This window comes from Nocardia sp. NPDC004711 (assembly GCF_053601595.1).
In genome coordinates this window covers 112,913-169,367 of record NZ_JBSGCB010000010.1, presented here as the reverse complement: position 1 = coordinate 169,367, position 56,455 = coordinate 112,913, and the positions used below count along the sequence as shown (strand labels likewise).

Annotated in this window: 53 protein-coding genes (2 of these 53 cut by a window edge); 34 read left to right on the top strand and 19 right to left on the bottom strand. The window is 68.9% G+C overall.

Annotated elements, in window-relative coordinates:
- The 5 genes from secD to ACWEKS_RS12350 all read left to right on the top strand — a co-directional run.
- Positions 1–495, top strand: partial view of a protein translocase subunit SecD gene (gene secD, locus ACWEKS_RS12370; RefSeq protein ID WP_452340126.1) — the 3' end only. 1,206 nt of this gene lie to the left of the window's left edge; the window shows 495 of its 1,701 coding nt (coding positions 1,207–1,701); its start codon lies beyond the left edge, outside the window; its stop codon occupies positions 493–495.
- A 2-nt stretch (positions 496–497) separates the two neighbouring features.
- A complete protein-coding gene (secF, locus tag ACWEKS_RS12365; protein ID WP_452340125.1) occupies positions 498–1,727 on the top strand; it encodes a protein translocase subunit SecF in 1,230 nt (409 codons plus the stop codon).
- Between the two features lie 17 nt (positions 1,728–1,744).
- Positions 1,745–3,463, top strand: a complete 1,719-nt coding sequence (locus ACWEKS_RS12360; protein WP_452340124.1) for an ABC transporter substrate-binding protein — start codon at positions 1,745–1,747, stop codon at positions 3,461–3,463.
- 37 nt (positions 3,464–3,500) lie between these two features.
- Positions 3,501–4,073, top strand: a complete 573-nt coding sequence (locus ACWEKS_RS12355; protein ID WP_452340123.1) for an adenine phosphoribosyltransferase — start codon at positions 3,501–3,503, stop codon at positions 4,071–4,073.
- 178 nt (positions 4,074–4,251) lie between these two features.
- On the top strand, positions 4,252–5,514 hold the full coding sequence (locus tag ACWEKS_RS12350) for a PucR family transcriptional regulator (RefSeq protein ID WP_452340122.1): 1,263 nt from the start codon (positions 4,252–4,254) through the stop codon (positions 5,512–5,514).
- Here ACWEKS_RS12350 and ACWEKS_RS12345 read toward each other — a convergent pair.
- Complete coding sequence (locus ACWEKS_RS12345) at positions 5,511–5,798, bottom strand: hypothetical protein (protein ID WP_452340121.1); 288 nt, start codon at positions 5,796–5,798, stop codon at positions 5,511–5,513. The genes ACWEKS_RS12350 and ACWEKS_RS12345 overlap by 4 nt on opposite strands.
- Before the next feature lie 138 nt (positions 5,799–5,936).
- Between ACWEKS_RS12345 and ACWEKS_RS12340 the strand changes: the two genes are divergently transcribed.
- The 5 genes from ACWEKS_RS12340 (at position 5,937) to ACWEKS_RS12320 (ending at position 14,053) form a co-directional block, all read left to right on the top strand.
- Complete coding sequence (locus ACWEKS_RS12340) at positions 5,937–7,916, top strand: peptidoglycan DD-metalloendopeptidase family protein (RefSeq protein WP_452340120.1); 1,980 nt, start codon at positions 5,937–5,939, stop codon at positions 7,914–7,916.
- A 44-nt stretch (positions 7,917–7,960) separates the two neighbouring features.
- The gene (locus tag ACWEKS_RS12335; RefSeq protein WP_452340119.1) at positions 7,961–8,440 is read left to right on the top strand and encodes an RrF2 family transcriptional regulator; all 480 of its coding nucleotides are present in this window, start codon (positions 7,961–7,963) and stop codon (positions 8,438–8,440) included.
- Between the two features lie 66 nt (positions 8,441–8,506).
- Positions 8,507–9,712 carry an MFS transporter gene (locus ACWEKS_RS12330; RefSeq protein ID WP_452340118.1) on the top strand — a complete coding sequence of 402 codons (1,206 nt, stop codon included), beginning with the start codon at positions 8,507–8,509 and terminating at the stop codon, positions 9,710–9,712.
- A 172-nt stretch (positions 9,713–9,884) separates the two neighbouring features.
- Positions 9,885–11,483 (top strand): ABC-F family ATP-binding cassette domain-containing protein, encoded by a 1,599-nt coding sequence (locus tag ACWEKS_RS12325; RefSeq protein WP_452340117.1) that lies wholly within the window; start codon positions 9,885–9,887, stop codon positions 11,481–11,483.
- A gap of 209 nt (positions 11,484–11,692) precedes the next feature.
- Positions 11,693–14,053, top strand: coding sequence for a RelA/SpoT family protein (locus tag ACWEKS_RS12320; RefSeq protein WP_452340116.1), 2,361 nt, complete (start codon positions 11,693–11,695; stop codon positions 14,051–14,053).
- Between the two features lie 102 nt (positions 14,054–14,155).
- Here the strand turns inward: ACWEKS_RS12320 and ACWEKS_RS12315 are convergent, their stop codons facing one another.
- From ACWEKS_RS12315 to ACWEKS_RS12290, 6 genes are all read right to left on the bottom strand, one after another.
- Positions 14,156–14,761 carry a cadmium resistance transporter gene (locus ACWEKS_RS12315; protein WP_452340115.1) on the bottom strand — a complete coding sequence of 202 codons (606 nt, stop codon included), beginning with the start codon at positions 14,759–14,761 and terminating at the stop codon, positions 14,156–14,158.
- Between the two features lie 107 nt (positions 14,762–14,868).
- Complete coding sequence (locus ACWEKS_RS12310; protein ID WP_452340114.1) at positions 14,869–15,657, bottom strand: hypothetical protein; 789 nt, start codon at positions 15,655–15,657, stop codon at positions 14,869–14,871.
- A complete protein-coding gene (locus ACWEKS_RS12305; RefSeq protein WP_452340113.1) occupies positions 15,654–16,328 on the bottom strand; it encodes a hypothetical protein in 675 nt (224 codons plus the stop codon). The genes ACWEKS_RS12310 and ACWEKS_RS12305 overlap by 4 nt, the downstream gene beginning before the upstream one ends.
- 175 nt (positions 16,329–16,503) lie before the next feature.
- Entirely contained in the window at positions 16,504–18,855 is a 2,352-nt protein-coding gene (locus tag ACWEKS_RS12300; RefSeq protein ID WP_452340112.1) for an arylsulfatase, read from the bottom strand.
- Between the two features lie 127 nt (positions 18,856–18,982).
- Positions 18,983–20,389, bottom strand: coding sequence for an MFS transporter (locus ACWEKS_RS12295; RefSeq protein WP_452340111.1), 1,407 nt, complete (start codon positions 20,387–20,389; stop codon positions 18,983–18,985).
- Positions 20,390–20,430: 41 nt separating this feature from the next.
- Positions 20,431–20,631 (bottom strand): hypothetical protein, encoded by a 201-nt coding sequence (locus ACWEKS_RS12290; protein ID WP_452340110.1) that lies wholly within the window; start codon positions 20,629–20,631, stop codon positions 20,431–20,433.
- A 107-nt stretch (positions 20,632–20,738) separates the two neighbouring features.
- Between ACWEKS_RS12290 and ACWEKS_RS12285 the strand changes: the two genes are divergently transcribed.
- Both ACWEKS_RS12285 and ACWEKS_RS12280 read left to right on the top strand, forming a co-directional pair.
- Positions 20,739–21,038, top strand: coding sequence for a hypothetical protein (locus ACWEKS_RS12285; RefSeq protein ID WP_452340109.1), 300 nt, complete (start codon positions 20,739–20,741; stop codon positions 21,036–21,038).
- Positions 21,039–21,140: 102 nt separating this feature from the next.
- Positions 21,141–21,524 carry a YidH family protein gene (locus tag ACWEKS_RS12280; protein WP_452340108.1) on the top strand — a complete coding sequence of 128 codons (384 nt, stop codon included), beginning with the start codon at positions 21,141–21,143 and terminating at the stop codon, positions 21,522–21,524.
- Between the two features lie 441 nt (positions 21,525–21,965).
- On the opposite strand, the gene ACWEKS_RS12275 is transcribed toward ACWEKS_RS12280, so the two are convergent.
- On the bottom strand, positions 21,966–23,576 hold the full coding sequence (locus tag ACWEKS_RS12275) for a long-chain fatty acid--CoA ligase (RefSeq protein WP_452340107.1): 1,611 nt from the start codon (positions 23,574–23,576) through the stop codon (positions 21,966–21,968).
- A gap of 88 nt (positions 23,577–23,664) precedes the next feature.
- On the bottom strand, positions 23,665–24,255 hold the full coding sequence (locus ACWEKS_RS12270; RefSeq protein ID WP_452340106.1) for a hypothetical protein: 591 nt from the start codon (positions 24,253–24,255) through the stop codon (positions 23,665–23,667).
- A 636-nt stretch (positions 24,256–24,891) separates the two neighbouring features.
- Here ACWEKS_RS12270 and ACWEKS_RS12265 point away from each other — a divergent pair.
- Positions 24,892–25,797, top strand: a complete 906-nt coding sequence (locus ACWEKS_RS12265) for a haloalkane dehalogenase (RefSeq protein WP_452340105.1) — start codon at positions 24,892–24,894, stop codon at positions 25,795–25,797.
- Positions 25,798–26,270: 473 nt separating this feature from the next.
- A complete protein-coding gene (locus tag ACWEKS_RS12260; protein WP_452340104.1) occupies positions 26,271–27,569 on the top strand; it encodes a PucR family transcriptional regulator in 1,299 nt (432 codons plus the stop codon).
- A gap of 200 nt (positions 27,570–27,769) precedes the next feature.
- Here ACWEKS_RS12260 and ACWEKS_RS12255 read toward each other — a convergent pair whose 3' ends face one another.
- Positions 27,770–28,636 carry a dimethylarginine dimethylaminohydrolase family protein gene (locus tag ACWEKS_RS12255; protein WP_452340103.1) on the bottom strand — a complete coding sequence of 289 codons (867 nt, stop codon included), beginning with the start codon at positions 28,634–28,636 and terminating at the stop codon, positions 27,770–27,772.
- Between the two features lie 365 nt (positions 28,637–29,001).
- On the opposite strand from ACWEKS_RS12255, the gene ACWEKS_RS12250 reads away from it, so the two are divergent.
- The 3 genes from ACWEKS_RS12250 (at position 29,002) to ACWEKS_RS12240 (ending at position 31,268) form a co-directional block, all read left to right on the top strand.
- Positions 29,002–29,919 carry a patatin-like phospholipase family protein gene (locus tag ACWEKS_RS12250; RefSeq protein WP_452340102.1) on the top strand — a complete coding sequence of 306 codons (918 nt, stop codon included), beginning with the start codon at positions 29,002–29,004 and terminating at the stop codon, positions 29,917–29,919.
- A gap of 90 nt (positions 29,920–30,009) precedes the next feature.
- Entirely contained in the window at positions 30,010–30,318 is a 309-nt protein-coding gene (gene ppnP / locus ACWEKS_RS12245) for a pyrimidine/purine nucleoside phosphorylase (RefSeq protein WP_379386956.1), read from the top strand.
- 77 nt (positions 30,319–30,395) lie between these two features.
- Positions 30,396–31,268 carry an LLM class flavin-dependent oxidoreductase gene (locus ACWEKS_RS12240; RefSeq protein WP_452340101.1) on the top strand — a complete coding sequence of 291 codons (873 nt, stop codon included), beginning with the start codon at positions 30,396–30,398 and terminating at the stop codon, positions 31,266–31,268.
- 78 nt (positions 31,269–31,346) lie between these two features.
- Here ACWEKS_RS12240 and ACWEKS_RS12235 read toward each other — a convergent pair whose 3' ends face one another.
- The gene (locus ACWEKS_RS12235; protein WP_452340100.1) at positions 31,347–32,186 is read right to left on the bottom strand and encodes an SDR family NAD(P)-dependent oxidoreductase; all 840 of its coding nucleotides are present in this window, start codon (positions 32,184–32,186) and stop codon (positions 31,347–31,349) included.
- Positions 32,187–32,291: 105 nt separating this feature from the next.
- On the opposite strand from ACWEKS_RS12235, the gene ACWEKS_RS12230 reads away from it, so the two are divergent.
- From ACWEKS_RS12230 to ACWEKS_RS12215, 4 genes are all read left to right on the top strand, one after another.
- Positions 32,292–33,578, top strand: a complete 1,287-nt coding sequence (locus ACWEKS_RS12230) for a PucR family transcriptional regulator (RefSeq protein WP_452340099.1) — start codon at positions 32,292–32,294, stop codon at positions 33,576–33,578.
- 147 nt (positions 33,579–33,725) lie between these two features.
- Complete coding sequence (locus ACWEKS_RS12225) at positions 33,726–34,130, top strand: DUF1330 domain-containing protein (protein WP_452340098.1); 405 nt, start codon at positions 33,726–33,728, stop codon at positions 34,128–34,130.
- On the top strand, positions 34,127–35,068 hold the full coding sequence (locus ACWEKS_RS12220) for an alpha/beta fold hydrolase (RefSeq protein WP_452340097.1): 942 nt from the start codon (positions 34,127–34,129) through the stop codon (positions 35,066–35,068). Before ACWEKS_RS12225 ends, ACWEKS_RS12220 begins: the two co-directional genes overlap by 4 nt.
- On the top strand, positions 35,065–35,625 hold the full coding sequence (locus tag ACWEKS_RS12215) for a 2,4'-dihydroxyacetophenone dioxygenase family protein (RefSeq protein ID WP_452340096.1): 561 nt from the start codon (positions 35,065–35,067) through the stop codon (positions 35,623–35,625). The genes ACWEKS_RS12220 and ACWEKS_RS12215 overlap by 4 nt, the downstream gene beginning before the upstream one ends.
- Before the next feature lie 110 nt (positions 35,626–35,735).
- Here ACWEKS_RS12215 and ACWEKS_RS12210 read toward each other — a convergent pair whose 3' ends face one another.
- The gene (locus ACWEKS_RS12210) at positions 35,736–36,884 is read right to left on the bottom strand and encodes an epoxide hydrolase family protein (protein WP_452340095.1); all 1,149 of its coding nucleotides are present in this window, start codon (positions 36,882–36,884) and stop codon (positions 35,736–35,738) included.
- A 63-nt stretch (positions 36,885–36,947) separates the two neighbouring features.
- Here ACWEKS_RS12210 and ACWEKS_RS12205 point away from each other — a divergent pair, with 63 nt between their 5' ends.
- Positions 36,948–37,892, top strand: a complete 945-nt coding sequence (locus ACWEKS_RS12205; RefSeq protein WP_452340094.1) for a helix-turn-helix transcriptional regulator — start codon at positions 36,948–36,950, stop codon at positions 37,890–37,892.
- A gap of 244 nt (positions 37,893–38,136) precedes the next feature.
- On the opposite strand, the gene ACWEKS_RS12200 is transcribed toward ACWEKS_RS12205, so the two are convergent.
- The 4 genes from ACWEKS_RS12200 to ACWEKS_RS12185 all read right to left on the bottom strand — a co-directional run bounded on the left by ACWEKS_RS12200 (position 38,137) and on the right by ACWEKS_RS12185 (position 42,140).
- Positions 38,137–38,967, bottom strand: a complete 831-nt coding sequence (locus tag ACWEKS_RS12200) for an alpha/beta fold hydrolase (protein ID WP_452340093.1) — start codon at positions 38,965–38,967, stop codon at positions 38,137–38,139.
- Positions 38,968–39,112: 145 nt separating this feature from the next.
- Positions 39,113–40,147, bottom strand: coding sequence for an NAD-dependent epimerase/dehydratase family protein (locus tag ACWEKS_RS12195; RefSeq protein ID WP_452340092.1), 1,035 nt, complete (start codon positions 40,145–40,147; stop codon positions 39,113–39,115).
- Positions 40,148–40,160: 13 nt separating this feature from the next.
- The gene (locus ACWEKS_RS12190; RefSeq protein WP_452340091.1) at positions 40,161–40,469 is read right to left on the bottom strand and encodes a hypothetical protein; all 309 of its coding nucleotides are present in this window, start codon (positions 40,467–40,469) and stop codon (positions 40,161–40,163) included.
- Between the two features lie 9 nt (positions 40,470–40,478).
- Entirely contained in the window at positions 40,479–42,140 is a 1,662-nt protein-coding gene (locus ACWEKS_RS12185) for a fatty acid CoA ligase family protein (RefSeq protein WP_452340090.1), read from the bottom strand.
- 431 nt (positions 42,141–42,571) lie between these two features.
- Between ACWEKS_RS12185 and ACWEKS_RS12180 the strand changes: the two genes are divergently transcribed.
- From ACWEKS_RS12180 to ACWEKS_RS12165, 4 genes are all read left to right on the top strand, one after another.
- Positions 42,572–43,618 (top strand): 3-oxoacyl-ACP synthase III family protein, encoded by a 1,047-nt coding sequence (locus ACWEKS_RS12180; protein WP_452340089.1) that lies wholly within the window; start codon positions 42,572–42,574, stop codon positions 43,616–43,618.
- 4 nt (positions 43,619–43,622) lie between these two features.
- Entirely contained in the window at positions 43,623–44,528 is a 906-nt protein-coding gene (locus tag ACWEKS_RS12175; protein WP_452340088.1) for a hypothetical protein, read from the top strand.
- Between the two features lie 199 nt (positions 44,529–44,727).
- Positions 44,728–46,764 (top strand): LuxR C-terminal-related transcriptional regulator, encoded by a 2,037-nt coding sequence (locus ACWEKS_RS12170; RefSeq protein WP_452340087.1) that lies wholly within the window; start codon positions 44,728–44,730, stop codon positions 46,762–46,764.
- 23 nt (positions 46,765–46,787) lie between these two features.
- Complete coding sequence (locus ACWEKS_RS12165; RefSeq protein WP_452340086.1) at positions 46,788–48,152, top strand: lipase family protein; 1,365 nt, start codon at positions 46,788–46,790, stop codon at positions 48,150–48,152.
- Between the two features lie 43 nt (positions 48,153–48,195).
- On the opposite strand, the gene ACWEKS_RS12160 is transcribed toward ACWEKS_RS12165, so the two are convergent.
- On the bottom strand, positions 48,196–49,023 hold the full coding sequence (locus ACWEKS_RS12160) for an SDR family oxidoreductase (protein WP_452340085.1): 828 nt from the start codon (positions 49,021–49,023) through the stop codon (positions 48,196–48,198).
- 41 nt (positions 49,024–49,064) lie between these two features.
- Positions 49,065–50,099, bottom strand: a complete 1,035-nt coding sequence (locus tag ACWEKS_RS12155) for an alpha/beta hydrolase (RefSeq protein ID WP_452340084.1) — start codon at positions 50,097–50,099, stop codon at positions 49,065–49,067.
- A 231-nt stretch (positions 50,100–50,330) separates the two neighbouring features.
- Here ACWEKS_RS12155 and ACWEKS_RS12150 point away from each other — a divergent pair, with 231 nt between their 5' ends.
- A complete protein-coding gene (locus ACWEKS_RS12150) occupies positions 50,331–51,104 on the top strand; it encodes an ArsR/SmtB family transcription factor (RefSeq protein WP_364613085.1) in 774 nt (257 codons plus the stop codon).
- Positions 51,104–51,637, top strand: a complete 534-nt coding sequence (locus ACWEKS_RS12145) for a hypothetical protein (RefSeq protein ID WP_452340083.1) — start codon at positions 51,104–51,106, stop codon at positions 51,635–51,637. The genes ACWEKS_RS12150 and ACWEKS_RS12145 overlap by 1 nt, the downstream gene beginning before the upstream one ends.
- A gap of 32 nt (positions 51,638–51,669) precedes the next feature.
- On the opposite strand, the gene ACWEKS_RS12140 is transcribed toward ACWEKS_RS12145, so the two are convergent.
- Entirely contained in the window at positions 51,670–52,431 is a 762-nt protein-coding gene (locus ACWEKS_RS12140) for a 3-hydroxyacyl-CoA dehydrogenase (protein WP_354837256.1), read from the bottom strand.
- A 303-nt stretch (positions 52,432–52,734) separates the two neighbouring features.
- On the opposite strand from ACWEKS_RS12140, the gene ACWEKS_RS12135 reads away from it, so the two are divergent.
- The 6 genes from ACWEKS_RS12135 to ACWEKS_RS12110 form a co-directional block, all read left to right on the top strand.
- Positions 52,735–53,415 carry a hypothetical protein gene (locus ACWEKS_RS12135; RefSeq protein WP_452340082.1) on the top strand — a complete coding sequence of 227 codons (681 nt, stop codon included), beginning with the start codon at positions 52,735–52,737 and terminating at the stop codon, positions 53,413–53,415.
- Positions 53,416–53,431: 16 nt separating this feature from the next.
- Entirely contained in the window at positions 53,432–54,307 is an 876-nt protein-coding gene (locus tag ACWEKS_RS12130; RefSeq protein ID WP_452340081.1) for a MinD/ParA family ATP-binding protein, read from the top strand.
- On the top strand, positions 54,304–54,957 hold the full coding sequence (locus ACWEKS_RS12125) for a hypothetical protein (protein WP_452340080.1): 654 nt from the start codon (positions 54,304–54,306) through the stop codon (positions 54,955–54,957). Before ACWEKS_RS12130 ends, ACWEKS_RS12125 begins: the two co-directional genes overlap by 4 nt.
- Before the next feature lie 178 nt (positions 54,958–55,135).
- The gene (locus ACWEKS_RS12120) at positions 55,136–55,426 is read left to right on the top strand and encodes a hypothetical protein (protein WP_213556317.1); all 291 of its coding nucleotides are present in this window, start codon (positions 55,136–55,138) and stop codon (positions 55,424–55,426) included.
- A complete protein-coding gene (locus ACWEKS_RS12115; RefSeq protein ID WP_452340079.1) occupies positions 55,426–55,707 on the top strand; it encodes a hypothetical protein in 282 nt (93 codons plus the stop codon). The genes ACWEKS_RS12120 and ACWEKS_RS12115 overlap by 1 nt, the downstream gene beginning before the upstream one ends.
- Before the next feature lie 53 nt (positions 55,708–55,760).
- Positions 55,761–56,455: the 5' portion of a hypothetical protein gene (locus ACWEKS_RS12110; protein WP_452340078.1), read on the top strand. It continues 130 nt past the right edge of the window; the window shows 695 of its 825 coding nt (coding positions 1–695); it begins with the start codon at positions 55,761–55,763; the stop codon falls past the right edge of the window.

Sequence of the window (56,455 nt, the reverse complement as noted above, 5' to 3'; positions counted from 1 at the left end):
GCCGGTTTCTCGCTGCTCGCGGCGGGTGTGGCGGTGTACGCGCTGATCGTGTTGCTGGGCCGCTGGATCGGCTTCACCCTCGACCTGGCCGGTATCGCGGGTCTGATCATCGGTATCGGTATGACGGCCGACTCGTTCGTCGTCTTCTTCGAACGCATCAAGGACCAGATGCGGGAGGGCCGCAGCTTCCGGTCCGCGGTCCCGCGCGGCTGGCAGCGCGCGCAGCGCACCAACCTGTCGGGCAAGACGGTCTCGCTCATCGCCTCCGCCGTGCTGTACGTGCTGGCCGCGGGCCAGGTGAAGGGCTTCGCCTTCACCCTCGGTGTCACCACCGTGCTCGACGTCGTCGTGCTGTACCTGGTGACTTCGCCGCTGATGATGCTGGTCTCGCGCTCGCCGTTCTGGGCGAAGCCGTCGGTGAACGGCCTGGGCGCTATTGCAGAGCTTGCACAGGAACGCAAGGCCACCGCCGGCGTCCTGGTGAAGGAGGCGTGATCATGGCCAAGTCCTCTCCCGTCGTCGTGGATTCCGACTCCGAGCTCGACTACGAGGCCGTGCCGACAGGCAAGCGGCACAGCCTGTTCGAGCGGCTCTACACCGGTACCGGTGGTTTCGAGATCGTCGGCAAGCGCAAGGTGTACTACGGCATCGCGGCGGCGCTGATCGCCATCGCGGTGGCCAGCATGGTGTTCAAGGGCTTCACCCTGGGCATCGACTTCGCGGGTGGCTCCCGGATCCAGCTGCCCGCCTCCGACAGCGTCACCACCTCGAAGGTGGAGGACGTCTACCGGTCCACGCTCGGCCACGACCCGGTCACCGTGCAGAAGGCGGGCTCGGGGGCATCGGCGACCATCCAGATCCGTTCCGACACACTGAGTGTCGAGCAGGCCGACAAGCTGCAGACCGCGCTGTTCGACGCCTTCCATCCGAAGGACTCCAACGGCCAGGCCAGCCGCAATGCCATCAGCGTCGCCGAGATCAGTGGAACCTGGGGTGGCCAGGTCACCAAGAAGGCGTTGCTGGCGCTGGTGGTGTTCGTCGGATTGACCACGCTGTACATCGCGATTCGCTTCGAACGCGATATGGCGTTCGCGGCGATCGGCTCGCTGTTCTTCAACCTGATCGTCACCGCGGGCATCTACTCGCTGGTCGGTTTCGAGGTGACACCGGCGGCGGTCATCGGTCTGCTCACCATCCTGGGCTATGTGCTCTACGACAACGTGGTCGTCTTCGACAAGGTCGAGGAGAACACCCGCGGTGTCCTGCACCTGACCAAGCACACGTACGCGGAGAAGGCGAACCTGGCGGCCAACCAGACGCTGATGCGCTCGATCAACACCACCGTCATCGGCATCCTGCCGATCATCGGCATGCTGGTGGTCGCGGTGTGGCTGCTGGGTGTCGGCACCCTGAAGGACCTGGCGCTGGTGCAGCTGGTCGGCATGATCGTGGGTGGTTACTCGTCCATCTTCTTCGCGGTGCCGGTGCTGGTGACGCTCAAGGAGACCTGGGGTCCGGTGGCCGCGCACACCAAGAAGGTGCTCAACCGCCGCTCCGGCGGCGCGAAGGCGCGGGTGGGCGCGGCGGCCGCCGAGCGGGCCGGCGCCGCGGGCCGTGGCGCCGAGGCCAATGGTTTCGGACGCGACCACGCGCCGCGCAGTCAGAGCGCCGGGGCGCCGCGTCCCGGGGCCCGGCCGACTGGGAAACGACAGCAGCGACGGCACTGAGCGCAGGGGGTGCGACCGTGAAGCAAGACCACAGGGTTGTGCGCCGGACCGCCGTCGCGCTGGTGGCGGGTGCCCTCGCCGCCGGTGCGCTGGCCGGGTGCTCCAGCAAGAATCAGGTGCCCTCGATCGGGTACGGCGTGGACGCGGTCGTCGCCAGCTACAACGGCGGCAGCACGCTGGGCGCGAACAGCGGTACGGCCGCGGTGTTCTCGCGGGTCCTGACCGGGTTCTTCTATACCGGTCCGGACGGGCAGCCGGTGGCCGACACCGACACCGGCACCGCCAAGGAGGTCCCGGGCGACGCGCAGACCATCCAGTACCGCCTCGCCCCGGAGGGCGTCTACTCCGATGGCGTGGCGACCTCCTGCGATGACCTGGTGCTGACCTGGGCGGCGCGCAGCGGGCGATTCACCAAGGCCGGTCCGGGCGGGCCGGCGCCGTTGTTCGACGCCGCGAGCACCGACGGCTACCGCGATATCGAGCGGGTGGACTGCCAGCCCGGATCCAAGGACGCCACCGTGGTGTTCCGGCCGGGCAAGCACTATTCGGCGTGGAAGACGCTGTTCAATGCCACCGAGCTGATGCCCGCGCACGTGATCGCCGCGCAGGTGAAAATCCCGAGCGTGGTGACGCCGGTGCAGACCGGGGATCAACCCACCCTCGAGCGCATCGCCGACTTCTGGAACAACGGCTGGAAGCTCGCCCCGGGCAAGGTGGACCTGACACTGCTGCCGTCCTCGGGGCCGTACCGGATCGACTCGTTCGGTGACAAGGACGGTCTGGTGCTGGTCAAGAACGAGAAGTGGTGGGGCAATCAGCCCCGGACGCCGCGGATCGTGGTGTGGGACCGGCACTCCGACCTGAAGTCGAAGGTGTCGGACAAGTCGATCGGCGTGCTCGATGTGGGCGCCGGGTCGCTGGGCGACGTGGGCCTGGGCGGGTTCCACAAGCAGAATCTGCCGAGCCGCGGGGTCGAGCAGCTGGTGCTGAGCACCGGCGGGGTGTTCGGATCGGCGGATGCGCGCCGGGCGTTCGCGCTGTGCGTGCCGCGGCAGGCGCTGTTCGACAAGTTCGGGCACCCGGGTTACGACGTCAAGCTCGGGCTGGGTGCGAGCCTGCTGAATTCCCGGACGGTGCAACAGGATTCGGTGTACTACTCGGCGATCTCGGGTGCGGGTGACAAGTACAAGGGCGGTGACGCCACCGCCACCCAGGCCGCGGCGACCTCGGGTGTCCAGAACCAGACCGTCCGCATCGGCTACGTCAAGCCGGACGAGCGGCGCGCGGCCACGGTGACCGCCATCGCCGACGCCTGCAAGGCCGCGGGCATCACCGTGGTCGACGCGGGCGCACCGGATTTCACCGCGTCGCAGCTCACCGACGGCAAGGTGGACGCCATCCTGGGCGGCACCGCCGGCATGCCGGGCCCGTCGGGTTCCTTGGCCGGCGCCGGCGCCATCGCGTCGCTGCGCACCGGCGCGGGGCTGAATTTCGGCCGGTTCGGCAACGGCCGCTACGATGCCATCGCGGATCAGCTTGCGGCCGAGGACAACTCGGGCACCGTGCTGAACCTGCTGACCGAGCAGGAGAACCTGCTCTGGAGCGAGATGCCGTCGGTTCCGCTGTTCGCCGCCCCCCGCACCATCGGGTTCGGTGACGGTATGGAGAACGGCATCGCCAGTCCCACCGAGGCGGGAGCGGGCTGGAACATGGATCGCTGGGTGCTGAAACGGTGAGAGCCGTGGTGGCGTGGTGAATGAGGAGTGGGTGCGGATGAGCAAGCACGAGATGCTGGAGACGGCCGAGGTGGCGGGGGAACGGGCCGCCCGCGCGGCGGCCGCGGTGCAGCGTTTGACCCGCTGGCGTGACGACTTCCCGACGCCGGGAGTGCGTTTCGCGGATCTGTCCCCGGTGTTCGCCGACTCCGAGGGCTTCCGCGCGGTGCTGGACTGCTTGGCGGCCTGCGCCCCCGACGCCGACCTGGTGGCGGGTGTCGACGCGCGCGGCTTCCTGCTGGGCGCGGGCGTTGCCGCCACGCTGGGCACCGGCGTGATCGCGGTCCGCAAGGCGGGCAAGCTGCCGCCGCCGGTGATCTCGCGTGAGTACACCCTCGAATACGGTTCGGCGGCACTGGAGATCCCGGCCGACGGCATCGATCTGAAGGGCCGTAAGGTCCTGCTGCTCGACGACGTGCTCGCCACCGGCGGCACCCTCGCCGCGGCGGCCGAGCTGTTCGCCGCCGCCGGGGCCGAGGTGGTCGCGGCGGCGGTGGTGCTCGAGCTCGGCTTCCTCAAAGGCCGTGAACGCCAGGGCGATTACCCGCTGACCTCCATCGTCGAGCTATGACCGGTCACCTCCCCACCCCGATGGCCTGACCGATCAGGGCCTGCACGGCGGTGGGGAGGATCTCCGGGTTGATCGGCCGGATTTGGTGGAATGACAGGCCGATCCGGCGGTGGCGGCTATTCGCCCTGCTGGATTCATTTGCCCCGCGAAGGGATTCGGTCGCGGCGACAATGTACCGGTGAGTAACCCACCCGAGGATCAGGCCGCGTTCACGGAATTCCTGGCGACCCACCTGTCCGAGGCCGCGCGGGAGATCCTGGCGGCGGTGGTGCGCAGCGTCCCGGATTACGAGCAGTTGCCACGGGATCTGCTGGAGCGGGACGTGATCCATCGTGCCGAGGACAATCTGCGGCTGTTCACGCGACTGCTGGGGGAGGGGCGCGAACCCCAGGCGGGCGATCTGGACGACATGATCGCGGTCGCGGTGCGGCGGGCGCGCGAAGGCATCCCCCTGGATGCGGTGCTGGCGGTGTATCACCAAGGGGCGCTGGCGGCCTGGAACGTTCTCACCGCACAGGCGCGGACGGAACACGAGCGGGAGGAACTGCTGCGGGCCGTGCCGCAGTTGCTGCGGTATCTGGGCGTCGTCATTCCGGGCGTGGCCGGGTCCTATCTGCGTGAGCGGCAGGACCTGCACTGGGAGCAGCGGGAAGCCAAACGTGCTCTGGCGCAGGCATTGTTGCAGGGCAAACCGGCCGAACTGCCGGCCGATCGATTCGGGATCGTGCTCGGCGGCTATCACGTGCTGGCGCTGCGCACCGCCGGCACGGCCGCCCCGGTGGGCGATGTGCGGCCCGCCGCGGTGGGCGATGTGCGGCCCGCCGCGGTGGGCGATGTGCGGCCCGCCGCAGGGGACGGCGCGCGGCCCGCCATGCGGGTGATCCACGGGGAGGTCGACGCGCTGTCACCGCTGGCGCTGACCGTGCTGGATCGGGCCGGGGGCTGGGTGCTGGTGCCGGTGAGCGAACCGGCCGCCCGGGTCGATGCCGCGGTCGCCCGGATCGCCGCCGCCGCGGGTGGCCGGGTGATAGCCGGGACAGACACCGCCGCAACCGTTTCCGAGATTCCCGGGTGTGCCGAGGAGGCCGGGGAGATCGCCCGGCTCGCCCTAGGACTGGGACGGCCGACCGGTGTGTACCGGATGGCCGACCTCGCCCTGCAGTACCAGTTCGCCCGCCCCGGCCCCGCCCGCGCCTGGCTGCTCGGCCTGCTCGCGCCGCTGGCCGGGCATCAGCACCTGATGGCGGCCCTGCGTGCGTATCTGGCCTGCGACCACAATCGCGTCGCGGCCGCCGAGTCGCTGGTCGTGCACCGGAACACCCTGAACTACCGCCTGAACCGCATCGCCGCCCTCACCGGATACGATCCCGGCCGCTCCGAGCACACACCCCTGTTCGCCGCGGCTCTCACCGCGTTCGATCTGTCGGCCGCCGGCCTCTAGCGGGCAATGACCCGGGCGACGAAACCGGTGACCACCAGCCAGAAGACCGCGGCCAGGCCGTAATTCAGGACGGTGTCGATGTTCGGGCTGCCGGTGTGGAACAGGCCCGGGAAGAACAATGCGAGAGGTTCGGCGAGCCCCTTGATGAAGACGAAGAACTTGTTGGACTGATCCGCGTTGAGGATCAGCATCAGGATGTAGACGCCCTCGACGAGGGCGAACAACGTGCCGACGCCGCTGATGATGCGAGCGGCGTGGACTTCATTGCGGGCGACGTACGGCATATCAGGGGGATGCCCGCTGTATGCCTGTTGAAACAGACACACAGATCCCGGTGAAACAGACACGCAGCTCCGTGAAACCGCGTGTCCGCCATGGCATGATGTCCGGGTGATCACCGCGGCGGCCGGGAGCGTTCGGGCGTGAAGCCCAAAGTCCTCGTAGGTGGGGCGGTCGCCCTGGTGCTGGGTCTGCTGACCCTCGTCCTCATCATCATCCTGCCTGCCAGCGAGACCAGTTGCGGCCCGGGCACACCCAGCGTTCCCGCCGTCACCTCGGCCCGCACCGAACCCAACTGCCCCACCACCGGCTCGCCCGTCGAGGCCGGTCTGCAGGAGGGCGCGCTGCGCGTGCTGCGCTGCACGGTGGCCCACTTCGGCATGATGGACATGCGCGGCATCGTGAACGACGATTCCGTTCCGGACCTGAAGGCCGGGCGCTCGGTGGAATTCATCGTCGGGTCGGACTCGGGCAAGGGCGACGCCATCGTCTCGTTCCTGCAGCAGAACGCCGCCGCCTTCCGGGTCGACTACCTGATCTGGAAGCAGCGCAGCTGGACTCCGGGCGCGGCCGCCGGCACCGAGTGGAGCCCGCTCGGCGACCGCGGCGACGTCGCCCGCAATCACCTGGACCGGGTCCAGGTCACCATCAAGGACGCCGCTCCCACCGCCACCGAGCTCGCGCCGGCCAATGCCTCCATGGCGGCGGCGCCCGGCACGGTGAACGAGGCGGGCAGCCTCACCGGGGCCGGACGGCACCAATATCCGCTCGCCGCAGGCACATTCACCGTCAGCGACGTGTTCGGTGCGCGCGGCGGCACCCATATGGGCGTCGACCTGGCGGCCCCCGCGGGCACGCCGATCTACGCCGCCGCCGACGGGCTGGTGGTGGCCGCGGGCGCGGCATCCGGCTTCGGCGACTGGGTGGTCATCGACTCCCTCGACGGCAGCGGCCGCCGGTACTCCACCGTGTACGGGCACATGTACCAGAACGGCATCTTCGTGCACACCGGCGACGTCGTGCAGATGGGCCAGCACATCGCCGACGTCGGCAGCAATGGCGAATCCTCCGGCCCGCACCTGCATTTCGAGCTGGTGCCGGGCGGGCGGCTGACCGGCGGGCACCAGGTCGACCCCATGCCGTGGCTGGCCGGCGGCAGCATCCCCGCACCCAGTACGCCCTACTGCGAGAACGGATTCGGCACGCCGGGCGGCAATCTCGCCTCCGGGAAGGTGCCGCCCGAACTGGAGATCTGGTACCGCCGCGCGGGTTCGCTGTGCCCGGAGATCGGCGCCTCGCTGCTGGCCGCCCAGGGTCAGGCCGAATCCGGGTTCCGCACCGACGCGGTGTCCCCGGACGGCGCGCAGGGCATCGCCCAGTTCATGCCCGGCACCGCCAAGGCCCTCGCACCCGACGGACAGCCGTACGTCATCGACGCCGACGGCAAAGGCTATGCCAGCGTGCTGGATCCGGCCGACGCCATCATCGGGCAGGGGCGCTACATGTGCGCCATCGCCAAGACCATTGAGGGCTGGATGTCGGAGGGCAAGGTCTCCGGCGACCTGACCGCGCTCACCATCGCCGCCTACAACGCCGGCGAGGGCGCGGTGCTCGCCTCCGGCGGCATGCCCAACCAGATCTCCCGGCACTACACCGAGACGCGGCCGTACGTGGCGCGGATCCTGGCCGCCGAGCCCGGATTCCGCAGCCTCGGCAGCGAGGGGCGGTTCCAGGCCGACCCGAACGCCGATCTGGGAGCGCAGATCGTGGCGGCGGGACAGCAATGGGCCGGCACCCCTTACGTTTTCGGCGGCGGCGGCCCGGGCGGGCCCAGCGACGGCGGATTCGACCAGGCGGGCTTCACCGCGGCCGCGGTATTCGCCGCCAGCGGCAGCACCATCAGCCTGCCGCGCACGGCCGAACAGCAGTGGGAACAGGGCGTGGAGGTCCAGCTGCTCAATGCCAAACCCGGTGATCTGGTGTTCGGGTCCTTCGGCCCGCGCGGGCCCTCGGATGTCGGCGTCTACACCGGCAGCGGCCGCATGCTGCACGCCGAATCCGGCGGCAAGGTCACCGAGGTGCCGCTCTCGAACGGCATGAAGGCCCGCCGCATCAGCCGCTGAATCGGGGTTGGCCCGGGTATCCGGGACATGTATTATCCCTATTCATGATGATGGGTGAAGGCGTCGAATGGGGACTGCACTGCTGCACGGTGCTGGCCTGGCTCGACGATCACGCGCCGATCGCCACCGCCCGCCTGGCCGAGATCTTCGAGCTGCCGCCCGAATACCTGAAGAAGCGGTTGCAACCGCTGGTGCGCGAGGGAATCCTCGACTCCACGCCCGGCGCGCGCGGGGGCTATCGGCTGGCCCGCACACCCGAGCGCATCACGCTCATGGACGTGGTCTCCGCGGTCGAGGGACGCACGGAAGCCTTCCGCTGCACCGAGATTCGCCGCCGCGGGGCCGGAGCCACCCGGGCGAGTACGGAATTCGCCAAACCGTGCGGCATCGCCCGGGCCATGGGGCGCGCCGAGCTGGCCTGGCGGCGCGAGCTGGCCGCGCAGACCGTGGCCGACCTGATGGCCGCCGCCCCGGCCAATGCCTCGGCCCACACGCGCAGCTTCTATGAACATCTGACCGGCTGAGCGGTCGCGCCGCTCGCGAGAAACCGACCCGGCCCCGCGCCGGGTTTTTTCGGAAGGAGATTCGGGATGGATAATATCCCGGTTACTGCCCGGCCGTCGACGGCCGAGGCCGCCGCCGCGCCGAACGGGTTGCGGCGCACCCTGATCCTGGCGCTGGGCACCTTCGCCGTCGGCACCGACTCGTTCATCCTGGCCGGGTTCCTGCCGGACCTGGCCGGATCGCTGCGGGTGTCCACGGCGACCGCGGGCGCGGCGGTGACGGTGTTCGCGGCGGCCTATGCGCTGGGCTCGCCGGTGCTGGCCACGATGACCGCGCGGCTGCCGCGCCGGGCGCTGCTGGTGTCGGCGCTGCTGGTGCTCGCGCTGGCGAATCTGGGATCGGCGCTCGCGCCGACATTCGCGATCCTGCTGGCCACCCGGATCGTGGCCGCGCTGGGCGCGGCGGCCTTCACGCCCAACGCGGGCGCGGTGGCCGCGGCGCTGGTGCCGCCGCAGGCGCGCGGGCGGGCGCTGGCGGTGGTCGTCGGCGGGCTGACCATCGCGACCGCGCTGGGGGTGCCGCTGGGTGATCTGCTGGGGCACTGGCTGGGCTGGCGGTCGGCGCTGACCGGGGTCGCGATCGGGTGCCTGCTGGCGGCGGCCGGTGTCGCGGCGTGGGTGCCGGCGCTGCCCGGCAATCCCGCGGTCCCGCTGGCGAAACGGCTGGCGGTGCTGCGCAATCGGTCGGTGGCGGCCGTGCTGCCGCTGACGGTCCTGGGCATGGGGGCGGCATATGTCGTGTACGCGTATGCCGTTCCGGCGTTGGGGGCCTTGGGAATCGGTGCCGCCACGACCGCGTGGATGCTGATGCTGTACGGCGTGGGCGCGGTGGCGGGCAACCTGTCGTCCGGCTACGCCACCGACCGCTTCGGCGCCACCCGGGTGCTGACCGCCGGATACGCGGTGATGGCGGCGACCCTGGCGAGCATGGGTGTGCTGGCGGCGACGGACACCCATGTTCCCGCCCTGGCCGGGCTGCTGGCCCTGGGCTGGGGCGCGGCCAGCTGGTGCCAGACGCCGGCGCAGCAGCACCGGCTCATCGCGGCCGCGCCGCAGGAGTCCGGGCTGGTGGTGGCGTTGAACGCCTCCTGCATCTACATCGGCATCGGCGCGGGGACCGCGCTCGGCGGCATCACCCTGGGGCACGGCGCGACGGTCATGTACGGCCTGGCCGCCCTGCTCGCCGTGATCGCGCTCGGCTACCTGCGGTGCACCGCGCGAGCCGCGCGCTGACCGGCGGTGAGACTCGGCTCACGAAATACGTTCTTGCACGGGCTCGTTGATCTCGGTTACCGTAGTCGAGTTCTTTTCCCGTCCGATCGGAGACATGCCGTTGCTCTTCTGAGGTGATCGCCGAGTGGCCCGCAATCGCGCGCCGCATTCGCTCACTCTCGGGGAGGCCCGCATGTCAATACCCGTTATTTCCATTTCCGATCTCACCTTCGCGTGGCCCGACGGCACCGGAGTGTTCGACGGCCTCGACGCCCAGCTCGGACCCGGCCACCTCGGCCTGGTCGGCAGCAATGGCGCGGGGAAATCCACCCTCTTCCGCCTGATCACCGGCGAACTGCGCCCCGCACGCGGTTCGGTGAGCATTCCGGGGCGGTTCGGGTACCTGCGTCAGGACCTCGGATTGGCCGCGGGGCAGCGGGTCGACGCGGTGCTCGGGCTGGCCGGGATCCGTAAAGCCCTGCACCGCATCGAATCCGGATCCGGCACCGACGCCGACTTCGAAACCGTGGGCACCGCCTGGGATATCGAGGAACGCGCCGTGGCACTGCTCGGACGGCTCGGATTGCATTACGTCGCAGGGGATGTCGCGCAGCTGGATCGGCGGCTCGACACCCTCTCCGGCGGCGAGACCGTGCTGCTGGGCCTGGTCGCCGAGCTGCTGCGCGAACCCGACGTCCTGCTGCTGGACGAACCGACCAACAACCTCGATCAGGTGGCGCGGCAACGCCTCTACGAGGTCGTCGGCCAGTTCCCCGGCACCGTGCTCACCGTCAGCCACGACCGCGAACTGCTCGACCGCGTGGACGCCGTCGCCGAGCTGCGGCAGGGCGAGATCCGGCTCTTCGGCGGCAATTTCAGCGAGTACGAGCGGATCATCGAGCTCGAGCAGGACGCCGCCCGCGCGGCGATCCGGGAGGCCCGCAGCGATGTCCGCAAGCAGGCGCGCGAACTCGTCGAGGCCCGCATCAAACTCGACCGGCGGCAACGCTACGGGCAGAAGATGTGGGACCAGAAGCGCGAACCCAAGATCGTCATGGGGGAGCGCAAACGCCAGGCCCAGGTCGCGGCGGGCAAGCTGCGCAACAACCACATCGGCAAGGTCGAGGAGGCCAAGGATCATCTGACCGACATGCAGGACCGGCTGCGCGACGACCGCGAGATCCGCGTCGACCTGCCGGACACCCGGCTCTACCCGGGCCAGGACGTGCTCGAGCTGACCGAGGTGCGGCTCCCGTGCGGGCTGACGGTGACGCTGAAAGTCAGTGGCCCCGAACGCATCGCGCTCACCGGCCGCAACGGCATCGGTAAAACCACGCTGCTGCACCGCATCCGGGAGGAGTCGCCCAGGGTGCCCTGGCGCATGCTGCCGCAGCGCCTGGACGTCTTCGACGAATCCAGGTCGGTGTTCGAGAACGTGGCGGCCACCGCGCCGCACGCCTCGGCCGAACAGATCCGGGCCCAGCTGGCCCGGTTCCTGTTCCGCGGCACCGACGCCGATGTCGCGGCCGGCGCGCTCTCCGGCGGTGAGCGGTTGCGCGCGGCCCTGGCCATGCTGCTGCTGGCCGAACCCGCGCCCAAACTGCTGCTGCTCGACGAGCCGACCAACAACCTGGACCTGCCCAGCCTCGCCCATCTCACCGAGGCGCTGGCGAGCTTCCAGGGCGCGCTGCTCGTGGTCAGTCACGACCCGCGGTTCCTCACCGAGATCGGGGTGACCAGGCGGCTGGAACTGACCCCGGATGGCCTGGTCGAGAGCGCGGGCGAACAATGAGCAGGGAGGCCCGGCCGACACCGGAACAATCCGGGTCCCATGCGGGCGCGAAACCGGGCCCCGACCGGGTATCGTTCATCGCTCCGGAGCTGTTCGGACCGGCGGTGATCGCTGTCCGGTCGGGATCCGATTCCAGGACTAAAGTGGATGATCTGGGTGGTTGAACGGTCCGATATGGTTTTCCGATCGAGGCCGCGAGCGGAGGTGGCATGACACAGCATCTGGAGCAGGCGAACTCGGGGCAATCGCCCGAGGGTGAGTCCGCCACCCCATCGGCCAACGGGCAGTCCGCCGCTCGCAGCACCACCGCCGTTCCCACCTCCGCATCACGTCGCGTCCGCGCGCGCCTGGCCCGCCGCATGACCGGGCAGCGCGGCATCGCCGCCGTCAAGCCGGTGCTCGAGCCCCTCGCCACTGTGCACCGGGAGCTGTACCCGAAGGCGAATCTCGCTCTGCTGCAACGGGCTTTCGACGTCGCCGACGAGAAGCACGCCCACCAGTTCCGCAAGTCCGGCGACCCGTACATCACGCACCCGCTGGCCGTGGCCAACATCCTGGCCGAGCTGGGCATGGACACCACCACGCTGGTGGCCGCGCTGCTGCACGACACCGTCGAGGACACCGGGTACTCGCTCGACGAGCTGACCGCCGAGTTCGGCACCGAGGTCGCCCATCTGGTCGACGGCGTCACCAAGCTGGACAAGGTCAACCTGGGCGCGGCCGCCGAGGCCGAGACCATCCGCAAGATGATCATCGCCATGGCCCGCGACCCCCGCGTGCTGGTGATCAAGGTCGCCGACCGGCTGCACAACATGCGCACCATGCGTTTCCTGCCGCCGGAGAAGCAGGCCAAGAAGGCCCGCGAGACCCTCGAGGTGATAGCGCCGCTGGCGCACCGCCTCGGTATGGCCACCGTCAAGTGGGAGCTGGAGGACCTCGCCTTCGCGATCCTGCACCCCAAGAAGTACGACGAGATCGTGCGGCTGGTCGCCGACCGTGCGCCATCACGTGACACTTATCTGGCCAAGGTGCGCGCCGAGATCGTGAACACGCTGGCGTCGAGCCGGATCAATGCCGTGGTCGAGGGCCGACCGAAGCACTACTGGTCGATTTATCAGAAGATGATCGTCAAGGGTAAGGACTTCGACGACATCCACGACCTGGTCGGCATCCGCATCCTCTGCGACGAGGTGCGCGACTGCTACGCCGCGGTCGGTGTCGTGCACTCGCTGTGGCAGCCCATGGCCGGGCGGTTCAAGGACTACATCGCCCAGCCGCGCTACGGCGTCTACCAGTCGCTGCACACCACCGTGGTCGGCCCGGACGGCAAGCCCCTGGAGGTGCAGATTCGCACCCAGGACATGCACCGGACCGCCGAGTTCGGCATTGCCGCGCACTGGCGGTACAAGGAGACCAAGGGCAAGCACTCCAACGACTCCACCGAAGTCGACGACATGGCGTGGATGCGTCAGCTGCTCGACTGGCAGCGGGAGGCGGCCGACCCGGCCGAGTTCCTGGAGTCGCTGCGCTTCGACCTCAAATCGCCCGAGATCTTCGTGTTCACGCCCAAGGGCGACGTGATCACCCTGCCGCAGAAGTCCACCCCGGTGGACTTCGCCTACGCCGTGCACACCGAGGTCGGGCACCGCTGCATCGGCGCGCGCGTCAACGGGCGGCTGGTCGCACTGGAAAGGCAGCTGGAGAACGGTGAGGTCGTCGAGATCTTCACCTCCAAGGCCCAGAACGCCGGACCCTCCCGGGACTGGCAGAACTTCGTGGTGTCCCCGCGCGCCAAGGCCAAGATTCGGCAGTGGTTCGCCAAGGAACGCCGCGAGGAGGCCCTCGAGGCGGGCAAGGACGCCATCAGCAAGGAGGTCCGGCGTTCGGGCCTGCCGCTGCAGCGCCTGATGAGCGTCGACGCCATGAGCGCGCTCGCCCACGAGCTGCACTACACCGACATCTCGGCGCTGTACGCGGCCGTCGGCGAGAACCAGGTGTCCGCGCACCACGTGGTGCAGCGGCTCATGGCCCAGCTCGGCGGCGTCAGCGATGTCGAGAACGAACTGGCCGAGCGGTCCACCCCGTCCACTGTGCCGGCGCGTCAGCGCACCACAGGCGATGCGGGCGTGGAGATTCCGGGCGCGCCGGGGACGGTCTCCAAGTTGGCCAAGTGCTGCACCCCGGTGCCCGGCGACGAGATCATGGGCTTCGTGACCCGCGGCGGCGCGGTCAGCGTGCATCGCACCGATTGCACCAACGCCGATTCGCTGCGCGCGGAACCGGAACGGATCATCGAGGTCAAGTGGGCGCCGTCGCCGTCGTCGGTGTTCCTGGTGGCCATCCAGATCGAGGCCCTGGACCGTACCCGCCTGCTGTCGGACGTGACCAAGGTGCTGGCCGACGAGAAGGTCAACATCCTCTCGGCCGCGGTCACCACCTCCGGTGACCGGGTCGCCATCTCCAAGTTCACCTTCGAGATGGGCGACCCCAAGCACCTCGGCCACCTGCTCAATGTGGTCCGCAATGTGGAAGGCGTCTACGACGTCTACCGTGTGACCTCGGCCGCCTGATCCCGTCCCGCCCCGGCGAAAGCCGGTGCGGGACAGGTCAGTCCGCGCGCAGCAGCGGCTGGCTGGAGCAGCGGAACGCGTCGATGGGCAGGCCGTTGGTGTTCACGTGACGGCATCGAGAAGATCTGACCGATGCAAGATGTAGAGGCCGAGTCCGATGAACACCGCGGGCATGGTCCACCGGCTGAACCGCTGTAGTGCGCGCACCAATCCCTGATGGGAGACGAGCAATGAGCTGGCCAGGCACCACGCCGCAGTGCCGATCGCGAACACCGTAATCGTCAGCACGGTGTCGGCGACTCCCATGGTGCGGAACGGCGCGGTGTATATCGAGATGTTGTCGCCACCGTTGGCGAGGATGAGCCCGGCCACCGACCATAGCCCGGTCGCCATTTCGGCCGGCTCCCGATCAACGCCGCGGTGCGCGCGGATGGCCTTGGCCAGCGTCCGGATCCCCAGCACCAACGGTGCCAGGCCGAGTAGGCCCACCCATCGCAGCGGCACGAAGCGCAGCCCGGTTGCCGCCAGCCCGGACGCAACCACCATCAGTCCGGTGCCGAGAAATTGACCGGCCCAGATCTCCCATTGCTTCGGCGCCCCAGTGGACCGGGACGCGACGTTGAGCATGGCAAGCATGACCGCGTCATCGAGATTGGTGCTCGCGAACATCACCACGGCCGCCGTCACCGTGCTCGAAAACTCGTTCATCACTCCAACATTTCGAGGTTGTCCGCGCGGGCGCCGAATGGGCCCCGGCGACGGTCGGTGGGCCGGAGCATGCCGGTACGCCGGGGCTTTCGGTCGTTCATCTGTTGTCAGTGGTGTGCCGAACCGGAGGACGACCCGCTGCGGATGCCGCTCGATGATCCGCTCGGCAGCTGCAGGTTGGCGTCGGGGATGACGACACCGTCCGGTGTGGTCACGCCGTCACGGTCGGCGTAGGGACTCTGGCCGGGGGGTGACTGCACAGTCGAGAGGTACTTCCACAGCCCGTCGGTCAGTGCGACGCCGCCTCCGACCAGCGTGCCGGCCAGCCCGCCCGCGGCGGCGAAAGCCAGTGCTGCCGCGGGGACGGTGGCGATGCATGCCGGGCCGACGACGAGGCACGATGCGGCTCCGATCGCAGCTCCGACCAGAGCACCGACCACGGTCCCCACCGCTGTTCCGAGCAGGGGGCCGCGGGTGAGCGAGCTGGCCAATTCGGTGAGGGCGCGCTGTTCCTCCAACGGTGATGCGACCGTTCGGGGTGCAGACTCGAGGCGATTCATATCCGGTCTCAGCGTCAGGGTGCTCCCGTCGTCGGAAATCGACTCCGCGAGAGGGCGAACCATGCCACCGATCGAATAGGCCACCGGCAGGAATTCCACAGCTTGGTCGGTGGAATCATGCAATACGACCAGCTGACGGTCTTCTGACAAGGCGAAGCGGGCGTTGTCGACTGTGGTGACCACGCTGTCGCCCACGACGTGTATGCGGTACGGCACCGGCGTGGGTACATCGGCGCAGGCGGGCTGCGCGGCGATTCCGGCAGCGACGATCGCCGTGAGAGCGGCAAGCAGATACACCCGCTGCGACACCGGGGTCCCATCTTCTCGCCCGGTCATCGTGCCGCTTCCGGTGTGGCGGACGGTGCATCGGCGTGACCGCGCAGGTCCGGTGCGTACTTGCTGGTTCCGGGTGGGGCGTTCAGTGTGGTGATGTATTGATACAGCGCAATCGCGGCAGTCGGACCGCCGCCGAGGACGAGACCCGCCAACCCGCCGACGCCGCCGACGAGGGCGACGATGGGCAGCACCGCGACAACACATCCGAGGCTCAGCACCACGCACGACGCGCCTGCGAGTGCAACGCCGACCCCGACGCCGAGAACCGCTCCGATGGCTGTGCCGATCAGGCTTCCTACCGATGTGCCGATGCTGACTCCGTTGATGAGGTCGTTCATCGCGAGCTGATTTTCCAGTGGCGACGCGACGGGCTTCAGTGCGTCACGCCGAACCGCGGCGACGTCCGGGATCAGGGTGAGCGTGCGACCATCGGGAGCGATCTGCTGCCGGACCGGGACCGTTTGATCGTCGACCCGGACCTGCAACGGCATCGAGTCCAGGACGCGCCCTGCGTTGTCGCGGACCGAGACCGCATTGCCGTCGTCCGCGAGCGCGAAGCTCCCGTTCTCGAGCACGGTGACCACCGATCGTTCGGTTGTCAGTTCAGCGCGATAGGACACCGGCGGGGAGGGGTCGGCCGGTGTAGCCGTCGCGGTTGCTGCTGTGAGCACAATTCCGGCGACTGTGGATGCCGCGCCGACGGCTGAACATCGAATTCTCATTGACTTGTTCCTCATCTTCTATCGAAGGCGGGCGGCACGGGGATCTGTGACCGCGCCCACCCGCTGCTGCTGTGGAGTGATGAACGGATGCAGCAGCACACCCGTGACCTTCAGGGCGCGGTCGCTACTGCCGGCCCATGGCCGCGCGCATTTCGCTTGCGGCATCCGAGATCGAGGTGCCGGAGATGTCGACGGTCACGCTGTGCAACGTGCCGGTGAACCGGAACGGGGCGCGGTAGTCCGATGTCACCACCGACCCGGGGTTGGCACCGCAGCGCAGGCCGCCCGGATTGAAGATGACCGGTGTGGTGACGGGGAAATCGGCCTGGCCGACAAGAACGCCGTCGAGGTACAGCGACGCGCGACCAGGTGCACCCTTACCTTGTGTGAAGTCAGGGAATCCGGTGGGTACGAACTCGAAGCCGAGCCTGTGGCGTCCGGCAGGAATCGGTTCCTCGGAGGACACGGTGAGCCAGGACCTGCGCACATAGTTGTGCACGTAGTGCAGGCGGCCGTGTTGCAGGTAGAACGACCAACCGCCGGTGTAGCCGCCTTCGCACAGCAGCACTCCCTCCGCCCCGTCGCCGGGGATGGTCACATCGGCGGTGATGCTGTGCGGCCGGTTGAACAGCCTGGGCGCGATTGCCGGCGGGAGTGCCTGGGTGTCGGGCCGCAGGGTGTAGCGGGTGCGGTTCTCGGTGAGTTGGGGTCGCTCGTCGAAAAGCCGGGCCACCGCTCTGCCGTCGATGGGCAGCACCTGGTACCGGCCGGCCTCGGCGTACCACAACCGGATGAGTTCGGCGAGCTTGTCGGGGTGCTGGGCGGCGACGTTGTGGTTCTCGGCGAAGTCCCTGGCCACGTGGTACAGCTCCCAGTGCTCGGCATCGAGGTCGGCGAGGTCCTGAGCGGTGATCGGAGTACCGAAGGGCCGCTCGGATTCCGCGAACGACGGTCCCGGCCACGGGCATACCGCGCGCCAGCCGTCGTGGTCGATGGCGCGGTGGCCGAGCATCTCGAAGTACTGGGTGTGGTGGTGCGTCGGGGTGGCAGGGTCATCGAGCGTGTGGGCGAAGCTGACGCCGTGCAGCGGAGCTTGTTCGACCCCATTGATCGTCAGCGGCGGCGCGATGTCGAGCAGGTCGAGCACGGTGGGAACGATGTCGATCAGATGTGCGTACTGGGTGCGTACTTCGCCGCGGGAGGCGATGCCGCGCGGCCAGTGAATGAGGAACGGGTCGCTGGTGCCGCCGCGATAGGTCTCACGCTTCCACCGCCGGAACGGGGTGTTGCCGGCCCAGGTCCAGCCCCAGGGATAGTGGTTGAAGGTGGTGGGGCCACCGAGTTCGTCGATGTCCCTGAGGCTCTCTTCGAGCGACTCCTGCGCGTTGTTGAAGAACTGCAGCTCGTTGGTGGTGCCGGTGACGCCGCCCTCCGAGCTGGCGCCGTTGTCGGAAACCACGACGACGATGGTGTTGTCGAATTCGCCGATTTCCTTCAGGAAGTCCAGCACCCGGCCGATGTGGTGGTCGGTGTGGGTGAGGAATCCGGCGTACACCTCCATCATCCGGGCTGCCAGCCGGCGTGCGTCGGGACTCAGCGAGTTCCACTCCGGCACGTCCGGATCCTGTTCGGACAGTTCGGCATCGGCGGGGATGATGCCCAGCTGCTTCTGGCGGGCGAACACTGTTTCCCGGTACGACTCCCAGCCGTCGTCGAATTGGCCCTGGTACTGGTCGGCCCATTCTCGGGGCACGTGATGCGGGGCGTGTGCCGCAGCGGGGCAGAAGTAGAGGAAGAACGGTTTGTTCGGTGCGGCCTGCTTGGCGTCGGCGACGAACTGGATTGCCTTGTCCGCCAAATCCTCGGTCAGGTGGTAGCCCTCCTCGGGAGTGCGTTCCGGCTCGACCTGGTGGTTGTCGTAGACCAGGTCCGGGTACCACTGACTGGTGTCGCCGCCGAGGAAGCCGTAGAAGCGTTCGAAGCCGCGCCCCAGCGGCCAGCGGTCGTAGGGCCCGGCGGCCGATTCCTGGTCGGCGGGTGTCAGGTGCCACTTGCCGACCGCATAGGTGTTGTACCCGCGCGCAAGCAGCATCTCCGACAGGAACCCATTGGAGAACGGAATGTTCCCGTCGTATCCGGGATAGCCGATGGCGAACTCGGTGACCGCCGCCATCCCGTTGGCGTGATGATTGCGGCCGGTCATGATGCACGAGCGCGACGGTGAGCACAGCGCCGTCGTGTGCATGTTGCTGTAGAGCAGGCCGTCGGCAGCCAGTTCATCGAGGCGGGGCGTGGCGATCGGACTGCCGTAACACCCCAACTGCCCGTAGCCGACGTCGTCGAACACGATCAGCACCACGTTCGGTGCGTCCGCGGCGGCACGGACCGGCCTCGGCCATGCGGGACTGGATTGGTCGATGGTGCGTCCGACCGTTCCCGGAAAAGCGGTGCCCTGCGTGTATTCATTCAATGCCATGATCGATACTCCGTTCAGTGGTGGCGAAAAGCGCAGTTGTATGGGTCTGTGTGTGCTGAGCGCGGCATTCTGGAATGAACGCTGGCGCGCAGTAGGGGGGGCGAAAACGAATCAGGCCATGTGCTGTTCACGCGGGTTCGCGGTCGGCGATTTCATCGGAGCCGGATCGTTCCAAGGAGCCCCTCGTCGATTCCCCGAAAAACACCATGACCATGGCGAGAATGAACAGAAGAGCCGCGATGAAATAGAACACCGCTGGGATACCGAAGTGATCCAGAATAGCTGTGATAGCAAATATGCCGAGGATATTGCCGAGGCGGGCCGATGCGGTGACCCAGCCCGAGCCTATTGATCGGAAGCGGGTGGGGAAAACTTCGACCGAATATGTCTGCGTGAGTGGTGCGATCATCTGGAAAAGGACCTGGAGCACGCAACCGACTCCCATGACGTAGGCCGTGGATTGTCCCGCAGTGAACAGCAGCGCGACGATGCCCAGGAGTACGGCGACCACAGCGAGGGAGTACCTGCGTTGCCAGCGATCGGTCACCACCGTGCTCGCGAAGAATCCCAATATGCCGACCGTGGTGATGACCGCGGTGATAAGTGTCGTCTGACCGAGGTCGTAGCCCTTCAGTTTCAGCAGTGTCGACAGCCACCCGGTGAATCCGAAGAAGGCGACCACACCGAGAATCCACAATGCTCCGGCGACGACGAATCGTTTGCCGTATCCCTCTCGGAATAGTGCGCGAATTCCGCTGCCGCGATTGTCTGCCGGGGCGGAGGAGGCGGGCTGGGCGGATGCGGATGCAGGCAGGGGTGTGATGGTGTGTCCGGCCGCGCGGACCGCGTTTTCGATGTCGGTCATGACGGAATCGGCGTGGAGCACGTTCCCGCGGGACTCGAGCCAGCGCGGTGACTCGGGTAGGTATCGACGGAACGGCAAGGCCAGCAACAGTCCCAGCCCGCCGACGACATACAGTGGTCGCCATCCCCATTCGACATTGGGCACCAGGGCGAACGCGAGCCACGCGAGCAGTGTCGGGCCGATTCCGGCGACCGTGATCACCCAAGCGATGGCACGACCACGTACCCGGCTGGGAACGAACTCCGCCAGCAGGACCGCGCCGACCACCGTCATTCCCTGACACCCGATTCCGGTGAGGAACCGCAGGACCAGGAACAAGGCGGGCGTCGAGGCTGCGGCGTTGAGCAGCGACGGCACCGAGAACATCAGCAGGCAGACGACGAGTGTCGGCTTGCGCCCGAAGCGCCCGGCCGCCCACCCACCGGCGAACGCTCCGACGAAGGAACCGATGCCGGCGGCGGCGGTAACGGTTCCGACATCGCGCACCGTGAACCCGAGGTGCACTATCAGTGCCGGCGCGCTGAACGCGAACGTATAGAGGTCGATGAACTCGAACATGAAAGCGCCGACCACCAGAGCGCAGACCACGCGATGCCAGCGACTCACCGGCAGGCGTTCGAGCCGATCGGATACCGGAACCCGCAGGGGCGGAAGCGAAACCGATGTCACTGCACGCTCGCTCTGCCACGACGGCGAGCTTCTCCGCAACCTCATCGGGCCAGCGGCGGAGTAGTGGCCCGGGCCGGCGCGTACGCGATGTGGGCCCCGGCAGCGACCGGGGACACCGCGCGGTCACGGTCGATGCCGCGCAACGTAGCGAGCTCGCGCCCGACTCGGCTGCCGGCGTCGGTGATGGCCACAACCCGGCCGGACAGGTCGGAGGGGTTGGCCCGTGAAGATGGCGTGATCATGGCCACAACGTAGGGCGAGTGTGATGTGGAGCGCTCGTGAGCTTGCGCCAACATAAGTGCGACTGATTGTGACCTCACCACAAACGTGGGTAGCCGGCTTTGCCGGCATGGAAGTGGCTGCCGGCGCGGGAGCCATCTGCACAGCAGGTATTGCGCGAGGTTCTGCGAGCGCGCTTGTCGCGCCTGCACTGTCGCTGATCTCGACGCTCTCCGGTCGCGCCGAGGTTCGATCGCGTTCGCCATGCGAAACGATCCTCGGCCGGAGCATCGACACCGACACGCTGGAGCGGCGGGTTGCCGGTGCTGCTGCCCGCACTGCCCGGCGGATCACCGGCCGATCGAATTGTGACGTGACGACAATCGGCGCTCAGAGCGTTGTCGTGGAGCCCCGAGAGAAATCGACGTGAGCCTCCTACCGTGACGCCACTACGTGACCATCAATCAGGAAGTCCACGATTCGAATGGCAATGGATCTGACCACGCCCCGGCCGCGTCATGAGGACGCGACTATGACAGACCCGTCCCTGGCCGAGACGGACACAGGCCCGGCCGAGCACACATCGCGACCGGACGAGCGCTTCACACTCGCCAGTGAGAGGACCTTTCTCGCCTGGATACGAACCTCGCTGGGTCTGCTCGCCGGTGGGATCGCAATGGTGCACTTGGTCCCCGAATTCAGCACCGGGTGGGTGCGTACCCTACTGGGCACCGTGATGATCCTGCTGGCGGTCGCCGCGCCGATCGTGGGCCTGCGCCGGTGGCTGCAGGTCCGGCAAGCCCTGGAATCCGGCGCCGCGATGCCCGAGGAGCGTGACCTATGGGTCTTCGCCATCGGCGTTACCGCGGTTGCCATTGCCGCCGGCGTCGTGACCACCGTCGGCGCTGCACTCTGAGGTCCCGGGGTATACCCAGCAGAACCGGTGGTGCCGACTTGGAGGCGAAGTCCCCGCAGCCTCGGTGGCGTCGATCACGTAGGCGGTGACGGTCTCACCGGGAGAGTTCAAGATACCGCTTCACCGGCATGCTCTGGTCCCCTTCGGCTTTCGCGTCCACGAAAGCCGGTCCGAACCACGAACAATCCCCCCGCGTTCCTCCTCGCTATGCGAGGGACATGAGCGAAGCCGCACGGCGCACGCCGGGCGTGCGGGTTGTCCCCGCATCCGGCTCTCCGCAAATCTCGTTGGGCTGCTGGTCTTCTCACCGTATGCGGGGCCATGGCGAGGAGATCGTCTGTCGGCGATCGTTGTCGACCGTGTTGGGGCGGGAGCGGTGATCTCACGCCCCAACTCGGTACGGCTGGTCCGACGACCTTCGGCCACCCGTGGGTTTTCAGGTCACGGCCGACCGGCCGAAAACTCTTCGCGCAGAGCGATTTTCTTGAACTTTCCCGTGGCGGTCCGGGGAATCGCGGAAACGAACTCGAATCGTTCGGGCAGTTGCCAACGGGCGAATTCCGCCGCCAGATGCTCGCGCAACTGGTCGGAATCCGTCGTCGCACCGTCGCGCAGCGCGATGACCGCCAAGGGGCGCTCACCCCACCGCGCGTCCGGGATGGCGATCACCGCGGCCTCCGCCACGGCCGGGTGCGCCATCAGGTGATTCTCCAGATCAACCGAGGAGATCCACTCGCCACCGGACTTCACCATGTCCTTGGCCCGGTCGCAGATACAGATGCAGCCACGGTGGTCGATGCGGACGATGTCCCCGGTGCGGAACCAGCCGTCCGGCGTGAAACTGTCGGCTCCCTTCCCGTTGTGATACGCGGCGGCCACCCACGGTCCGCGTACTTCCAGTTCACCCATGGCACGGTCGTTCCACTCGATGAACTCACCGGAGTCGTTGCGTGCGCGGATGTCGACGAACGGCATAGCGATTCCCTGCTTTGCCCGGAACTCGTATCGCTCATCCGTCTCGCTGTCCTGGAGGTCAGCAGGGAGGCGGCTGACGGTGCCCAGCGGCGCGGTCTCGGTCATTCCCCATGCCTGGACGACCGTCAGACCGTGGCGATCGAATCCCTCGAGCATGCTCCGAGGTACCGCGGCACCGCCGACGATCAGCCGATCGAGGCGGCTGAGGTCCCAGCGTCGGGGTTCGGCGTCGAGCGCGTCGAGCATCGCCATCCACACTGTCGGGACCCCCGCGGTCATGGTGACCTGTTCGGCGGCAAGCAGATCGAGCACGCTGGCAGAGTCCAGCCGCGGTCCGGGCAGAACCAGCCCCGCCCCGAGCAGAGCGGCGGCATAGGGAATACCCCAGGCGTTGGCGTGGAACATGGGCACGACCGGCAGCAGCGTGTCCCGTGCCGATACCCCCAGCGCATCGGGGAGTGCCGCGGCCATCGAATGGAGTACCAGCGCCCGGTGCGAATACACCACCCCTTTCGGCCGGCCCGTGGTGCCGGACGTGTAACACATTGCGGCGGCGCGTCGTTCGTCGAGAATCGGCCACTCCATCGGCTCCGCGGCGCCGATCGAAGTCTCGTAGTCGAACATCCCGTCCGGCGTCGGTCCATCGCGGGTGATGCAGATGATGTGCTCGAATGCGTGCGCGTGGCGGAAGCTCTCGAACACCTCGAGGAGGGATTCGTCGACCACGATCACCCGGTCCTGGGCGTCTTCCACGATGAAGGCGAGCTCATCGGGATGCAGCCTGGGGTTGAGGGTGTGTACGACCGCCCCCATCGCGGGAACCGCGAAGTACAGCTCGAGGTGCTCGGCCTGATTCCACAACAGCGTCGCGACGCGGTCGCCATCGTCGACGCCGAGTTCTGCCAAGGCCGAGGCCAGTTGGCGCGCGCGTACGGCGCACGCCCCGAGCGTCGTCCGCTCGACATTGCCGTCGGGGCGGCGCGAGACGACCTTCGTTCGGTGGTGGAAGCGCTCGGCGCGTTCCACCACCGCGGTCAGCGACAGCGGATAGTCATCCATGGTCAGTCCATTGATCACGTACAACTCCTGAAGGATCTGGGCGCGACAGACCATCCGGGAATGTCCGCCGACGCGATACGTCCTCGGATGGCCCGATCGTCCGGGATCAGAATGTGCGGGCGGGCAGCGGCTTGATCAGCGGGGCCAGCAGGATTCCGGACTGCTCGATCGTGAGCACCTCCGACGGGTCGAGCTTGATGATCTCGCGCGCGGATTCGTCGATCTCCCACACGTCTTCTCCGACCAGACGGCCCTGGTCGTCGTAGGGCCAGATCATGTGCTCGACATTCTTGACGAGATACGTAGCGTCCGTGTCCACGTCCGCGCCGGCCGCCGCGAGGATGACGCCGGGTGTCTGCTGATAGATCGCCGCGGTCGAGCAGATGGTGTTGTCGCCGACAGCGAGCTTTTCGTCGTCGACGTAGAAGATGCACTGTCCGGTGCCGGCCCATTCGTTGTAGACGGCCTGCACGGCTTCGGCACCGTCCAAGACGGTATTGATGCCGAACACGTTGAAGTGGTAGACGGGGTGCGCGACGGTCATCTCCGGGTCGAAGATCTCTTGCCAGCGGCCGGCCATCTCCAAGTAGCGATGCCGGTTATAGGCGTGCAGCATGTACAGGTGGCGCGGGTTGTCGGTAATCTCGATCAGCCGCTCCACGGCGAGATTGGTCTTGGTGATGTCGAACCGGCTCATGTCGCGGTTCCTTCCTGCCACCGATCCGCGGCATAACGCGAAGGTCTATGGGCCGCAGGACATCTGCGTGTGACCTCCGAAGGGAACGTGACCGATCGGCCACTGAAGGCCACAGTAGGAGACGCAGTTCACAATCCGCTCGTCGCGGGACAACAACCTTCCCGATGACCATTGTGCTCGCATCACACACCCACAAGCGCCGACCGGAAACTCCAACTATGAACTGTCGAAAACCCACAGTGGGGGACGAACATGCGGGCGTGGCGCACGAGCCACGAATATGAAAGCGCTCCAAACCAACCGACGACCATGCTCACATCTCGATCCCGAATTTCGACGTTCAACCTCAACGAACACCGCGATCACCCGGACCGATTCAAATTCGCGGCCAGAATATCGACGGGCGACGCGAAAACCTCACGGCGACTTACAAGAAGCGCGGCTACATCCCTGAACGCGTCGCCCAATCCGCCGGCTTGTGGCGCACGCACAACCTTGGCACCGAACTTTGGCGCAAAGCGCCGAGACAATGGGTGTGCGGACCCATACCGTCGGGTCCGCGGCCAACAGCCGCCGTGAACAGAAGCAAGGAGATTCGATGCATACTGTGGACAAGTTGGCCGACCTGGTTCGGCCATGCTGACGCTGCGTACCCCCGAGGAGCGGTTCGCTGAGCTGCCCGACTTTCCCTACCCTCCTCGGTATTGCGAGGTCGGCGATGCCGAAGGCGGATCGCTGCGGATGGCGTGGGTCGAGGACGGGCCCGAGGACGCAGACCCGGTCCTGATGCTGCACGGCGAGCCGTCGTGGTCGTTTCTGTACAGGCGGATGATCCCGATCGTGGCCGCAGCCGGCTATCGGGTCATCTGCCCCGATCTGGTCGGCTTCGGTCGCTCCGATAAACCGACCCGCCGCGAAGATCACACCTACGCCCGGCATGTCGAATGGGTGCGCGCGCTCGCCTTTGACGCGTTGGACCTGCATAACGTCACCTTGGTCGGTCAGGACTGGGGTGGGTTGATCGGGTTGCGGCTGGCCGCCGAACACCCTGAACGGTTTTCGCGCATCGTGGTCGCCAACAGCGGTCTGCCGGCCGGTGACTTCCCGATGCCGGAGATCTGGTGGCAGTTCCGGGAGGCCATCCAGAGCCAACCGGTGATCGATGTCGGTGGATTCGTCCAGTCCGGGTGCACCCGGGAGATGAGCGACGCGGTGCGTGCCGGATACAACGCACCGTTCCCCGACGACAGCTACTGCGCAGGCCCGCGGGCAATGCCCGGCTTGGTGCCGACCTCGCCCGATGACCCGGCCGCGCCGGCCAACCGGGCGGCCTGGGCGGCGCTGCGCCAGAGCACGACGCCGATGTTGGTGGCGTTCAGCGACTCCGATCCGATCACCGGCCCGATGGCGGGCGTGTTGCAAACCGAGATGCGTGGCGCTCAGGGCATCCAACACCCGGTAATCCACGGAGCCGGCCATTTCCTACAGGAGGACTCCGGAGCGGAACTCGCCGGGCACATCGTCGATTTCTTGGCGAGTTAGATCGAAGAGATCTTTGCCGCCGAGATCACGATCGAGGACATCCCGCTCGGCTCGAGTGGGATCCTCGCCATCGAGCAGTCCGGCAGAGTGCTCGCCCGAGGTGGTGGCGCAGCCGCCCGAGATCCGGCGGTTGCACCACTACCGCAGAAGATTCACCGAGTTGATCTGCTGCGTGGACCGCATTTCCGCAGGCCGCGCGCTCTATCGTTGATCTCGAAGTTCGAGCCGCGGTCGAGTTCGATCATCGCCGAAAGCACTTCGCGTTCACGGAGTTTCGGAGCGGCCAGCGCCCCGCAGGGGGCGCCGACGCCGGGGCCCCGCCACCGGGCCGGCTGTTGTCTCGTCGGCAGCCGACGTCCGCTGCATCAGCCGGCGACCCCGGCTGCCATCCGCCCGGATAGCGGCGTGCCGGCCGAGTGCGGCGAAACATCTGAATTGTCGCGCCACGACAAAGCTGAGTAGATTCGGCTTCCATGAACATCGAGTGGCCGCCGGCTCGGGAGCCGGCCGCTGAGCGGGTATGGCGCGAGGTTCTGCGACCGATCACGGCGGAGATGAGGGCGTCGGCCGGGGAGTTGGCCGAGCGCGCGCTCGCTCGAATGCAGGACGAACTACCCGGGCTTTTCCTGGATGCGCAGACCGTTGAGGAGACTCGCGTCAGCATCGAGGCGAGCCTGCGGCAATTGACGCAGTTCATGGAGCTCGGTGCAGACCCGCGCGGGCTGGAGTTGCCGCGGTCGGCCATTGCGATTGCCCGGTCCGGGGTGCAGCGTCAGGTTGCGCTGGCGGATCTGATGCGGTTCTATCGGCTGGCTCAGGAGCAGGTATGGCAGTGGATCTTCGACCGGATCACAGCCACTGCCCGGGATGCGGCCGAACAGGCCACCGCGGTGCAGCTGGTCACGGGGTGGATCTTTGCTTACTCGGATGCGGCGATGGTCCGGGTCGAGCAGGCGTACGAGGTGGAGCGTGAAGCATGGCTGCGCACGGCTGCTGCGGCCCGGGCCGTAGCGATCGAGGAGATAATCGCCGGTCGCGAGCGCGACGCGCAGCGAGCGTCGGCGCGGTTGCGATACGAGGTGAACCGGCATCACATCGGGGCCATCGCATGGGTCGAGCACACGGACAGCGACGACACCCTTCCGGCACTCAGCGAGTCCATCGCCGGGCTCGCCCGCGCCGTCGCAGCCGACAGCACTCTCGTTCAGCCGATGGGTTCGTTGGCCGTTACGGCCTGGGTCAGCCGTCGCAGCGCCTTCACCGCTGCTGATCTCGACGCGCTGCGACCGCGCCGAGATGTGCGCATCGTGCCACCCGGGGTCAACGTCGCTGTCGGCGAGCCGGGGTGGGCGCTGGAGGGGTTCCGTCGCACCCAGATCGAGGCGGCCCACGCCCGGCGGGTCGCCTCGCTGGTCCGATCACACGGGGCGGCGCTGACCCGGTACCGCGAGATCGCGGTCGCCGCGCTCGGCACCGCCGACAGCGATCATGCGCTCGCATTCGTCACCGGTGTTCTGGGGCCACTGGCGGCCGACGACGAGACCACTGAGCGGCTGGCGACGACCGTGGCGGCATATCTCGACGAGAACTGCAGTCGCACCCGCGCCGCCGATCGGCTCGTGGTCCATCCCAACACGGTCGCCTACCGGGTTCGCCAGGCCGAAGCGCTGCTCGGCCGGAGTATCGGGACCCACTCGCTGGAGTTGCGGGTCGCACTGGCACTGCTGCCCACGCTGCCCGGCCTGGCGCATCCCCGGCAGGCGAAATTGTGACGAGACGACAATCGCCGCCTCGGGTGTTGTTGTCGCACAGCGCCGACAGCCCGCCGCGCTACCACACCGGCCACGTTGTCGGTCATGCCGTGAACGGTGCATGGCACTACCTGGAGAACAACTGGATCTCCCGCGGCGGGGACACCTCGACGAGGTCGTCGGCTCCTCGCACACCCCGGCGAAAGCCGGTGGGGGACAGGTCAGTCGGCGCGTAGCAGCGGCTGGGTGGAGCAGCGGAAAGCGCCGCCGAACAGTCGCGATACTGCGAAGTCGACGTACTCGACGGTGACGCCGCGGTCCTCGAGTCCCTTGCCGACCCGCTCGAATTCCGGGTCGGTGAGGTAGGTTCCGGCGTCGATGGGCAGGCCGTTGGTGGCCATGGCCGCGGCCTCGTCCTCGCTCACCTCGATGCGCTCCCAGTCACGCAGCTGCTCGGGCAGGCCCTCGGGGAGGCGGTCGGGGCAGGCGATGAGCAGTCCCTCGCGCACCAGGCCGATCGCGCAATCCAGGTGCAGCACATGCTCGGGCAGGCGGACGGGCGTGACGGTGAAGCCGTGCGGCCGTAGGTATTTCGCGAGCCAGCGGTAGCCGAGCTCATTGCTGGCCATGCCGGACAGGCCGACGAAGACGTCCGTGCCGAGCACCAGGACGTCACCGCCTTCGAGGAACGGGCCTGGTCCGGGGTGGCCGACCGCGGCCTTGCCGGGCTGGAGCAGCGAAACGTATTGCGCCGCAGACGGCATCACGCGGTCCAGCAGCAGGTCGCGGCTGGGCAGCACCTCCATGCGCCGGTGCGGGAACTGGAGCACGCCCTCGATCACGTGCTCGCCGATGGTGAACCACGGGTCGCGGACGAAGAAGTTGGCGTATCCCATCGGGCCGGCGGTGGCCTTCTCGTCCGCGGTGAACAGCCGAGGCCGCAGTACCTCGACGCCGTGGCGGGTGAGCGCGGCGGCGAGCTCGTCCCGCTCGGCCTCCCATCTGCGCTGCTTGTCCGGGTACACCTCACCGAAGTCCCGACCCCACACCGCGTCCAGGATGTCCACCGCGCCGGGTTCCACCGGCATCGAGTGGCCCAGTATCTCGGCATTTGCTGGAGCGCGGAATTCACTCTGCGAAACCACCACTGTCCGCAGTCGCGCGAATTCACTGTCCACACGAACGTTCTGAGTTTCAGCAAGCATGGGATGACACGATAACGCCTGAATGCCCGTCCGGATTCAGCGGATTCGGCTCGAACGACTTGTGGAATCATCGATATGACCAGCTAATCTTCTGGTGGCGGTTGCCAACTTCCAGAGTTGGGGCAATCGGATGGAGACCCGATGTGGAGCGGATCGTTACCTCCGTGGTGGCCACCGACCGAGCCGGTGGCGACCGAGCTCTACCATGGTTTGCGATTCGATTGCTAGTTCTCGGGTAGGAGATTCATATGTCGACGGGCAAGCGCGTCAAGCTCGCCCTGGGTAGTGGCGGCGCACGCGGATACGCGCACATCGGCGTGATCGCCGAGCTCCAGGAGCGTGGCTACGAGATCGTCGGCGTGGCCGGATCGTCGATGGGGGCACTCGTCGGCGGGCTGTTCGCCGCCGGGCGGCTCGACGAATTCACCTCCTGGGCAACCGCTCTCGGCCAGTTCGAGGTGGCGCGGCTGCTGGATCCGGCGTTCAGCGAACCGGGCGTGATCCGCGCGAGCAAGGTCCTCGACCGGATCCGCGAGATGCTCGGCGCCCTGCACATCGAGGACCTGCCCATCCCGTATGTCGCGGTGGCCACCGATATGACGACCGGCCGGTCGACCTGGTTCCAGGCCGGCGAACTCGATGCCGCCATCCGGGCCTCGATCGCCATTCCCGGATTCATCACCCCGGTGCTCGTCGACGGGCACGTGCTGGTGGACGGCGGTGTGCTCGATCCGCTGCCGGTGGTGGCGACCATGGCGCTGGGCCCCGCGGATATGACCATCGGCGTCGACCTCTCGGGCGCGCCGGACCCGGCCTACGACCGCGCGCAACCGCGCACGAACTGGTTCACCCAGTGGTGGCGGGCCTCGGCGCAGCTGCTCGGCGGGGCGCGCACCCCGGTCGAGGAGGTGCCGGCGCAGCCCCCGGCGCTGAGCAGCATCCGTGCCACCGATGTCGCCCAGCGGGCCATCGATCTCATGCTGGCAGCCCTCACCCGCCAGCATCTGGCCGCCCACCCGCCGGACCTGGTGATCGAGGTGCCGCAGAACATCTGCGGCACCATGGATTTCCATCGCGCCACCCCGATCATCGAGCAGGGGCGGGCGTTGACGGCGCAGGCTCTCGATGCCCTGCCCGACCGCGCCCTCGACGCCCTGCCCGACTGAACGATTGCCCGGCGGTCGCGGGTACGATCGGCGCGAACCGGACCGGCCCGCGCGGCCGGTCGTCACCCGTAGGAAGGGCCCCGTACCAGCATGAAGTTCGAGAATGTCACCGTCACCAAGCGTGCCAATGTCTACTTCGATGGCAAGTGTGTGAGCCACAACATCGAACTGGCCGACGGCACCAGCAAGTCGATCGGTGTCATCCTCCCCGCCACCCTGACCTTCAACACGGGTGCGCCGGAGATCATGGAGCTGCTCGAGGGCCAGTGCAACGTCACCCTGGCCGGCGAGTCCGAGGCCGTCACCTACAAGGGCGGCGAGTCGTTCTCGGTGCCGGGCAACTCCAGCTTCCAGATCGAGGTCATCGAGCCGGTCCACTACGTCTGCCACTTCGGCTGAGTTCGAACCTTGGTGGCCCGGTCGCGAATGTGACCGGGCCACAGCCATTTCCGGCTCCGGCGTGGTACGCATGGGGTATGACGACCCTGGGAGTGGTGTTCCGGCCGCAGCAACCGCCCGAGCGGCTGCGGGAGGTGGTGCGGGCGGCGGACGAGTCGGGACTCGAGGAGCTGTGGCTGTGGGAGGACTGCTTCCTGGAGGGCGGGATCGCCACGGCTGCAGCGGCGCTCGCGTGGAGTGAACGGGTGCGGGTCGGGGTGGGGGTGCTCCCGGTGCCGCTGCGCAATGTCGCGGTCACCGCGATGGAGCTGGCGACGCTGGAGCGGATGTTCCCGGGGCGGGGGATCTGGGGTGTGGGACACGGGGTTCAGGAATGGATGGGGCAGGTGGGGGAGCGGGTCGCCTCGCCGATCACCCTGCTGCGCGAATACCTCGACGCGCTGCGGGCGCTGCTGGCCGGGCAGCGAATCACGGTGAAGGGCAGGTATGTCCGGCTCGACGACGTCGCGCTGGACTGGCCGCCGGCCGCCGCACCGCCGATCCTGGCCGCCGCGACCGGGCCGCGGACGCTGAGTGTGGTGGGGGAGGCCGCCGACGGGGTGATCCTCACCAGCTCCACACCCGCCGACGGGATTCGGGCGGCCGCCGGGATCGTGCGGGCCGCGCGGCCCGAAGCGCTTGCGGCACAGCCGTATCCGATCGTCGTGTACCTGCTGGCGGCGACCGGTCCCGGTGCCGCGGAGCGGGTGGCCGCGGACCTGCGCGGGCAGGACCGCGACGGAATTCCCGATATCGGTGTCGCAGGAGATGCCCGGGTCATCGCCGATACCGTGCTCCGCTGGGTCGAGGCCGGCGCCACCAGCGTGGTCCTGCAGCCCACCGCCGACGAACCGGACCCGGTCGGCTTCGTCCGCTTCGCCGCCGAGCAGATCAGGCCCCTCGTTTCCTGATTCCGCCGATCAGCTCGGGCTCATCCCCGATAAGCGTCCAATGGCCGATCGGGTGACATCGGTGAGTTTGCTGTCGGGCTATTTCGCGGCCGCGGCAAGTTTGGCCGAGACTGCCGCCGCGATGCGAGGCGTGAACCGGGCCAGTGCGTACATCAGGTGGGCTTCTGCGGCGATGGGGGCGACGCCGGTGTTGCGGTCGACGGCCTTGAGGATGTTGACCGCCACGCGTTCGGGTGTGTACCCGCGCTTGGCGTAGAGGTCGCCGAGCTTCTTGCGCGTCTCGTCCCCACCGGCACCGCGGATCGGGGAGTTGGCGGTGATGGGGGTATTGATGACGCCGGGGCAGATCGCAGTGACTCCGATGCCCAGAGGCGCGAGCTCCATGCGCAGCGCCTCGGAGAACCCGCGCACCGCGAACTTGGTCGCCGTGTACGCCGACAGGCTGGGGTTGGCCAGCAGGCCTGCGGCCGAAGCGACGTTGACGACGTGGCCCCGGCCCCGCTCGACCATGTCCGGCACGAATGCCGTGCAACCGTGCACGACACCCATCAGGTTGATCGAGACGAGCCAATTCCAGTCCTCGAGGGTGGTGTCCAGAAAGCCGCCGAAGACGCCCACACCAGCGTTGTTCACCAGCAGGTCGGGGGCACCGAACCGCTCCCGTACCGAATCCGCGAAGGCCGCCATCTCGTCCGCGGAGGAGACGTCGACCTTCGCGGTCGAGACGTCGCGGCCCAACTGTCGGGCCTGCTCCGCGGTCGCCTCGACGGCGGCGAGGTTGATGTCGCACAGGGCGAGCGAGGCGCCCCTGCGCGCGCACAGCAAGGCGAGCTCGCGGCCGATACCGCTGCCCGCTCCGGTGATGACCACAGCACGGCCGCTGAGGTCCTTGGTCTCGAGGTGTTTCGTAGTACGCATGATCGGACCGTAGGAGTGGGCGCTGCTGACACGCTCGTACGACAGCACCAGCATTCACCCGGACAGCTGTCGTCCCGCGACAGTCGCGACAGTAAGGTGCGCTGCATGGAGTCGGGTTGGTCACCACTACAGGAACCTGAGTCGAAGCGCATCTGGGACGACGTGGTCACCGGAGTCGCGGCCGACCTCGGTGCCCATGCCGGCGACCTTGCCGTCCAGGTGACCGACCTGATGCGTGCGGAGTTACCGGAGTTCATCTCCGACGCCGAGGCTTACGCCCAGCAGGTCGCTTCGGCGGAGGCGTCGCTGCGGGCGGTCTCGGGGCAGCTCCAGCGCGGCGGTGACCCTCGAGCGGTGATCCTGCCCGAGGCCACGGTGGCGGTGGCGACAACAGGGGTGCACCGGTTGGTGGCGCTGACCCCGATGCTGCGCTCGTACCGGCTGGCCCACCAGGTCGTGTGGCAGTGGCTGCTGGCGCGGATCTCAGAGCGCACCCGGGAGCCCGCTGTGCTGGCCAGGGCTGCAGATCTGCTCTCGGCCTGGTTGTTCGCCTTCATCGATACCTCTTCGAGCCTGGCCGAGCAGCTGTACGAGACCGAGCGCGATCAGTGGATGCGCAGCGCGATGGCGGCCCGGGTCGAGGCGGTCGAGGCGATCCTGTCCGGTCGTGAGCGCGACGCGCGACGGGCCTCGGCGCGGCTCGGCTACGAGCTGGGGCGCCATCACGTCGGTGTGGTCGCGTGGGTGGAGTCGACACCGGAGGGTTCGGATCCGCAGCCGGCGCTCAACCGGCTTCTGCAGCAGCTGGGCGGGCTGGTCGGTGCCGATTCCGTGCTGGTGTGTCCCCGCGGTGCGATGAGCAGCGTCGCCTGGATCAGCCGGGCTCGTGTGTTCGCCGACGGAGACCTCGGGAAGGCCGTCATCCCGGTCGAGGCGATCACGCCCGAGTTCGCCCCTCGGCTGGCGGTGGGCACCCCGGGCCACGGGCTGGCGGGCTTCCGCGCCAGCCAGATGCAGGCCGGCCATGCCCGGCGCGTGGCGACCCTGATCGGGGCGGCGACCGGCTCGGTGACCCGGTACGACGAGGTCGCGGTGGTCGCGATGGCCACGGTGGATCCTGAGCAGGCCCGGGCGCACGTCGTCGGTGTGCTGGGTGACCTGGCCGCCGACGACGAGGCGACCTATCGGGTGGCCGAGACGCTGGCGGTCTATCTCGAGGAGAACCACAGTCGCAACCGTGCCGCCGCGCGGCTGCACATCCACCCGAACACGGTCAACTACCGGGTCCGGCAGGCCGAGAGCATCCTCGGTCACGCGATCGGGAGCGGCGATCTCGATCTCCGCGTGGCGCTGGCCCTGCTGCCTGCCTTGCGCGGGCTTTCCTCCAGCTGACCCCACCGGTGAGTTGCCGACTGTTGCGGCAGCACAGTGAGGCGGTCGAAGTCTGTTGCGGTTGACCGAGACGGCACATGCCCGCGGTTCGTAGTGTCCTGCGTCACAGGGCCGTGTGGCCCTGTGACGATCGCCCAGGAGGCTGCCATGACCGTTGAGTCATCCGTGTACATCGACCCGACCGAGCACCAGGTCGGTGCTCTGGTCGAGGCGGCCGGGCAGGCCAGTGGCCCGGTGATCATGGTGAACCTGCTGAAGTTCGACGACGAGGGGGGCCGCGACAGCTACCTGCGTTACGCCCGTGAGGTACAGCCGCATCTGGAGCGCGTGGGTGCCTCGATCGTGTACGTCGGCGACGCCGGCAGTGTCGTCATCGGCCACGAGGGCGACGCTTGGTGGGACACGATCCTGCTGGTGCACTACCCCTCGCGGTCCGCGTTCTTGGACATGGTGATGGACCCGGGCTACCAGGAGGTCGGCCGGCACCGCACTGCCGCACTGACCACCTCGGCGCTGGTGGCCACCGACCCGTGGGCGGTCGACCTGTCGTGAGTACCGCGTTCGAGAATCGTCAGGTCGTCGTGGGCGATGTCAGATCGCCGGTGCTGGTGGGTGGTCCGCGCGAGGCCTCGCCCACCGAGGCCGTGGTGTTCGTACACGGCAACCCCGGCGGCGGCGCCGACTGGCTGTCCCTGATGGAGCCGGTCAGCGAGTTCGCCCGGGTCATCGCCCCCGACATGCCCGGCTTCGCCGGCGCCGAGAAACGAGCCGACCAGGACTACACCGTCGCCGGTTACGCCCGTCACCTCGACGGCGTCATCGCGGCCTTCGGCTTGGAGCGTGTGCATCTGGTGGCGCATGACTTCGGCGGCCCGTGGGCGCTGACGTGGGCCGCTGACCATCCCGAGAAGGTCGCCAGCATCACCCTGGTCAACACCGGGGTGATGCTCGGCTACCGCTGGCACCGGCTGGCCCGGGTCTGGCGACTGCCCCTGGTGGGTGAGCTGTTCCAGCGCGGTGCCACCCCACGGTTGGTGCGGAGCCTGCTCGGACATGACAACCCCGGCCTGGACCGCCGGTGGGTGGCCCAGGTGGGTGCGCATCTTCGGCCGTGGGGGACCAAGCGGGCCGTCCTGCGCCTGTACCGGTCCACCTCGGTCTCCTCGATGCCGTCGCTGGCCGCGGCGCTGCGTCGCCACGACTTCCCCTGCCTGGTCGTCTGGGGCACCGCCGACGTCTACCTCCCCACCGACCTGGCCGATCGGCAGCGCGAGCCGTTCCCGTCGGCGCAGATCCACAAGATCGCCGGTGCCGGGCACTGGGTGTGGCTCGAAGAGCCCGACCGCGTCGCCCACCATGTCCTGCCGCACCTGCGCAGCCAGGTCGGCGCGACCCCACTGCACTCGCCCGAGTCCGGGAACGAGCTTCGCACCACCTCCGGCAACGTCGACCGACCTGCCGCTATCACCCCTCGAGAGGAACAGTCATGACACTCACCGCCGCACCGCAGTCTGCGACCACCAGCACCGGTACGCCGCTGCCGCTGGTCGCCCTGCCCCAGGGCGAGCTGCTCACCGTCAATTCCAACGACATCCCGCTGATCCGCGACGCTCTCGGTCCCGGTGTCCACTTCAAGCCGCTGCGCCTCGACCTCGAGACCGGCCAGTGGGTCGTGCTCGCGATCTTCGAGCCCGGCGCCGCGGTGCCACTGCACTACCACACCGGCATCGCCCAGGGATACACCCTGGCGGGCCGCTGGCACTACCTGGAATACCCGGACCAGATGCAGACCGCGGGCTCCTACCTCTACGAGCCGGCCGGTTCGGTGCACACCTTCGTCTGCCCCGCCGACAACACCGAGGACACCGTGCTCCTGGCCTTCGTCGAGGGTGGCAATGTGAACTTCACCGAGGACGGCCACTTCCACTCCATCCTCGACGGCGTCACCATCCGGCACCTCACCGACACCCTCAGCCAAGCTCAGGGCCTCGACGGCGTGCATTACATCGGAGGCGGGGCCGCCGGAGTCGTCAGCGTCAACGCCTGAGACACACCACGACAACCTCGTGCAGCGCCGGCCACCGGGGGCGGCGCTACACGAGGCGTTGGCCGTCGCATCGACCACGATGACGGAGACCGGCTCCTGCGAGAGCACACCTAGCGCAGGTCGCGGAAGAACTCGCGGATGTCGGCGACCAGCAGCTCGGGTTCCTCCATGGCCGCGAAGTGCCCGCCGCGATCCACGTCGACCCAGCGGGTGATGGTGTTGGACTGCTCGCAGTAGCGGCGGATGCAGACGTCGTGGGCGAAGGCGATGACGGCGGTCGGCACACCGGAATTCACGCCGGGCACACCCCACTCCCCGGTGTTGGCGTACCCGACATAGGCCGCGGAACCCGCGGTGCCGGTGAGCCAGTAGAGCATGACGGTGGTGAGCAGGCGATCGCGGTCGATGATCTTGTCCGGGTCCACGCCGCGCGGATGCGTCCACTCCCGGAACTTGTCCATGATCCAGGCCAGCTGTCCCACCGGCGAATCCACCAGTCCGTATGCCAGGGCCTGGGGCCGGGTGGACTGAATCGCGACGTACCCGAACTCCTCTCGCATGAACGCCTGGATGCGCCGCACCCGGTCCCGCTCGAGCTCGGTGAGTTCGTCGATGTCGTCCGCGGCCGAGGGCGGCGGCAGGTTCGGGCCGCCGTTGACGTGCACGCCGATTACCCGATCCGGCGCCGTGCGGGCCACTTCGGGGCTGACCGCGCCGCCGATGTCGCCGCCCTGCACGGCGTAGCGCTCGTAGCCGAGCCGGTTCATCAGCTCCGCCCAGACCCGGCCGATACGGGCCCGGGTCCAACCGGAGTCGCCGACCGGTCCCGAGAATCCGAACCCGGGCAGCGAGGGAATGATCAGGTGGAAGGCATCGGCCGGATCGCCGCCGTGGGCGCGCGGATCGCTCAGGGGGCCGATGACGTCGAGGAAGTCGGCGATCGAACCGGGCCAGCCGTGGGTGAGCAGCAGCGGCACCGCGCCCGGTTCGGCGGAGCGGATGTGCAGGAAGTGGATGCGCTGCCCTTCGATCTCGGTGACGAATTGCGGATACCGGTTGAGCTCGGCCTCGGCAGCGCGCCAGTCGTATCCGGTCCGCCAGTGGTCGACCAGCGCGCGCAACCAGTGCACCGGAACGCCGGTGTCCCAGTCGTCGCCCGGTAGCGGGGCGGGCAGACGGGCGGCATCGAGTCGCCGGCGCAGGTCGTCGAGCTGCTCGGCGGGGATGTCGATGCGGAAGGGCGTGATCTGTTCGCTCATGAGAACCACGGTAGAAGGAAGTTAGGACAGGTTCTGCCCTAGCTGTGCGGCAGAATCGAATTCATGTTGGAAACTTCCGCCCGGCTGCTGCGCCTGCTGTCGCTGCTGCAGACCCCGCGCGAGTGGAGCGGCGCGGAACTGGCCGCCCAGCTCGCGGTCGACGTGCGCACCGTGCGCCGCGACATCGACAAGCTGCGCGCCCTCGGCTATCCGGTCGACGCCACCGCCGGCGCGGCCGGATATCGGCTGGGCGCGGGCGCACAGTTGCCGCCGCTGCTGCTCGACGACGACGAGGCAGTCGCCGTGGCCATGGGATTGCGCACGGCGGCGGGCGGGACGATCGCGGGCATCGAGGAGAGCTCGCTGCGGGCGCTGGCCAAACTCGAGCAGGTGCTGCCCTCGCGGCTACGGCATCGGGTGACGGCCTTGCAGGCCGCGACCGTGGCCGTCCCCGATGGCGGCCCGCGCGTCGACCCGGACACCCTGACCGCCATCGCCGCGGCCATCCGTGACCAGCATCGCCTCCGATTCGACTACCGCACCCACGAGGGCGAATCCTCGCGCCGGACAACCGAACCGCACCGCCTGGTGCACATCGGCCGCCGCTGGTACCTGACCGGCTGGGACGTGGACCGCGAGGACTGGCGCACCTACCGCGTCGACCGCCTCACCCCGCGCATCCCCACCGGCCCCCGCTTCACACCACGCGAGGCCCCCGACGCCGCCGCTCAGGTCTCTCGCGGCGTCACCACCGCGCCGTACCGCTATCAGGCCCGCATCACCCTGCTGACCTCCGCCGAACGGGCCGCCGAGCTGATCGCCCCGACCGTCGGCGTCCTCGAGGCCGTCGACCCGGACACCTGCATCCTGCACACCGGCGCCGATTCCCTCGACGCCATCGCCATCTACGTTGCGGGCTTCGGTTTCGAGTTCCGCGTCATCGACCCCCCGGAACTGACCGCACGACTCCACGAGCTGGCCGCCCTGCTGCATCGCGCGGCAGGCTGACCTGCGAAGCGTCCCACCAGATCCGGATTTCCCGACGAGACCGGGCAGTGGTTACCGCTGCGAGTTGTCGTAGAGCATGAGCGGCCCGGCACTGATCCAGTACCGAGCCGGGCTGGTGACGCAGTCCGCGTCGAGATGATCGAGGTCGGGCATGGATGGCACGAACGAAACATAGTGGTATGCGCCGACATTGCCCTCCAGGTAGTTCTCCGCGCCGACCGAGATGTACCAGGCGGGGCCCTGGTCAGCCGGCCAGGGCGGTGCGGGTGGCGGAACGGATTGCGGCCGTGACGGTTTCGGGTTGTTCCAGCATGACCAGGTGGCCGCAGTCGGGGAGTTCGATGGATTCGGACGGGCACAGCGTCGCATTGAGGCGGGCGCCGGCGGCGGCGGAGAGGATGTGGTTCTTGGCGCCCCAGACGGTGGTGATGGGCGGGAAGCCGGGGGCGGGACGGAAGTCGTCGAGGACGGCCAGCTTCGGGAGGTCGCGGGCGATGGCCGCGGGTGGGAGCAGGCGGCGGGGTTCGCTCCAGCGGTGGCGCAGGCCGGTGAAGGGGGAGGCGCCCATGCCGCGGCCGCGCGGGCCGAGCTGTTCGCGGACGACGAGATTCGCGGCGAAACCGGGCAGCCGGATCGCGCCCGCGACCGAGTCGAGCGGGAGTTGGGCGGCCGCGCGCGCGGTCCATCCGGTGGGTGTGGGCCGTAGGGTGGCGGCGGTCAGCGGGCTGCACAGCACCAGGGCACGCACATTCTGCGGGTTGCGGCGTGCGTACAGCAGGGAGAGCGCGCTGCCGAAGCAGTTGCCGACCATCGTCACATTGGTGAGCCCGTGGGTGTCGATGAACTCCGACACCATGCGCACGTAGTTGTCGACGGTGTAGCCGTCCGCGGGTGAGTCGGAGTCGCCGTAGCCGAACAGGTCCAGCGCGTACACGGTGTTGGTGGCCGCCAGCGCGCGCGTCTGGTTCACCCAGATGCGCCGGTCACCGCCGATATTGTGCAGGAACAGGATCGGATCCCCGGACCCGGCGCGATCGTAGGCGACGGATACGCCGTGATAGTCGAACTCCGGCATCGGGCGCTCTCCTCATTGAGTAGCGGTGCTGCACTGCGTCTGCGGCCTCGAGGGCCGTCAGCACCGACTCACCCTCGCGCGGTACCAGCCATGTTAGCCGGTACCGCGCGTAACACAAGTTTTGCGGGGAGCGTCCGAGCGCTGGTCAGCGGGTGGATCCGGCGATCACCTCCCCGCTGCGGATCCAGGATTTCAGTTCGGTCATGCCGGTGTCGCGGTCCATGACGGGCCGGTATCCGAAATCACGGGTGGCCGCGGAGGTGTCGTAGGTGCCCGAGCGGGTCATCACCGCCACCGAGTACCGCGACAGCGGCGGCGTCCAGTGTTCGGCGAGATACGGTACCCGCCTGAGGTTTTCGATCACCGACACCACCAGCGCCACCACGCGCGGATCGAGCCTGCGGCCGGGCCGCGGATAACCGAGGTCCGCGGCGACGTCACCGAGGAACCCCCACACGTCGGTCCGCTCCGCATCGGCGATGAAATACGGCTTGCCGCCGACATTCTCGCTGGCAGCGGCCCTGACCGCGGCCTCGGCGATATTGTCGACATGGCACAGCGAGGCGTATACCTCGCGCCCGGCCGACAGATCCGGCAGGGTCCCGGCCGCCGCCCGTTCGAGCAGCCGCACAATGGGACCGGATCGATCGCCCGCACCCCAGATGGCCCGCGGCCGCAGCGCGCAGGTGATGAATCCGGGCGTATTCGCCTTCAGCACCAGGCGTTCGGCGGCGGCCTTGGTCTCGCAGTAGTGGTTGAGGTAGCGGCGGGGATACGGAACCGACTCGTCGATATCGATCTGGTCGCCGCCGTCACGGTCCATGAGCGCGCTCGGACTCGAGATGAACACGAACCGCTGCGCGCCCGCCGCCCGGGCAGCGGCCAGCAATCGCGCGGTGGCGGCGACGTTCTCGGTCCAGAAGCGGGCGCGGGTGCCGCGCTCGTCCACGCGGGCGGCGCTGTGGAACACGACATCGACCCCGGCGACGGCGCGTTCCAGCGAGTCGGGGTCGCCGAGATCGCCCACCACCCGCTGCACCCGGTCGAGCACCGGGGCCAGGTCCCGCAGATTGCTGGTGCGCCGCACCAGAATCGCCACCTCGTGGTCCCCGTCGCGCACCAGCCGGCGCGTGAGCGCGCCGCCCAGGAAGCCGGAGGCCCCCGTCACCAATGCCTTCACGATGCTGCTGCTTTCACGATGCCTCCAGAAGTGTGTGGTCGCGTCGCCGGGCGCGGCCGAGGAGCGGCGTCAGCGCCGCGGTGTCCCAGCCGATCCGGCTGGCCAGTTCGTCGGCGGCCATGCTGACCGGTATGCGGGTGGCCGGATCCGCGGCGCACAGTGCGGCGCCGGCCCACCACAGCAGCCGCAGCGCCGGATTCGACGGGGCACGCCCGGCCACCGCGGCGATCAGTCCGGCCACCAGATACAACCGGGCGGCGATTCCGGCCAGGAAGTACAACCGCGTGACCAGCGGAACCACCTGCGGCGCCGGGCTTCTCATGCTGTGGCCCTAACCGTCGAGCTGTTTGGCCGCCCAGACCGCCAGCTTCTCGCGGCCGATCTTGGCATTGTGGCGGATGTCGACCGGGAACCGCGGATGGAACAGGAACTCCGCCACCGGCTTGGTGATGTCGAATTCGTCGCGCCGCCCGCGCAATCGGTCCTCGACCGCGGCCCGGTTGGCTCCGGGCGCCAGCTCCACGCACAGCACCGGCTGCTGGTCCCCGCGCGCACCCACGCCCACCAGCGCGGTGCGGGCCACGCCCTCGACGGTGTTGAACACCTGCTCGACCTGCACGGTGAACATCGGCCCGCTCGCCGTCTCCAGCCGTTGACTCTTGCGCCCGCAGAAGCGGATTCGCCCGGCATCGTCGATCCAGGCCAGGTCTCCGGTGCGGTGCCAGATCACCTCGCCGTCGGCGATCTTGCCGGTCCGGTTGGCCGCCTGCGGCCAGAAGTAGCGGGGGCTGACATTCGGCCCCGACACCACCAGCTCACCGATCCCGCGCGACGCCGCCAGATCGGCTGCCCGCGCCTCCGCCTCCGCCCAGTCCGGCAGCGGATCGTCGGTGATGGCGATGATGCGCGCCTGCACGTGGAGCGCGGGCGTGCCCACGCACACCCCGTACCCGGTGTGCGCCTGCTCCACCAGATCGCCCAGCAGCTCACGGGATTCGATGGTCGCCATGGGCAGCGCCTCGGTCGCGCCGTAGCCGGAGTACACCTTCGCCGGCTCGGGCAGCACCTGCCGCAGCGCCGCGATGCACCAGTCCGGGACGGGCGCTCCGCCGGAGTAGATGCTCTGGATGCTCGGCAGCGCCGCCCCGGTCTGCTCGATGTGCCGCAGCAGCGGGATCAGCACGGCGGGGGAGGCGAACATGGTCTTCACCTGGTACCGCTGCACCGCGTCGACCACGTGCGCCGGATCGGTCGCCCCGACCTTGGAGGGAATCAGCGGCGGTAGCACGCACCGGGATCCGAGCAGCAGCTCCAGGATGCCCGCCACCGGCGCGGTGATGAGCGAGGTGCCCGGCGCGACGTGCTCGCGCGCGGCGTCCACCTGGTCGATCATGGCGCTGAGATTGCCGTGGGTGAGCACCACCGCCTTGGCAGGCCCGGTGCTGCCGGTGGTGTACGCGATGAGCAGCGGTTCGTCATCGGGCGCGGGCTCGCGTTCGGGCAGCGCGGAAGCCGGTGTGCGGCCCCAGCTTTCGAGGGTGGGCCCCTGCCACCACGAGCGCCCGACCGTGACCGCCATCCGCACCTTGCGGAAGTAGGCGCGGAACACGATGCGCAGTGCCTGCGCCTCGGTGACGCCCACGAAGGCTTCGGCGTCGGCGGCTTGCAGGCAGCGGAGCATCTTGAACATGCCCATGCCCGGGTCGATCACCACCGGCACCGCGCCGATCTTGAACAGCCCGTAGAGGACGGCGTACAGCTCGGGTCCCGGCCGCACCAGCACGATGGTGCGCACGCCGCGGGTGACGCCGGCCTCGGCGAACCGCTCGGCAATGGTGTCCGACCACGCGTCGAGTTCGGCGTAGGTGAGGTGACGGTAATCGGGCAGGCCGTCCCGATTCCTGCCGTCGGCATAGATCACCGCCTCCCGTTCGGGATGGGCGGCGACGATATCGCTGAAACGATCGAGAGCGCGCCAATAAATGGTGGGCAAGGAATGCGACACACTTCCCCCAGTGAATTGTCGAGGAATGCGAGGAATGTATCGGTGAGGCTACACGGGGTGATGTCGGACCGCTAGACGTGGCGCTCCGTATTCGTTTGATATACAACAGTTTTAGTGTGTCCCCGGGTACCGACACCGGTTCTTCGCAACCCCCTATTCCACCCCTACGGGGTGACACGGCGACCATTCGCCGATCGCCGTGCGCACCACTTCCTTCCAGCGGTTACGCCGTGAAAATCGCTCGAGCGCACTGTGATTGGTGAGGCGCGTGGGACACTCGTCTACCGGTGGGTACGGTAGCGTTTCACTTGGCATCGGGGCTACGGGATTATCAGCGGGGCCGGCTCGGGGGACACCGAATTGCGGCCGCCGCAGCCACATTCGACCGGACACGCTCAGTCCAGAGAGCAGGGGGCCACATGCGTACACGCTTCGAATCGATCGGTGCGTACACACCCACGACCATCCGTTCCACCGAGGACGTGATCAACAGCCTTTCGGTACCCAGGGCATTGGACCTGGAACGAATTACCGGAATCAAGAACCGGCGCGTGCACAATAGTGATCCGGAGAATTACGAATCGTCGTTCGCGCTGGCGCGCCACGCCATCGAGGACTGCCTGGCCCGCTCCGGCTACGACGCCGCGGACCTGGACGTCATCATCTCGGTGTCGATCACCCGCTTCACCGGGCCCGGGCAGTACTGTTTCGCACCGTCTTTCGCCGCCCAGCTGGGTGCGGCCATCGGCGCGGGCGGGGCGCTGCACTTCGACCTGTCCAATGCCTGCGCGGGCATGATCACAGGCGTGCTGGTGCTGGACCGCATGATCAAGTCCGGTGTGGTGCGCCGCGGCCTGGTGGTCAGCGGCGAGCAGATCACCCCCATCGCCGAGACCGCCACCCGCGAGATCTCCCAGCCCTACGACCCGCAGTTCGCCGCCCTGACCGTGGGCGACGCGGCCGTGGCCGTGGTGGTCGACGACCAGGGCGACGACGCGGACGAGATCCACTACATCGAGCTCATGACCACCTCGGCCGGCGCCGAGCACTGCATCGGCATGCCCAGCGACAAGACCACCGGCATCGCCATGTACACCGACAACCGCGCGCTGGCCAGCGAATCCCGCTTCCTGCAGGGCATTTCGCGCATGGCCGACTTCCTGCTGGAGACCGGCCGGGCCTGGGAGAGCGAGAAGTACGACTACTGGATCCACCACCAGTTCAGCGGCCCGGCCATCGACTACATCAGCTCGCTGACCGAGCGGCACTTCGACACCCCGATGCCGCAGGCGCTCAATGTCTACGCCGAATACGGCAACACCGCGTCCACCTCGCACTTCCTGGTGCTGCGCGAACACCTGGCACAGGGCCGGATTCCGCGCGGCTCCAAGGTGCTGCTGATCCCCGAGGCGTCCGGCGTGGTCTCCGGGCACCTCGCCGCGACCATCTCCCGGCTGGAGGCCTGAATCCATGAGCACCGCAATCGTTTCCGCGGCCGTCTGCACCGACGCCGACACCGGCAGCTACTTCGAGCTGGCCGCCCGCGCCGGCGCGCAGGCGCTGGCGGCGGCGGAGGTCTCCGCCGACCGGGTCGGCCTGGTGGTCAATGCCGGGGTGTTCCGGGACAGCAATATCGCCGAACCCGCGGTGGCCGCGCTGATCCAGAAGCGCCTCGAGGTGGGCCTGGAGTACGCGACCGGGCGGGTACCCGCGTTCTCCTTCGACCTGCTCAACGGCGGCACCGGGGTGGTGCACGCGCTCATGGCCGCGCAGTGCTTCACCGGTCTCGGCGATGTCGAGTACGCGCTCATCGTGGCCGGCGACACCCACCCGTCCACCGAGCGTGATCGCGAGGACTTCCCGTACGCCGCCAGCGGTGCGGCCATCCTGCTGCATTCTTCCGACAGCGCGGGCGGTTTCGGCCGCATCTACACCACCGAGACCCCGGGCGCGCTCGCCCCGACCGCGTGGGCCGACCTGGATACGGCCGGCACCGGCGGCCGCACCGCGCTGACCGTGCGCACCGAGACCGGGGACCCGCTCGCGCTGGCCGAGGCCGCGCTGCGCGAATGCCTGGCCGGTGAAGGACTGGAGCCCGGTGACTTCGCCACCGGCGGCGCGGTACTGCTGGCCCCGGCCCCCGCCCCCGGCTTCCGCGAGCGGGTGGCCTACCGGATCGGGGTGCCCTCGGCCGCGGTCGCCGGAATCGACCCCTTCGTCGGCGACCCGTATTCCGCGGGCCCGGTGCACGCGTATCTGAGCGCGGCCACCCAGGGCATGCTCGACGAGGCGCGCGCGGTGGTGTTCCTGGCGGTGGACGACACGTCGGCGGCCGCCCTGGTCTATCGCCCGCACGCGCTCGTCACCACCTCTTAGGCGGATGTGAAATACACTGTTTGGCAGTACATTTCGAAACCGTTGTGCCCCGGCTGATCCTGGGCGCCCACGCGCCCTCGCTGCAATGATGCCGCTCCAGCACACCGAAGCTCGCCGTGCCACGCCTGTCAGTCGGGCGCATCCCGATCGGTGAAAGGGACGTCAGATGGCATGGTCGGTCGCTCGGGACCGAGGGGATATGCCGGTGGGGGCCGGCGCCAGGACGAGCTGGGCGGTCGCCACCCAGGTGAGCGCGGCGGACGCGGAGCGGCTGCGGGTCGCGCGCGCGGTGGCGGTGCTGGGGACCGCCGCGGGGGTGGGCCGGGTCGCGGCGCTGTTGGACACGGAACTCGACGAGATCCGGGCGGTGGTCGCGGAATTGGCGGCGGCCGGGCTGATCGTGGGGGAGTGCCGCCCGCACCCGGAGCTGGCGGCCCCGGTGCTGCGGGACCTGCCCGACGAGGATCGGCGCGCCCTGCACACCGGGGCCGCCGAACTGCTCTTCCGGGAGGGCCTGCCCGCGGCGACGGTGGCCCGGCACCTGGTCGAGGCGGGCGACGCCCGCGGCTCGTGGGCGGCGCAGGTGCTCCTGGAGGTCGCCGACCGCGCCTTCGACGCCGATGAATTGGACAGCGCCGGAACCTATCTGGAGCTGGCCTATCGGGCCAGCAGACGCGCCGACGAGCGGGCCGCCATCGCGACCCGGCTGGTGGCGGTGGAGTGGCGGATCAACCCGTCGTGCCGCACCCGCAATTTCGGCCGGCTCAAGGCGGCCCTGCGCACCGGGCGGGTGCCGTATCCGGAGCTGCCCATGACCGTGCTGCAGATGCTGTGGCACGGTCATGTCCTGCACGCCGATCACGCGCTGGTTCAGCTGCGTCGCAGCACGGACGCGGCGGCGGCCGATCGGCTCGAATTCGTCGGGGCGTGGCTGCGCTACACGCATCCGGTGCAGGCGCAACGGCATCCGTGGCCGGCCCGCGCCCGCTCCGGCCCGGAATCGCCGTCGCCGGACCGGGATTCACCCCACCGGCAGGCCGCCGCACTGCTGGCGGGACTGTGGGAGCAGCGCTCGCCCGCCGAGACCGCCGCCGCGGCCCAGCGCATCCTGGCACACCACCGGCTGACCCCCGCCACCGTCGAGGTGCTGGTGGCGGCGGTCGACTGCCTGCTGCACACCGATCGCCTCGACGCGGCCGACGCCTGGTGTACCGCCCTGCTGGCCGAGGCCACCGCGCGCCGCGCCCCGACCTGGCAGGCGCTGTTCGCCTCGGCGCGCGCGGAGACGCTGCTGCGCAAGGGAAATCCGGTCGAGGCGGCCGGGCACGCCCTGGCGGCACTCAATCTGCTGCCCGCCGAACAGCTCGGGGTGTGGCTGGGCCGGGCGGTCGCGGTGCTGGTGCGCGCGCTCACCGCACAGGGCAGGCACGCCGAGGCCGCCGCGCAGCTGGAGCGGCCGATGCCGCGCGCCATGTTCGAATCCCGTTTCGCGCTGGGCTATCTGCGTGCCTGCGGCGAGCACTGCCTGGCCACCGGCAGGCCCGAGGAGGCGCTGCGGCACTTCCGCCGGTGCGGGCGGCTGATGGACGAGTGGGACATGGACTTCGCCTGGCTGGCGCCGTGGCGCAATGACCTGGCCGCGGCCGGCCTGGTATCCGGGCAGCAGCGGCAGGTGCGGAATCTGGTGACCCGGCACCTCGACCTGATCGGCGGAGCCGAGCAGCACCACACCGGCGGGGTGTCGCTGCGCCTGCTCGCCGCGACCAGCGATCCGCTGCGGCGGGTGACGCTGCTGCGCCGCTCGGCGGCGCTGGCCCGCTCGGGTGGCGACGAACTCGAATTGGCCACGGTGCTAGCCGATCTCGGGAACGCCTACCGGGCGCTGGGGGAGTCGGACCGGGCCCGGCCCCCGCTGCGGGAGGCGGCGCGACTCGCCGAGATCTGCGGGGCCGAACCGCTCCTGGCGCGGCTGCAGGTCGACCCGGTGCCGGCCGCGCGAGAAACCCTGGTCGACACCGGTTTCGACGCCTTGAGCCCGGCCGAGCGGCGGGTGGCCGAACTGGCCGCGCTCGGTCAGCGCAATCGCGATATCGCCGAGGCCCTGAACATCACCACCAGTACGGTGGAGCAGCACCTGACGCGGGTGTACCGCAAACTCGCGGTCGCCCGCCGCAGCGAACTGCGGTTCGCGCTGGCGTCCCGGACCGAGACGAGCGCGCGGACCGCTACCGGATAACCGTCGGCCGAAAGGGGATTGGCATGATCGCGTATCCAACCGGGGCGCCGCAGCCGCCGCGGGACGACCATCCGCAACCGCTGCTGCCCGAGCACGACCCGTTCTACCGGCGTCCGCGCGGACTCGACCGGGTCGCGCCCGGGGCCGTCCTGCGTTCGCGTCCGGTGGAACTCGCTCTGCTGGGCCGCATTCCGCAACGCGTCACGGCCTCCCAGCTGCTGTACCGCAGCACCGACCTGCACGGCCGCGCCGAGGCGGCGGTCGCCACGGTGCTGCTGCCGTCCGGTGCGGACCCGGCCGCCGACCGGCCGCTCGTCTCCTTCCAGTGCGTCATCGACGCCGTTGCCTCGAAGTGCCTGCCGTCGTACGCGTTCCGTCGCGGTGCGCGGGCGCTGGGCTCGGTTCCGCAGTTCGAGCTGCTGCTCATCGAGCACGCCCTGACCCGCGGCTGGGTGGTGTCGGTGCCCGACCACACCGGGACCGCGGGGCGGTTCGGGGCCCCGCGCGAGCCCGGTCACCGCACCCTGGACGGCCTGCGCGCCACCCTGAATTTTCTGGCGCGGCCCGGTGATTCGCCGGTGGCGTTGTGGGGGTACTCGGGCGGCGGCCTGGCCACGGTATGGGCCGCCGAGCTCGCGGCGAGCTATGCCCCGGAGCTGAATATCCTTGCCGCGGTGCTGGGTTCGCCGGTGGGGGACCTCGAATCGACCTTCTTCCGGCTCAACGGCTCGGCCTTCGCCGGGCTGGCCACCTTGTGCCTGGCCGGACTGCGCCGCACCTACCCGGCCCTGGACCGCACCCTGCGCGAGCACCTCGACGCCGCGTCCCTCGACCTGCTCGACCGCGCCGAAACCAGCGCCACGATTCCACTCCTGCTGCGCAGCGGCCGGTCCCGGCTCCAGGATCGCGACGGTTCGGGCCTGGCCACGCTGCGGACCCTGCCGCAGGTGCGGGCCGTCCTGGCCGATGTCGAACCGGGTGCGCGAGCGCCGCGGTTCCCGGTGCTCGTGGTGCAGGGCGTGCACGATCTGGTCATTGCGTGCGGCAATGTGGATCGGCTGGTCGATCGCTACCGGGCCGAGGGCGCCTCGGTCCGCTATCTGCGCGATGTGCTGGGCGGTCACGCCATCCTGGGACTGCTGGCCGCGCCCCTGTGCGAGAACTGGCTCGCCGATCGATTCGCCGGTCGCCCGCTCCCGGCCGGAACCACGCAAACCGTAGTCTCCCTGGCACTTTCGATCCCCGCGCTGCGCGGCTACCTGGGCCTGGCGTCGATCCTGGCGAGGGCGGTGGCGGCCCGGCCGATGCGCGCCACACCGCCCGCGCGGACCGCCGCGCAGCCGGGCACGCCGGAGTCGGACATCGCGCCCGCACTGCCGGTCAGGTGATGCGCACGCCGCCCGCGCCTCTGAGCGCGCCCGCAGCGAGGCACTACCGCAGCGAATCGGCCTTGCTGATCCAGCCCACCACCGCCCGGGTCAGGAAGGGTGGGGACAGGCGGGTGGCGAGGCCGGTGAGTTTGGTCTGCAGGCCGACCAGGACGTGCGGCCCGGACAGCGGGCGGCGTCCGATCGCGGTGTGCCACACCGCTTCCGCGACATCGTCGGGGGTGAGGTGGACGCCCAGCGTGGTCGCGGATTTCGAGCCGCGGCTCACCTCGGTCATCATGTCGGTCGCGACGAACAGGGGCAGCAGGTCGCTGACCGTGATGCCGTAGTGCCGCCATTCGAGGTCGAGGGCCTCGGTCAGGCTGCGCACCGCGGCCTTGGTCGCGCCGTAGGTCGCCAGGCCGGGCTGACCGTAGAGTGCCGAGGCCGAGGCCAGGTTGATGACCCGGCTGCCGGAGGTGCGGCGCAGGTAGGGGAGGGCGGCGTGACAGCCGTTGAGGACGCCCTTGACGTTCACGTCCACGAGACGGTGCTGGCGTTCCACCGGGATCTCGCCGAAGGGCCCGGAGACCAGAATGCCCGCATTGTTGACCAGCAGGTCCAGCCGGCCGGTCGCGTCGTCGAAGTCCTTCAGGGCCCGATCCCAGCCCGCCGGGTCGGTGACATCGAAGGCCCCCGTCACGGTCCGGCCGCCGATCTCGGCGGCGGTGCGGGCGACCGCGTCGGCGTCGATGTCGTACAGGCCGACGGTCCAGCCCTCCCGGGCGAATCGCGCGGCGATGGCGCGGCCGATACCGGCGGCCGCCCCGGTGACGAGGATCGCGGGCTGAGAAGCATGGGCGGACTGAGAAGCATTGGCGGGCTGGGACATCGGAGCCTCTCGGATCGGAGGGTCGGGACCGCCGGTGCGGATCAGGCGGCGCTGCGGCCGAGGCGACCTGGATCGATCATCGCACGGTGGAAATCGGCCGCGTCGCGGGCGGCGTCCCGGCCGTCCGCGAGCAGGTCCGCGCCCAGGTGGATGAGGGTGTGCGGGGCGCTCGGCCGCACCTGCAGGCGCAGCGGGACACCCGCCGCCTCGGCGCGTTTCGCCACCGCCAGCGCGTCGGCGAGCAGCATCTCGCGGGAGCCGACCTGCAGCAGAATCGGCGGCAGACCGGTGAAGTCGTGGTTCACCACCGACCAGCTCGGATCCAGCTCGCCGTCCACGGCGATACCGCGGCGCACCACCATGTCGGGGCCGACCGCGGGCAGCACCGCGTCGTAGCGGGCATTGGGGTGCGCGAGGCGGGCGGCGGAGTCGAAATCCGCCCACGGCGAGGTCACCGACAGTGCCACGGGCAGTGGCAGACCCAGCTCGCGCAGTGTCAGCGCCAGCCGCAGCGCCAGTCCGCCGCCCGCGGAATCGCCCGCGACGACGATCTTCCCGGGCGGGAACCCCTCGGCCAGCAGGTGCCGGTAGGCGGTGAGCGCGTCGTCGAGGCTCTCGTTGGGGTGGGCGTCGGGCAGCTGCCGATAGTCGACGGTCAGCACCGGCAGCTCGCTCAGCGCGGCCAGGCGGGCGGTGTGGCGGCGGTAGCTGTTGAGCCCGCCCGCGATGAACGCGCCGCCGTGCAGGTACAGGATCGCGGCGTCGCGGTCCACCCGCGGATCGGGAACCGGTGCGCTCCACAGCCATTCGGCGTCGCAGTGCTCGAACCGCACCGGTTCGCGGCGGGTGCCGCGCGGGGTGCCGAGCACCCGGGCGGGCTGCTCGGACAGTCGCGTCATCCGGAACACCAGGTGCGCGGGGCGCGGGCCGAGGTCGGCGACCCAGGCTCCGGCGCGCAGGAACTGCTGCACGGTGGTGCGCAGCATCGGATGGGCGAGCCTGGTCCCGATGCGCGCCGGCCGGATCGTCTCCACGATCACCGATGAGACGAGGTCCGAGGTCTGCGGCGTCGCCACGGGCGCTCCTGTCCGCGCCGCGAAACACCGGGCGCTGCTGAGACAACGATGTCAGTTCTGGCCGAGGGCCGTTCAACATCTTGACGGTGAATGCGCGGATTGTCATGTCCGAGAACGAAATTCCCACGTAAGACGGGGTGCCGGGCCGCCCGTCCGGCCGGGTGCGGCGGTAGGGCGTTGACTTATGCAGGTAAATGCCTGCATAATTTTCCTGTGCAACCCGAACCCGAGATGGACGCGGTCTTCAAGGCCCTGGCCGACTCCACCCGCCGCCTGCTGCTGGACCGGCTGCGGGAGAACAATGGCCAGACCCTGCGCGAGCTGTGCGAACGGGTCGAGATGGCCCGCCAGTCGGTGACCCAGCACCTCGACATCCTGGAGCGGGCCGGCCTCGTCACCGTGCTGCGGCGCGGTCGCGAACGGGTGCACTACATAAATCCGACCCCGATTCACGACATCGAACAGCGCTGGATCTCCGTCTTCGATCGCCCCCGGCTGGATGTCCTGCGCGCCGTCAAAAACCAGGCAGAGGAGTACGCCATGACCGCCACCGTGCCGAACTACGTCTACGTCACCTACATCCACGCCAGCGCCGAGCAGGTGTGGAAGGCCCTCACCGACGCCGACCTGACCGCGCAGTACTGGGGGCACGCGAATGTGTCCGACTGGCAGCCCGGTTCGGAATGGGAGCACCGCCGCGTCGACGGCTCGGACAAGATCGATGTCGTCGGCAAGGTCCTCGAGGTCGACGAGCCCCGCCGCCTCGTCCTCACCTTCGAGGATTCGATCGGAGCGGACCGCGCCCCGTCGGTGGTGACCTTCCTCATCGAGTCCCACCAGGACATCGTCCGGCTCACCGTCACCCACGAGAACCTGCCGAATCAGGAAATGCTACAGGGCATTTCGAGCGGCTGGCCCGCCGTGCTGGCCAACCTCAAGTCGCTGCTGGAGACCGGTGCCGTACTGCCGCAGGCGCCCTGGGAAATGTCGCAGGCCCACGCCTGATGTTCGACGCCACCGCGCTGCGCGAGGTCTACGACACCCTGCTGGAAGCCGCTGCCGCCGTGGCGGATTCGGGCCCGCCGCTGCCGCCTCCGCCGGGGGAGTGGAGCGCCGAGCGGATCCTGGCCCACGTCTCCCTTGTCACCGCCGCCACCATGGCCGCCGCGTCGGCGGTGGCGGCAGGGGAGCACGCCACCTACGACAATCGCCTCGCCCTCGACACCTGGACCATCGATCGCGTCGTCGATCTCGCGGGCGGTTTTCCCGGCCTGCGCGAACGCCTGCGCCGCCAGGCCGAGATGCTGTGCGGTTTCGGCGGGCCCGCGCTCAGCGACGCGGAACTGGACAGCCCGGTGCCGACCCGCCTGCTGTCCGCGGGCGCACTACTGCTGGATCAGGCCATGCCCCTGCGGAATCTGTTCATCGGCCTGATCGATGTCGAAATCCCCGGCCACACCCGGCAGCTGCTCGCGCTGCGCGGAAACGGCGACGGCACCGGGCGGGCGAGTGCCCGCGCCGGTGCCGTCACCAGGTGATCGCCGCGGTGATCACCGTGTGGCCCTGCTGATTACCGCGGGGCCATGCGGATCGCGCCGTCGAGGCGGATGACCTCACCGTTGAGCATCGGGTTCTCCACGATGTGGCGGACCAGCGCCGCGTACTCGGCCGGGTCGCCCAGGCGCGACGGGTGCGGCACCTGCGCGCCGAGGGCGTCGATGGCCTGCTGCGGCAGGGTCGCGAACAGCGGCGTGTGGAACAGGCCCGGCGCGATGGTCATCACGCGGATCTTGTACGAGGCCAGGTCGCGGGCGACCGGCAGGGTCAGGCCCACGATGCCACCCTTGGAGGCGGAGTACGCGGCCTGGCCGATCTGGCCGTCGTAGGCGGCGACCGACGCGGTGTTGACGATGACGCCGCGCTCGCCGTCGGCCTCCTCGACCGCCGAGATGCGCTCGGCGGCCAGGCGGATGACGTTGAACGTTCCGATCAGGTTAACGTTGATGATCTTGGAGAAGGACTCCAGCGGGAACGCGCCCTGCTTGCCGACCGTCTTGATGGCATTGCCGATTCCCGCGCAGTTCACCGCGATTCGCAGCGTGCCGAGCTCCTGGGCGGCGTCCAGCGCGGCGGTCACATCCGCTTCGCTGGTCACGTCACCGGGCGAGAACACCACGCGCTCACCGAGTTCCTCGGCGATGGCCTTGCCGTCGGACGAGGGAAGATCGAGGATAACGACCTTCGCGCCGGCCGCGTGCAGTTCCCGCACGGTGGCCAGTCCGAGTCCCGACGCGCCACCGGTCACAACCGCGGCAATGTCTGCTGTCTTCACAAAACCTCCAAAATTCTTGGTCTTGTTAATGTAGATTCTGCGTCGTCCACAGGGAAGACCGCCCCGTCGGCGTGGCGTTCACACGATGTCGCGAACCCTGCTACTCGCACGCGCGCGCGGATTGAACGGAGTGTCGTCCGGCGCGTCGAGTCGTTGGAATCCTGTTCATGCGAGAGAATTTCCGATCGGGACCGTTTCGTGCGCGACGCCCGTGGCGACGCGACGACGGCGGGCTGCACAGTACCGACGATCACCGACGACAACACACCGTCAGCCACGACCGACCGCCGAGAGGGTCAGACGATGCCGAGCGACGTGCCCGCAGCGGGAATGTTGAAGTCGTACAAAAAAGTGTCGCGCTGGTACCCCGCCCTGGAACTCGACGCACAGGCTCCGGCCCCCGAACGGCCCGACGCCGACTCGGCGTTCGCCGACGAGCAGGGCCCGGCCCGCTACCCGCACTACATCCACGACGAACCCGAGCTCGAGATTCCGCCGGTGCCCGAATCGGTGCTGCGGCGCAACCACTTCGACGGGGCCTGGTCGGACTGGATGAGCGACTCCGGCGAGAGCGCCTCCTACGCACCGCCGCTGCGCTACCGCGGCAGCACTGTCGTCGAATTCCCCACGGGGAGTGGCGAAGCCGGTGTGGCATCGACGGGCGAGCGCGCCCAGAGAGCGGTCGACAGGGCCTCGCAACTGCTCGACGCGGTCGCCGACCGCGCGGCCGTGCCGAGCGGGCGCAGCACGGGGCGGCGGTTTTTCGCCGTCGCGTTCCTGATCGTTGCCATTGTTTTGCTAGCCATTGCCGGTGGAGTTGCTCTATATGTGCTGAATTCCCACAGCGGCACTGCGCAATCCATCGGCACACCCGAGGCGGGACCCCGTTCCGGCCCGATCGCCGTCGTGGCGGCGTACAACGAAATGACGGCCCCCGCGATCATCGGCGACCATGGACCCGCCGCGGGCATTCCGGCCGGATAAGAGGAGAGCGGAGACAATGGATCAGGACTGGAGCCGCTGGCTCGACGAGAAACCCGAAGAGGGCGAATCGACGGGCCGTGCCGCGCGTTCCAAGGCTCCGGTGATGCGCTTGCGCAAGCGCCGCGGCGACTCCGGCGAGGCCGGTCCCGCGCCGCGCCCGATTCTGGTGGTGGGTGGTTGCGGCGGCGCGGGCACCACCACGACAACGCTCGGCATCGCGGGGGAGATGAGCGCCGCCGGCGCCGAAACCGTCGCTGTGGACGGCACTTTCGCGGGCAGCGATCTCGCGTTGCGGGGCGCTGACGAGCACCTGAGCCCGATCAGTCTGCAGGCCTGGCTCTACGGCCGCGGCGACGACGAGGCCGCGCCGCTCAAGGAATGTCTCTCCCGCGCCACCTCCGGCATCGGCCTGCTGTGGCGCGATCCCGCCCCGCTGCGCCGGCGCGCCACCTACCTGACCGTCGCCCGCGCGCTCGGCGAGACCGGGTACACCCCGGTTTACGACGGCGGCAATCCGATCGTGAGCCGGCATCTGCGCCCGCTGCTCGAGGACGCCGATATCGCTCTGGTGCTGTCGATTCCGGCGCGCGTGGATGCGGCCAACCGCTTGCGCGTGACGCTGGAGTGGCTCGACGATCAGTTCGGCGGGCAGGGCGAGGGTCAGGGTGACGGCATTGTCGGCGACACCACCATTGTCGTGTCACATCAGTTGCCGGGCAGTGATTCTCGGATCGCTGAGCATTTGCGAGAACATCTGGACGGCTGGGTCCGTGAGGTCGTCGAGATACCCTATGACGCACACCTCGCACGCGGAGAGTTGGTGCGGCACAGCAACCTGGCCGCAGAGACACGCCGCGCGTATCGCCGCCTGCTTGCTGGAGTGGCATCATGACCGCAGCCATGAAGGAACGCCGATCCGCCTCCGAGGCCGCGCTGGCGGCCGGTGTGGTGCCGCCGCCGGAATCCCGCCGCGCACCGATCTGGGACCGACCCGTACCCGGCGATGGCCGAGCGCCCCTGGTGTGGCTGCTCGGCGTGCACGGGGGCGCGGGCGCGACGACGCTCTCGCATGTGCTTGCGCCGGCGGCGGATTCGTATCGGCGCTGGCCGGGCGTGTTCGACCGGGAGTCCCCGTTCGTGGTGCTGGTGGCGCGCGAGACCATCGCCGGGCTCACCCGCGCCCACGATCTGCTGCGCCAGCATCACGCCGGGCTGGCCGGTCCGTGTGAGGTGCTGGGCCTGATCACCGTGGCCGCGCGGCCGGGCCGGCTGCCCGCCGAGATCCGCCGCTACCGCGATGTGGTCGGTTCGCTGGCGGGTCAGGTGTGGCAGGTGCCGTGGCACGAGGAATGGACCCTGGTCGAGGCCGATGAGCTGCCGGTGTGGTCGCCCGGCGACCCGGTGCCGCAGCAGCGCAAGCGCAAATCCGATCCGCTGGAAGAGATTACGCCCGACGTGCGGGAGCTCGGCGCCGGCATCGTGGCCGCCGTGCAGGACGCGCTCGACGCCCCCCGCCCCGAGTTCCCGGACTCGGAGGAGTGATCATGGACGCCGACGGATTGTGTTGTGCGGGAATGAGTTCCCGGTTGCGGGGACCTGCCCGGTCCCCAGGGAAGGTGGCAGGGCAGTCAGTAGAAGGAGTTGTCGTCGCCGGTTGGACGGCCGGGCCGTGCATCGGCGAGATTGTTACTAGCAGTTCGCTTTTGGATAAGGACAGACAATGAGCATGCTCCTCGCCGTACACGACGCGTACGGCCAGATCCTCGCCCAGGTCGGGAATCCGACCCCCGAGGCACCGCCCGCGTCGGACAAATTGCTGAAACTGGTTCGGTATTTCACCTGGTTCGTTCTGTTGTCGGGAATCCTGGGCATCACCTACGCCGGTGGCCGGTTCGCCTGGGAGAAATGGACAGGAGGCGGTTTGGAGTCGCCGAAGATGGTGGCAGGGGCCATGATCGGAGGAATCGTCGCCACGAGCGCGGGCACGATCATGAATGCAGTGATCACCTAATGTCCGCCGCGCTGGTTGCGCCAGCGATGGACACCGTGCTGGCCTACAAGCAGATGCCGCCGGATGTGATCCGGCCGATCATGCAGCTCATCGACTGGCTGCTGTGGTGTGTGCTGCTGTTCTGCCTGGCCTGGATGATCCTGGCCGCGGGCCGGCTCTGGTATGCCTTCCGCGACGACCTGGCCGCCAACGACGCGACGCACGGGGTGGTGATGAGCCTGCTGGGCGCGATCATGGCGACCTCGGCCAGCGGGATCGCGCTGGCCCTGCTGCCGACCTGACGGGCACGGGCAGCTGAATTGTCCACTGGCACACACACTTCGGAGGCCAAGCGATGAGCGAGAAGGAGTCGCCCGAGCGTGACCGCGTCTCGTTCGGCGTCATCGCCTCGGCCGCCCTGGTCGCGGTCATCCTGATCGCCGGCCTGGTGGTCTACTTCGGGCACGGCGACAGCAAGCCGAGCGCCAAGCCCGACGGGACCATCCCGGCGGCCTCCGACTCCGGCGCCACCGGATTCGCCTCGCCCGAGGTGGATCTGTTCGGCCGCCGCGTCGACGTCCCCAACAACACGGCCGGCCAGCCGCTGCCGCAGGATCCGTCCAAGCAGCGCAAGGCCACCGACGCCGACTGGCTCACCGCCGCCCCGCTGGGGACCACCGATCCCCACGGCTGGCAGCGGGTCTACGGCGCGTCCGTGCCCTTCTCCACCTCCGACGGTCCGGCGCGCCTGGAAAACGGCCTGGCCGTCGGCTATTCGCACTCCCCGCAGGGCGCGGCGCTGGCCGCGGCCCAGATCACCTACCGGCTCAATGCCCGCCCGGCCGACCGGGAGCTCTACGTCCGGCAGGTGCGGGTGCCCGCCGAACAGCTCACCGCCTACGACCAGGCGCTGGCCGATCAACGGCTGCCGAAACAGCAGCCCGAGAAGGTGACTCGCTATCTGGTGGCCCCCGACGGCTTCCAGATCGAGAACTACGCCGACGACATGGCCATCGTGCGGCTGGCCGCGCGCGGGCCGGTGGTCGACAA

What these genes read in the sequence shown, in the direction of transcription:
- secF (WP_452340125.1), top strand. Translation starts at nt 498, where the DNA reads ATGGCCAAGTCCTCTCCCGTCGTCGTGGATTCCGACTCCGAGCTCGAC.
- ACWEKS_RS12355 (WP_452340123.1), top strand. Translation starts at nt 3,501, where the DNA reads ATGAGCAAGCACGAGATGCTGGAGACGGCCGAGGTGGCGGGGGAACGG.
- ACWEKS_RS12345 (WP_452340121.1), bottom strand. Translation starts at nt 5,798, where the DNA reads ATGCCGTACGTCGCCCGCAATGAAGTCCACGCCGCTCGCATCATCAGC.
- ACWEKS_RS12335 (WP_452340119.1), top strand. Translation starts at nt 7,961, where the DNA reads ATGATGATGGGTGAAGGCGTCGAATGGGGACTGCACTGCTGCACGGTG.
- ACWEKS_RS12330 (WP_452340118.1), top strand. Translation starts at nt 8,507, where the DNA reads ATGGATAATATCCCGGTTACTGCCCGGCCGTCGACGGCCGAGGCCGCC.
- ACWEKS_RS12325 (WP_452340117.1), top strand. Translation starts at nt 9,885, where the DNA reads ATGTCAATACCCGTTATTTCCATTTCCGATCTCACCTTCGCGTGGCCC.
- ACWEKS_RS12320 (WP_452340116.1), top strand. Translation starts at nt 11,693, where the DNA reads ATGACACAGCATCTGGAGCAGGCGAACTCGGGGCAATCGCCCGAGGGT.
- ACWEKS_RS12315 (WP_452340115.1), bottom strand. Translation starts at nt 14,761, where the DNA reads ATGAACGAGTTTTCGAGCACGGTGACGGCGGCCGTGGTGATGTTCGCG.
- ACWEKS_RS12310 (WP_452340114.1), bottom strand. Translation starts at nt 15,657, where the DNA reads ATGACCGGGCGAGAAGATGGGACCCCGGTGTCGCAGCGGGTGTATCTG.
- ACWEKS_RS12300 (WP_452340112.1), bottom strand. Translation starts at nt 18,855, where the DNA reads ATGGCATTGAATGAATACACGCAGGGCACCGCTTTTCCGGGAACGGTC.
- ACWEKS_RS12290 (WP_452340110.1), bottom strand. Translation starts at nt 20,631, where the DNA reads ATGATCACGCCATCTTCACGGGCCAACCCCTCCGACCTGTCCGGCCGG.
- ACWEKS_RS12285 (WP_452340109.1), top strand. Translation starts at nt 20,739, where the DNA reads ATGGAAGTGGCTGCCGGCGCGGGAGCCATCTGCACAGCAGGTATTGCG.
- ACWEKS_RS12280 (WP_452340108.1), top strand. Translation starts at nt 21,141, where the DNA reads ATGACAGACCCGTCCCTGGCCGAGACGGACACAGGCCCGGCCGAGCAC.
- ACWEKS_RS12270 (WP_452340106.1), bottom strand. Translation starts at nt 24,255, where the DNA reads ATGAGCCGGTTCGACATCACCAAGACCAATCTCGCCGTGGAGCGGCTG.
- ACWEKS_RS12265 (WP_452340105.1), top strand. Translation starts at nt 24,892, where the DNA reads ATGCTGACGCTGCGTACCCCCGAGGAGCGGTTCGCTGAGCTGCCCGAC.
- ACWEKS_RS12260 (WP_452340104.1), top strand. Translation starts at nt 26,271, where the DNA reads ATGAACATCGAGTGGCCGCCGGCTCGGGAGCCGGCCGCTGAGCGGGTA.
- ACWEKS_RS12255 (WP_452340103.1), bottom strand. Translation starts at nt 28,636, where the DNA reads ATGCCGGTGGAACCCGGCGCGGTGGACATCCTGGACGCGGTGTGGGGT.
- ACWEKS_RS12250 (WP_452340102.1), top strand. Translation starts at nt 29,002, where the DNA reads ATGTCGACGGGCAAGCGCGTCAAGCTCGCCCTGGGTAGTGGCGGCGCA.
- ppnP (WP_379386956.1), top strand. Translation starts at nt 30,010, where the DNA reads ATGAAGTTCGAGAATGTCACCGTCACCAAGCGTGCCAATGTCTACTTC.
- ACWEKS_RS12240 (WP_452340101.1), top strand. Translation starts at nt 30,396, where the DNA reads ATGACGACCCTGGGAGTGGTGTTCCGGCCGCAGCAACCGCCCGAGCGG.
- ACWEKS_RS12235 (WP_452340100.1), bottom strand. Translation starts at nt 32,186, where the DNA reads ATGCGTACTACGAAACACCTCGAGACCAAGGACCTCAGCGGCCGTGCT.
- ACWEKS_RS12230 (WP_452340099.1), top strand. Translation starts at nt 32,292, where the DNA reads ATGGAGTCGGGTTGGTCACCACTACAGGAACCTGAGTCGAAGCGCATC.
- ACWEKS_RS12225 (WP_452340098.1), top strand. Translation starts at nt 33,726, where the DNA reads ATGACCGTTGAGTCATCCGTGTACATCGACCCGACCGAGCACCAGGTC.
- ACWEKS_RS12215 (WP_452340096.1), top strand. Translation starts at nt 35,065, where the DNA reads ATGACACTCACCGCCGCACCGCAGTCTGCGACCACCAGCACCGGTACG.
- ACWEKS_RS12210 (WP_452340095.1), bottom strand. Translation starts at nt 36,884, where the DNA reads ATGAGCGAACAGATCACGCCCTTCCGCATCGACATCCCCGCCGAGCAG.
- ACWEKS_RS12205 (WP_452340094.1), top strand. Translation starts at nt 36,948, where the DNA reads ATGTTGGAAACTTCCGCCCGGCTGCTGCGCCTGCTGTCGCTGCTGCAG.
- ACWEKS_RS12200 (WP_452340093.1), bottom strand. Translation starts at nt 38,967, where the DNA reads ATGCCGGAGTTCGACTATCACGGCGTATCCGTCGCCTACGATCGCGCC.
- ACWEKS_RS12190 (WP_452340091.1), bottom strand. Translation starts at nt 40,469, where the DNA reads ATGAGAAGCCCGGCGCCGCAGGTGGTTCCGCTGGTCACGCGGTTGTAC.
- ACWEKS_RS12180 (WP_452340089.1), top strand. Translation starts at nt 42,572, where the DNA reads ATGCGTACACGCTTCGAATCGATCGGTGCGTACACACCCACGACCATC.
- ACWEKS_RS12175 (WP_452340088.1), top strand. Translation starts at nt 43,623, where the DNA reads ATGAGCACCGCAATCGTTTCCGCGGCCGTCTGCACCGACGCCGACACC.
- ACWEKS_RS12170 (WP_452340087.1), top strand. Translation starts at nt 44,728, where the DNA reads ATGCCGGTGGGGGCCGGCGCCAGGACGAGCTGGGCGGTCGCCACCCAG.
- ACWEKS_RS12165 (WP_452340086.1), top strand. Translation starts at nt 46,788, where the DNA reads ATGATCGCGTATCCAACCGGGGCGCCGCAGCCGCCGCGGGACGACCAT.
- ACWEKS_RS12160 (WP_452340085.1), bottom strand. Translation starts at nt 49,023, where the DNA reads ATGTCCCAGCCCGCCAATGCTTCTCAGTCCGCCCATGCTTCTCAGCCC.
- ACWEKS_RS12150 (WP_364613085.1), top strand. Translation starts at nt 50,331, where the DNA reads ATGGACGCGGTCTTCAAGGCCCTGGCCGACTCCACCCGCCGCCTGCTG.
- ACWEKS_RS12145 (WP_452340083.1), top strand. Translation starts at nt 51,104, where the DNA reads ATGTTCGACGCCACCGCGCTGCGCGAGGTCTACGACACCCTGCTGGAA.
- ACWEKS_RS12135 (WP_452340082.1), top strand. Translation starts at nt 52,735, where the DNA reads ATGCCGAGCGACGTGCCCGCAGCGGGAATGTTGAAGTCGTACAAAAAA.
- ACWEKS_RS12130 (WP_452340081.1), top strand. Translation starts at nt 53,432, where the DNA reads ATGGATCAGGACTGGAGCCGCTGGCTCGACGAGAAACCCGAAGAGGGC.
- ACWEKS_RS12125 (WP_452340080.1), top strand. Translation starts at nt 54,304, where the DNA reads ATGACCGCAGCCATGAAGGAACGCCGATCCGCCTCCGAGGCCGCGCTG.
- ACWEKS_RS12120 (WP_213556317.1), top strand. Translation starts at nt 55,136, where the DNA reads ATGAGCATGCTCCTCGCCGTACACGACGCGTACGGCCAGATCCTCGCC.
- ACWEKS_RS12115 (WP_452340079.1), top strand. Translation starts at nt 55,426, where the DNA reads ATGTCCGCCGCGCTGGTTGCGCCAGCGATGGACACCGTGCTGGCCTAC.